General features: G+C 71.5%; 45 protein-coding genes and 3 pseudogenes (1 of these 48 running past the window's edge). 30 read left to right on the top strand and 18 right to left on the bottom strand.

Going from position 1 to position 57,671, the window contains the following annotated elements:
- The 3 genes and pseudogenes from BJF80_RS21440 to BJF80_RS03865 form a co-directional block, all read right to left on the bottom strand.
- Positions 1-93 (bottom strand): annotated as a pseudogene (locus tag BJF80_RS21440) (DUF6049 family protein) (its annotated part extends 1,941 nt beyond the left edge of the window); the annotation flags it as partial.
- 17 nt (positions 94-110) lie between these two features.
- Positions 111-326 (bottom strand): hypothetical protein, encoded by a 216-nt coding sequence (locus BJF80_RS03870; RefSeq protein WP_075811482.1) that lies wholly within the window; start codon positions 324-326, stop codon positions 111-113.
- A 61-nt stretch (positions 327-387) separates the two neighbouring features.
- Entirely contained in the window at positions 388-873 is a 486-nt protein-coding gene (locus BJF80_RS03865) for an NUDIX hydrolase (RefSeq protein ID WP_075811480.1), read from the bottom strand.
- A gap of 81 nt (positions 874-954) precedes the next feature.
- Here BJF80_RS03865 and BJF80_RS03860 point away from each other — a divergent pair.
- Both BJF80_RS03860 and BJF80_RS03855 read left to right on the top strand, forming a co-directional pair.
- Positions 955-2,429, top strand: a pseudogene (locus BJF80_RS03860) (CCA tRNA nucleotidyltransferase).
- Positions 2,430-3,001: 572 nt separating this feature from the next.
- Positions 3,002-5,317 carry an acyltransferase family protein gene (locus BJF80_RS03855; protein WP_075811478.1) on the top strand — a complete coding sequence of 772 codons (2,316 nt, stop codon included), beginning with the start codon at positions 3,002-3,004 and terminating at the stop codon, positions 5,315-5,317.
- Here the strand turns inward: BJF80_RS03855 and BJF80_RS03850 are convergent.
- Together BJF80_RS03850 and BJF80_RS03845 are read right to left on the bottom strand one after the other, a co-directional pair.
- Positions 5,266-6,246, bottom strand: a complete 981-nt coding sequence (locus BJF80_RS03850; protein ID WP_075811476.1) for a glycosyltransferase family protein — start codon at positions 6,244-6,246, stop codon at positions 5,266-5,268. The two genes, BJF80_RS03855 and BJF80_RS03850, sit on opposite strands and share 52 nt — an antisense overlap.
- A gap of 369 nt (positions 6,247-6,615) precedes the next feature.
- Positions 6,616-8,817 carry a transglycosylase domain-containing protein gene (locus BJF80_RS03845; RefSeq protein WP_083673439.1) on the bottom strand — a complete coding sequence of 734 codons (2,202 nt, stop codon included), beginning with the start codon at positions 8,815-8,817 and terminating at the stop codon, positions 6,616-6,618.
- A 122-nt stretch (positions 8,818-8,939) separates the two neighbouring features.
- Here BJF80_RS03845 and BJF80_RS03840 point away from each other — a divergent pair.
- Positions 8,940-10,006: pseudogene (locus BJF80_RS03840) on the top strand (inositol-3-phosphate synthase).
- Positions 10,007-10,273: 267 nt separating this feature from the next.
- On the opposite strand, the gene BJF80_RS03835 reads toward BJF80_RS03840, so the two are convergent.
- Genes BJF80_RS03835 through BJF80_RS03820 form a run of 4 tightly spaced genes read right to left on the bottom strand, consistent with a single transcriptional unit; the run spans position 10,274 to position 15,836 of the window.
- A complete protein-coding gene (locus tag BJF80_RS03835) occupies positions 10,274-13,048 on the bottom strand; it encodes a hypothetical protein (RefSeq protein WP_075811472.1) in 2,775 nt (924 codons plus the stop codon).
- Entirely contained in the window at positions 13,049-14,152 is a 1,104-nt protein-coding gene (gene wecB / locus BJF80_RS03830; RefSeq protein ID WP_075811470.1) for a non-hydrolyzing UDP-N-acetylglucosamine 2-epimerase, read from the bottom strand. It lies immediately after the preceding gene.
- Positions 14,149-14,775, bottom strand: a complete 627-nt coding sequence (locus BJF80_RS03825) for a hypothetical protein (RefSeq protein WP_075811468.1) — start codon at positions 14,773-14,775, stop codon at positions 14,149-14,151. Before BJF80_RS03825 ends, wecB begins: the two co-directional genes overlap by 4 nt.
- The gene (locus BJF80_RS03820; protein ID WP_075812144.1) at positions 14,772-15,836 is read right to left on the bottom strand and encodes a glycosyltransferase; all 1,065 of its coding nucleotides are present in this window, start codon (positions 15,834-15,836) and stop codon (positions 14,772-14,774) included. Before BJF80_RS03820 ends, BJF80_RS03825 begins: the two co-directional genes overlap by 4 nt.
- Positions 15,837-16,005: 169 nt before the next feature.
- Between BJF80_RS03820 and BJF80_RS03815 the strand changes: the two genes are divergently transcribed.
- The 9 genes from BJF80_RS03815 (at position 16,006) to BJF80_RS03780 (ending at position 24,636) form a co-directional block, all read left to right on the top strand.
- On the top strand, positions 16,006-16,842 hold the full coding sequence (locus BJF80_RS03815) for a sulfotransferase family protein (RefSeq protein ID WP_075811466.1): 837 nt from the start codon (positions 16,006-16,008) through the stop codon (positions 16,840-16,842).
- Positions 16,843-16,916: 74 nt separating this feature from the next.
- The gene (gene rfbB / locus BJF80_RS03810; protein ID WP_075811464.1) at positions 16,917-17,933 is read left to right on the top strand and encodes a dTDP-glucose 4,6-dehydratase; all 1,017 of its coding nucleotides are present in this window, start codon (positions 16,917-16,919) and stop codon (positions 17,931-17,933) included.
- Positions 17,934-17,939: 6 nt separating this feature from the next.
- Positions 17,940-19,358, top strand: a complete 1,419-nt coding sequence (locus BJF80_RS03805; protein ID WP_075811462.1) for a sugar nucleotide-binding protein — start codon at positions 17,940-17,942, stop codon at positions 19,356-19,358.
- Positions 19,355-20,218 (top strand): glucose-1-phosphate thymidylyltransferase RfbA, encoded by an 864-nt coding sequence (rfbA, locus tag BJF80_RS03800; RefSeq protein WP_075811460.1) that lies wholly within the window; start codon positions 19,355-19,357, stop codon positions 20,216-20,218. Before BJF80_RS03805 ends, rfbA begins: the two co-directional genes overlap by 4 nt.
- A 214-nt stretch (positions 20,219-20,432) precedes the next feature.
- Complete coding sequence (locus BJF80_RS03795; protein WP_075811458.1) at positions 20,433-21,692, top strand: nucleotide sugar dehydrogenase; 1,260 nt, start codon at positions 20,433-20,435, stop codon at positions 21,690-21,692.
- A complete protein-coding gene (locus BJF80_RS03790) occupies positions 21,689-22,456 on the top strand; it encodes an ABC transporter permease (RefSeq protein WP_083673437.1) in 768 nt (255 codons plus the stop codon). The genes BJF80_RS03795 and BJF80_RS03790 overlap by 4 nt, the downstream gene beginning before the upstream one ends.
- Positions 22,453-22,602, top strand: a complete 150-nt coding sequence (locus BJF80_RS18700; RefSeq protein ID WP_158068465.1) for a hypothetical protein — start codon at positions 22,453-22,455, stop codon at positions 22,600-22,602. Before BJF80_RS03790 ends, BJF80_RS18700 begins: the two co-directional genes overlap by 4 nt.
- Positions 22,589-23,509 (top strand): ABC transporter ATP-binding protein, encoded by a 921-nt coding sequence (locus BJF80_RS03785; protein WP_075811456.1) that lies wholly within the window; start codon positions 22,589-22,591, stop codon positions 23,507-23,509. The genes BJF80_RS18700 and BJF80_RS03785 overlap by 14 nt, the downstream gene beginning before the upstream one ends.
- Complete coding sequence (locus BJF80_RS03780; protein ID WP_075811454.1) at positions 23,506-24,636, top strand: glycosyltransferase; 1,131 nt, start codon at positions 23,506-23,508, stop codon at positions 24,634-24,636. The genes BJF80_RS03785 and BJF80_RS03780 overlap by 4 nt, the downstream gene beginning before the upstream one ends.
- 77 nt (positions 24,637-24,713) lie before the next feature.
- Here BJF80_RS03780 and BJF80_RS03775 read toward each other — a convergent pair whose 3' ends face one another.
- Positions 24,714-26,666: a glycosyltransferase family 2 protein gene (locus BJF80_RS03775; protein ID WP_075811452.1), complete on the bottom strand. Its 1,953-nt coding sequence runs from the start codon at positions 26,664-26,666 to the stop codon at positions 24,714-24,716.
- A gap of 146 nt (positions 26,667-26,812) precedes the next feature.
- On the opposite strand from BJF80_RS03775, the gene BJF80_RS03770 reads away from it, so the two are divergent.
- The 5 genes from BJF80_RS03770 to BJF80_RS03745 all read left to right on the top strand — a co-directional run bounded on the left by BJF80_RS03770 (position 26,813) and on the right by BJF80_RS03745 (position 35,338).
- Positions 26,813-27,196, top strand: a complete 384-nt coding sequence (locus BJF80_RS03770; RefSeq protein ID WP_143553961.1) for a hypothetical protein — start codon at positions 26,813-26,815, stop codon at positions 27,194-27,196.
- Positions 27,193-28,722, top strand: a complete 1,530-nt coding sequence (locus BJF80_RS03765) for a glycosyltransferase family 2 protein (RefSeq protein WP_075811448.1) — start codon at positions 27,193-27,195, stop codon at positions 28,720-28,722. Before BJF80_RS03770 ends, BJF80_RS03765 begins: the two co-directional genes overlap by 4 nt.
- Before the next feature lie 751 nt (positions 28,723-29,473).
- Positions 29,474-29,995, top strand: a complete 522-nt coding sequence (locus BJF80_RS18165) for a hypothetical protein (protein ID WP_143553960.1) — start codon at positions 29,474-29,476, stop codon at positions 29,993-29,995.
- Positions 29,996-30,022: 27 nt separating this feature from the next.
- The gene (locus tag BJF80_RS03750) at positions 30,023-32,122 is read left to right on the top strand and encodes a glycosyltransferase (RefSeq protein WP_075811442.1); all 2,100 of its coding nucleotides are present in this window, start codon (positions 30,023-30,025) and stop codon (positions 32,120-32,122) included.
- Positions 32,123-32,158: 36 nt separating this feature from the next.
- Positions 32,159-35,338 carry a glycosyltransferase gene (locus BJF80_RS03745; protein WP_158068464.1) on the top strand — a complete coding sequence of 1,060 codons (3,180 nt, stop codon included), beginning with the start codon at positions 32,159-32,161 and terminating at the stop codon, positions 35,336-35,338.
- Here BJF80_RS03745 and BJF80_RS03740 read toward each other — a convergent pair.
- Positions 35,281-36,372 (bottom strand): hypothetical protein, encoded by a 1,092-nt coding sequence (locus BJF80_RS03740; protein ID WP_075811438.1) that lies wholly within the window; start codon positions 36,370-36,372, stop codon positions 35,281-35,283. The two genes, BJF80_RS03745 and BJF80_RS03740, sit on opposite strands and share 58 nt — an antisense overlap.
- 133 nt (positions 36,373-36,505) lie before the next feature.
- Between BJF80_RS03740 and BJF80_RS03735 the strand changes: the two genes are divergently transcribed.
- Positions 36,506-37,897, top strand: a complete 1,392-nt coding sequence (locus tag BJF80_RS03735; RefSeq protein WP_158068463.1) for a glycosyltransferase family 2 protein — start codon at positions 36,506-36,508, stop codon at positions 37,895-37,897.
- Positions 37,898-37,944: 47 nt separating this feature from the next.
- Here BJF80_RS03735 and BJF80_RS03730 read toward each other — a convergent pair whose 3' ends face one another.
- The 3 genes from BJF80_RS03730 to BJF80_RS03715 form a co-directional block, all read right to left on the bottom strand.
- On the bottom strand, positions 37,945-38,361 hold the full coding sequence (locus tag BJF80_RS03730; RefSeq protein ID WP_075811434.1) for a phosphotransferase: 417 nt from the start codon (positions 38,359-38,361) through the stop codon (positions 37,945-37,947).
- Between the two features lie 846 nt (positions 38,362-39,207).
- Positions 39,208-41,190 carry an acyltransferase family protein gene (locus BJF80_RS03720; RefSeq protein WP_075811430.1) on the bottom strand — a complete coding sequence of 661 codons (1,983 nt, stop codon included), beginning with the start codon at positions 41,188-41,190 and terminating at the stop codon, positions 39,208-39,210.
- A 70-nt stretch (positions 41,191-41,260) separates the two neighbouring features.
- A complete protein-coding gene (locus tag BJF80_RS03715; RefSeq protein ID WP_075811428.1) occupies positions 41,261-42,427 on the bottom strand; it encodes a nucleotide sugar dehydrogenase in 1,167 nt (388 codons plus the stop codon).
- 319 nt (positions 42,428-42,746) lie between these two features.
- Here BJF80_RS03715 and rpsF point away from each other — a divergent pair, with 319 nt between their 5' ends.
- The 4 genes from rpsF to rplI all read left to right on the top strand — a co-directional run bounded on the left by rpsF (position 42,747) and on the right by rplI (position 44,508).
- Complete coding sequence (gene rpsF, locus BJF80_RS03710; RefSeq protein WP_022923502.1) at positions 42,747-43,034, top strand: 30S ribosomal protein S6; 288 nt, start codon at positions 42,747-42,749, stop codon at positions 43,032-43,034.
- 62 nt (positions 43,035-43,096) lie between these two features.
- Positions 43,097-43,711, top strand: a complete 615-nt coding sequence (locus BJF80_RS03705; RefSeq protein ID WP_075811426.1) for a single-stranded DNA-binding protein — start codon at positions 43,097-43,099, stop codon at positions 43,709-43,711.
- A gap of 86 nt (positions 43,712-43,797) precedes the next feature.
- On the top strand, positions 43,798-44,034 hold the full coding sequence (gene rpsR / locus BJF80_RS03700) for a 30S ribosomal protein S18 (protein WP_066639385.1): 237 nt from the start codon (positions 43,798-43,800) through the stop codon (positions 44,032-44,034).
- Positions 44,035-44,058: 24 nt separating this feature from the next.
- Positions 44,059-44,508, top strand: coding sequence for a 50S ribosomal protein L9 (gene rplI, locus BJF80_RS03695; protein ID WP_075811424.1), 450 nt, complete (start codon positions 44,059-44,061; stop codon positions 44,506-44,508).
- Positions 44,509-44,887: 379 nt separating this feature from the next.
- On the opposite strand, the gene BJF80_RS03690 is transcribed toward rplI, so the two are convergent.
- A complete protein-coding gene (locus BJF80_RS03690) occupies positions 44,888-45,856 on the bottom strand; it encodes a hypothetical protein (protein WP_075811422.1) in 969 nt (322 codons plus the stop codon).
- A gap of 211 nt (positions 45,857-46,067) precedes the next feature.
- Entirely contained in the window at positions 46,068-47,414 is a 1,347-nt protein-coding gene (locus BJF80_RS03685) for an MATE family efflux transporter (RefSeq protein ID WP_075812142.1), read from the bottom strand.
- A 304-nt stretch (positions 47,415-47,718) separates the two neighbouring features.
- Between BJF80_RS03685 and dnaB the strand changes: the two genes are divergently transcribed.
- Positions 47,719-50,067, top strand: a complete 2,349-nt coding sequence (gene dnaB, locus BJF80_RS03680; protein WP_075811420.1) for a replicative DNA helicase — start codon at positions 47,719-47,721, stop codon at positions 50,065-50,067.
- A gap of 744 nt (positions 50,068-50,811) precedes the next feature.
- Here dnaB and BJF80_RS03675 read toward each other — a convergent pair.
- Positions 50,812-51,387: a ribonuclease FAU-1 family protein gene (locus BJF80_RS03675; RefSeq protein ID WP_158068462.1), complete on the bottom strand. Its 576-nt coding sequence runs from the start codon at positions 51,385-51,387 to the stop codon at positions 50,812-50,814.
- Positions 51,388-51,725: 338 nt separating this feature from the next.
- On the opposite strand from BJF80_RS03675, the gene BJF80_RS03670 reads away from it, so the two are divergent.
- From BJF80_RS03670 to BJF80_RS03645, 6 genes are all read left to right on the top strand, one after another.
- On the top strand, positions 51,726-52,691 hold the full coding sequence (locus BJF80_RS03670; protein WP_075811416.1) for a hypothetical protein: 966 nt from the start codon (positions 51,726-51,728) through the stop codon (positions 52,689-52,691).
- A gap of 25 nt (positions 52,692-52,716) precedes the next feature.
- Positions 52,717-52,950, top strand: coding sequence for a hypothetical protein (locus BJF80_RS18695; RefSeq protein ID WP_075811414.1), 234 nt, complete (start codon positions 52,717-52,719; stop codon positions 52,948-52,950).
- Positions 52,943-53,350, top strand: a complete 408-nt coding sequence (locus BJF80_RS03660; protein ID WP_075811412.1) for a PIN domain-containing protein — start codon at positions 52,943-52,945, stop codon at positions 53,348-53,350. The genes BJF80_RS18695 and BJF80_RS03660 overlap by 8 nt, the downstream gene beginning before the upstream one ends.
- A 39-nt stretch (positions 53,351-53,389) precedes the next feature.
- Complete coding sequence (locus BJF80_RS03655; RefSeq protein WP_075811410.1) at positions 53,390-53,734, top strand: PIN domain-containing protein; 345 nt, start codon at positions 53,390-53,392, stop codon at positions 53,732-53,734.
- Positions 53,735-53,927: 193 nt separating this feature from the next.
- On the top strand, positions 53,928-55,421 hold the full coding sequence (locus BJF80_RS03650; protein WP_075811408.1) for a hypothetical protein: 1,494 nt from the start codon (positions 53,928-53,930) through the stop codon (positions 55,419-55,421).
- 14 nt (positions 55,422-55,435) lie between these two features.
- Positions 55,436-55,834 carry a hypothetical protein gene (locus tag BJF80_RS03645; protein ID WP_075811406.1) on the top strand — a complete coding sequence of 133 codons (399 nt, stop codon included), beginning with the start codon at positions 55,436-55,438 and terminating at the stop codon, positions 55,832-55,834.
- Here the strand turns inward: BJF80_RS03645 and BJF80_RS18155 are convergent.
- Complete coding sequence (locus tag BJF80_RS18155) at positions 55,818-56,036, bottom strand: metallophosphoesterase family protein (protein WP_143456550.1); 219 nt, start codon at positions 56,034-56,036, stop codon at positions 55,818-55,820. The two genes, BJF80_RS03645 and BJF80_RS18155, sit on opposite strands and share 17 nt — an antisense overlap.
- An 844-nt stretch (positions 56,037-56,880) precedes the next feature.
- On the opposite strand from BJF80_RS18155, the gene BJF80_RS03635 reads away from it, so the two are divergent.
- Complete coding sequence (locus BJF80_RS03635) at positions 56,881-57,366, top strand: DUF6326 family protein (RefSeq protein WP_075812140.1); 486 nt, start codon at positions 56,881-56,883, stop codon at positions 57,364-57,366.
- The last annotated feature ends 305 nt before the right edge of the window (positions 57,367-57,671 follow it).

Here is a 57,671-nt window from a genome sequence, read left to right as displayed (position 1 = left end):
GTCGTCGCCGAGCGTCGTCGTCCGGTCGAGATTGAGCTCGTCGTCGAGCCATCGGTCGACCTCGCTGCGGGACGTCAGCGTCGTACCGGACACCGTGGCGGTGAGGCTGGTCACCCGGTGCGGGACGGCACCCTGGTTGACCAGCGCCCGGTGAGCGTCAGCGGCTCGCCGGGTGTCAGCACCACCGGGTCGATCTCGTCGAGCACGATCGCGACGTCGTCCCCGGTGTCGGCGGGCAGCAGTGCGGACGGGGGCCGCGTGCCGCTCGCTGCCGCCGGTATGACGGCCAGCGGGCCCGCGAGCAGCCCGGCGCACAGGGCGAGCACGGGCAGGGTCCGGGGAGGGACCGCCCTCGGGGCGCGAGCGGGGACTCTGGTCACGGAGGTCTCAGGCGCTCCGGGTGAGGCGTGACCACGCCTCGCGGGCGATACGCCGCTCGTTGGGGAAGGTCAGGGTGCGGTGCACCTCGTCCAGCGGTGCCCAGACCGCGTCGATGGCCTCGTGGTCCGGGTCGTTCTCGATGGTGAGATGCCCGCCTGTCGCCTCCAGGAGATAGTGGTGCACCATCTTGTGGATGCGGTGCGACGGTGTGGTGAACCAGTACTCGATCGTCCCCAGGGTCACGAGGACGCGACCCTCGATCCCGGTCTCCTCGGCCACCTCCCGCTCCGCCGTCTGCACCAGGGTCTCGCCGGGCTCCACGTGTCCCTTGGGCAGGCACCACTCCACCCGTCCCGAACGGTTGCGACGCGCGATGATGGCGATACGGGCCTGCCCGTCCACGACATCGATGACCACGCCCCCTGCGGATGTCTCGTTGACCGACGGCAACCGTCTCGCGCCCAGGTGCTGGCGCGGCGGCGTGGTGGTCATCCACCCACTGTAACGAGTGGGCAGGGCACGGAACGGGAGCGACGGCACCCGCGCACCGACCGGCCGACTACCCTGGATCCGATGTCCGCCACCCAGATCACGAGCGACGGCGCGCTGCTCCTGCGCGCCCTGCGTGAGCTGACCCCGGCCAGGGAGCTGCTCACCGAGGTCGGCGGGCTCTTCGCGGACGCCGGCCACGACGTCGCCCTGGTCGGCGGCCCGGTGCGGGACGCCTTCCTCGGGCGGTCCTCGACAGATCTCGACTTCACCACGTCCGCCACCCCGGACCAGATCGAGCGGACGCTCGGTGGCTGGGCCGACACGACCTGGGACGTCGGGCGCGCCTTCGGGACCATCGGGGCCCGTCGGGCCGGGGCGACCCTGGAGTTCACCACCTACCGTGCCGACGCCTACGACGGGCAGACGCGCAAGCCGGTCGTCGCGTTCGGGGAGTCGCTGGAGGAGGACCTCGTCCGTCGGGACTTCCGGGTCAACGCGATGGCGCTGCGGCTCCCCGACCTCACCTTCGTCGATCCGCACGGTGGGCTGGCGGACCTGGCGCACCGCCGGCTGCGCACCCCGCACCGTCCCGAGCTCTCCTTCAGCGACGACCCGCTGCGGATGATGCGCGCCGCCCGTTTCACGGCGCAGCTCGGGTTCGTCCTCGACGACGAGGTCCGGGAGGCGATGACCGACATGGCGCAGCGCCTGCGGATCGTGTCGGCCGAGCGGGTGCGTGACGAGCTGGTCAAGCTCATGCTGAGTGCGGACCCGCGTGCCGGGCTCGAGGTCATGGTCTCCACCGGCCTGGCCGACGAGGTGCTCCCCGAGCTCCCGGCGTTGCAGCTGGAGGTCGACGAGCACCACCGGCACAAGGACGTCTACGAGCACAGCCTCACGGTCCTGCAGCAGGCCATCGACCTCGAGGACGCGCCGGGAGCGGAGGACGAGGACGCGGTCCCCGGTCCGGATCTGGTGCTGCGCCTGGCCGCGCTGCTGCACGACATCGGCAAGCCGGCGACCCGGCGGTTCGAGCCGGGCGGAGGCGTCAGCTTCCACCACCACGAGGTCGTCGGGGCCAAGATGACCCGGGCCCGGCTCCGGGCGCTGCGCTTCGACAAGGAGACGGTGAAGGCGGTCACTCGCCTGGTCGAGCTGCACCTGCGGTTCCACGGCTACGGCACGGGCGAGTGGAGCGACTCCGCCGTGCGCCGCTACGTCACCGACGCCGGCCCGTTGCTCGGTCGCCTGCACAAGCTCACGCGCTCGGACTGCACCACCCGCAACCGCCGCAAGGCGGCTCGGCTGGCCGCCAGTTACGACCACCTGGAGCAGCGGATCTCCCGGTTGCGCGAGGAGGAGGAGCTGGCCGCCGTGCGACCCGAGCTGGACGGTCACCAGATCGGGGAGGTCCTCGGGATCTCGCCGGGCCCGGAGCTGGGCCGCGCCTACCAGCATCTGCTGTCGGTGCGGCTCGACCAGGGTCTGCTGGGTGAGGACGCGCGCGCGCCGAGCTGCTGAGGTGGTGGGCGGAGCAGGAGCGCAGCAGTGGGTAGGCACAGCCGCACCCGGCACGGCCAGGACGCACCGACACGGTGGACCCAGCGGCTGTCCGGCATCCCCTGGATCAGCGCGGTGCTGCTGCTCACCCTCCTGGTCGGGGGATGGGACCTGCTGCGTCCCCTGACGTATGCCGCGGAGGCCACCGTCGCCGCGGGCCAGGAGCGGGTCGCCGACGAGGTCGCCGTCGGCATGACCGACCCCGACCTGGAGCGGGACGTCGAGCGGGCCGTCGAGCTGGGCCCCGACCTGCGGGGGAGCGTGCAGCTCACGGTCCGGCACGAGCAGGGCGACCTGCGCGTCCACGTCCGCGCGGAGGCGCCCGACCCGCGGCTGGCGGCCGTGGCGGCGGACACCGCGGCCGCGCTGACCGTGCAGGGGCGACCGGACGAGCTGGAGCTGGTCGCGCCCGCCGAGGTGCCCACGGACCGGTCGACCCCGGGGGGGCGGGCTGGCTGGTGCTGGCCGGGCTGGGTCTGCTGGCGGCGGCGTGGGCCGAGGGGACCCACCGGACGTGGCGGCGTCATCCGGTGGCCGGAGCAGGTGCCGAGCGACCGGTGGGTGCCCCGTGACCTCCGACCAGGCACCGCTCACCCGGACCCGTGCCAGGGCGCTGCACGCCGCGCGGCACGCGCTGCGGGTGCCACCCGTCCCTCGCGGCTTCCGCGCCGACATCGAGGGCATGCGTGCGCTCGCGGTGCTCGGGGTCATGCTCTGGCATGCCGGGGTGACACTGCTGCCCGGTGGTTTCGCCGGGGTGGACGTCTTCTTCGTCGTCAGCGGTTTCCTCATGACCTCCCTCCTGCTGGAGGAGGGGCGGGCCCGCGGGCGGATCGACCTCGCCAGGTTCTACGCGCGCCGCGCCCGCCGACTGCTGCCGGCCGCTCTCGCCGCGCTCGCCGGGACGGCGCTGCTCACGGTGGTCTTCCTGCCGCGTGGCCGGTGGGCTGAGGTGGGTGGTGACCTCGTCGCCTCCGCGACCTACGTCGTCAACTGGCGCATGGCGTGGCGCTCGGTGGACTACCTCGACCTGGAGCGCGCCCCCAGCCCGTTGCAGCACTACTGGTCGTTGTCCGTCGAGGAGCAGTTCTACCTCCTGTGGCCGGTGATCCTGCTCGGCCTGCTCGTGTATGCCGCGGGCCGGGCCCGCGTCTTCCGCGCCGCCTCCTGGGTCGTCACCCTGGCACTGTTCGGCGCCTCGCTCGCGCTGTCCTGGTGGTGGACGCTCGAGGAGCCGGCCGCCTACTTCGTCACCCCGACGAGGGTGCACGAGCTGATGCTGGGCGCGATCGTCGCGCTCGGGGCCCGTGCCTGGCCACGGCTGCCGCGGTGGGTGGCGGCGGTGGTCGGCTGGACCGGGCTGTCGCTCATCGTCCTCTCGCTCGTCGTCATCACCCGGGAGACGCTCTTCCCCGGCCTCTGGGCGCTGCTGCCGACGGGTGGCACCGCGCTGGTCCTGATCGCCGGACCCGCAGCCGGGCGCGTGGGGCCGGTCCTGCTGCTGCGCTGGTCGCCACTGCAGTGGCTGGGTCGGCTGTCCTACAGCCTCTACCTGTGGCACTGGCCCTTCATCGCGGTGGCCGCCGAGCTCGTCCACGTCGGTCGGGGCGGTCCGGACACGCTGCCGGTGGGCTGGGGCCTGCTGGCGCTCGCGCTCGCCGTGGTGCCGGCCTGGTTGTCCTTCGTGCTGGTGGAGGACCCGGTGCGACGGCACGGTCGGGTGCTCGCGGCCCGCCTCACGCCCGGGCAGGCGACGTGGCGAACCCTGCGCCTCGGGCTGAACTGCACCCTGGCGGGGGCCGCGCTGGGCGTGGCCGTGATCGCCGTGGCGCCGCCCTCGCCGACGGAGAGCGCCGCCCGGTGGCGGACCCCGGCCGTGGTCGACGAGATGCGGTCCCCGGTCGGGGCCGACACCCTCGCGGTGGGGGTCGACGACCCGGCGGCGACGACGCCGGCGCCGACGACGCCGGCAGATGCCCCGGTCGAGGCCGCGGCGGCCGGCAGCGGGGTGTCGGGCGCGCTCGGCGAGCCACCTGCCGTGGTCGAGGTGCCCCAGGAGGTGGGTGAGCCTGCGGTGCCGCTGGAGCAGGTGCCCGACGACGTCCCGGCGCTGAAGCCGGAGGACTGCTTCGTGGGGCTGAGCGGGACCCGCGTCGGGGTGTGCGAGGCCGGGGACCCGGACGGGACACGCACCGTGGCCCTCATCGGTGACAGCCACGCGAGCATGTGGATGACGGCGCTGGACCAGATCGGGCGCGACCGCGGCTGGCGAGTCATCGCCATGACCAAGTCGTCCTGCCCCCCGGCGCGCGGGCTGACCATCGAGCGCACCGGGCAGGCCGGGGACTACCGGCAGTGCAGCACGTGGCAGGACAACCTCGACGAGGTGCTCCTGGAGCAGTCACCGGACGTCGTGCTGCTCTCCAGCGCGTCCTACGGCACCACCGGGGCGGAGAAGGTGGCTGCCGGTCTGGGTCGGCGGATCGACATGCTGGACGAGGCCGGGATGCGCGCGGCGCTCATCCGGGACGTCCCCCGCGCGCCCTTCGACGTGCCGGCCTGCCTGCTGGAGAACCAGGAGGACGTGCCGCAGTGCTCCTTCGACCGGCAGGACGGTCTGGACGCCTCCGGCACCGGGCACGAGCTGCTCGCCGAGCAGCGTCCCGGGCTACCGGTCCTGGACCTCACCGCTGCCGTGTGCCCGGGCCGCACCTGCAGCCCGATCGTGGGGGAGGTCGTGGTCTGGCGCGACAGCAACCACCTCTCGGCCACCTACGTCCGCTCGCTTCGCGACGTCGTAGAGGAGCAGGTGGTGCCGGTCGTGCGCACCGATCAGCTCGGGGAGACGGTCCGCGCCGGCGTCGAGGTCGGCACCGGGCGCTGAGCCGCGACCTGCGGCGCCGGACGCGTGCCTACCCGCCACAGGATCCAGGCCCAGGCCGCCGCGCGCAGCACGACGGTCAGGGCGTAGGCGTCCCCCGGGAGGCCACGTCCGGGGTCGCTCGCGAAGGCGATGTGCAGCCAGGTGGTGAGGAAGACCAGGCCCTCCGCGAGCGCCCAGAGGAGGTGCTCGGCCCACCGGATCGCGGCCGTCGCGAGGAAGGGCAGCACCCACAGCCCGCTCTGGACCGACACCGAGGCCGCGGTCAGGGCCACCACGAGGAGCATCAGGGCGGTGACCTGCTCGACGTCGAGCTCGGGCCGCCGGGACGCACGGAAGCCTACGATCAGGGCGACCACCCACCCCGTCACCGCCACGGCTGTCGTCACCCAGGTGGGGACGGTGGACCCGAGCAGCCGGGGGATCATCTGCAGCGCGCCGTACCCGGCGGGCTGGCCCCACCACAGCTGGGCGGCGGAGAGCGACTCGGGCTGCAGGGTGACGAGGGGGAGCAGCACGACCAACGCCCCCAGCACCGTCCCGACGAGTGCCTGGAGGGCGGGCAGGGTCTGCCGGCGGCGCACCCCGACCAGCAGGATGGCCGCCAGCAGCAGCAGCGGGAAGGGACGGACGAGCAGCGCCGCCCCCAGCAGCAGGCCGCAGACCCAGGGGCGGTCCCGTCGCCAGGCCCACAGCCCGAGGACCATGAGGGTGACCCCGAGCAGGTCCGTCGACACGTGCGCCAGGAGCACCAGCACCGGGCTCGCCGCCAGGTGCGCCGCCCGCCACGGCGCTCCGGGGGACAGGCTCACCAGGGCCAGGACGGCCGCGGCCACCAGCGGCACGCAGACGAGTGCCCAGAGGGTGAAGATCCACTGCTGCGCGGCGACGCCCTCGCCGGCGACGGGCGAGACACGGGCGAGGAGCCACATGACGGCTCCGGCGAGCGGGGCGGTGCCGGTCGCGGCTCCCTCGCGACCCAGGGCAGGGCGCGCTCGGCGAGCGGGGAGCTGACGTGCACGACCGGCAGGTCGGAATAGCAGGCGCGCCAGAACTGGTCCGGCGTGTTCCAGCCCTTCATCAGGCAGTGACCGGATCGCCACACGCCGAGCGACAGCGCGATCGTCCCCAGCGCCACCAGGGCGGCGGCCACCCCGGCCAGACCTGCTCCGCCCACGACGGCGAACCGGCCGAGCGGGCCCCCCAGCGCGCCGGTGGCCCGCGCGACCACCGGGTCCGACCAGGACGGACGTCCCAGGGTGGATCGCCGTGGCGGCGGTCCGGGAAGGGCGAGCGGTCGCTCACCCGGTCGGCGAGGGGGACGACCCCTCGGTCGGGTCGGGGCTCGTGGGGGTGGGCGCCGGGCTGGTGGGTGCGGGGGTGGTCGGCGCCGGGCTCGACTCGGTCGGCTCGGTGGTCGTCGGCTCCTCCGAGGTCGTCTCGGTCGGCTCCTCCGAGGTCGTCTCGGTCGGCTCCTCAGACGTCGTTTCGGTGGGCTCGGTCGTCTCCTCGGAGGTCGTCGGCTCCGGGGCCGGCGCCTGCGTGGTGGGGGCGGGGGTGCCGGTCGGTCCGCTGGTCCCCACCCGCGGGGAGAACTCCTGGATCTCCTCGCCCTCCATGGCCTGGCGCATGAACTCGCCCCAGACCTGGGCGGGAAAGGTGCCACCGGTGATCTGGTCGATCCCGGCCACGTCCTGCATCGGCACCGTGCCGTCGCCCTTGTACATCACGACCCCGGCGGCCAGCTGCGGGACGAAGCCGTCGAACCAGGCCGACACGTTGCGCTCGCTGGTGCCGGACTTGCCGGCGGCCGGCCGGCCGAGCTCGCCGGCCGACATGCCCGAGCCCTGCTCGACCACGTAGGTCATGGCGTCGGTGACGTCGACCGCGGCGTCACGGTCCACGGCCTGGGTGGTCTCCGGCTCGGCCTCGTAGGTCGTGTCGCCGGCGACGGTCTCCACCCGGGTGACGAGGTAGGGCGTGGCCCGCTCTCCCTCGGCGGCAATGGTGGCGTAGGCATTTGTCATCTGCAGCAGGGTCGGCGAGGCCGTGCCGAGCACGTTGGTCAGGTCGGTGTCCAGCCCCGGGGTGTCCTCCGGCAGCCCGAGGTCGACCGCCGCCTGCCGGGTCGCCTCGGGGCCGATCTGCTCGTTGAGCTGCACGTAGATCGTGTTGACCGACTCCGCCAGGGCGATGCGCAGGTCGATCACCCCGAAGCTGAGGTCGCGGAAGTTGTTGACCTCGAGGTCGCCGGTGTCGCCGAAGGACATCGGCGTCGGCCCCTCGAAGGTCTGGAGCGTGTCCACCCCCTCCTGCACGGCGGCCAGCAGCGTGACTGGCTTGAACAGCGAGCCGGCCTGGACCTGGGCGTCGGTCGCGGCGTTGAGCTGCGTCTCCTGGTAGTCCTCGCCGCCGTACATCGCGGTGACGGCACCGTCCCCGGGGCGGACCGACGTCAGCGCGACGGTGATGTCGTCGGTGCCCTCACCGGTGGGGCGGTAGAGCTCCACCGCCTCCGCGGCAGCCTCCTGGTGGTCCTGCTCGATGGTGGTCGTCACCCGGAGCCCGCCCCCGTCGATCTCGGCGTCGTCGACGCCCAGCACCTCCTTGAGCTCGTCACGCGCCTCCTGGGCGATGTAACCCTCGACGCCCTGGGCCGCGGTCGAGGGCTGTGGCTCCTGGATCTCGGGCAGGCCCAGCCCGTCGCGCTCCGAGGCCTCCAGCCAACCCTCCTCGACCATGCCGTCCAGGATGTAGGCCACCCGCTCCTGCGCGCGCTCGTCGTTGCCCTCGGCGTAGTCCGGGTCGAACAGCGACGGCGCGTTGGTGACCCCGGTGAGGAAGGCACCCTCCTCCACGTCGAGCTCGGACACGTCCTTGTCGAAGTAGGCGCGGCTCGCGGTCTGGATGCCGTAGGCGCCCCGCCCGAAGTAGATCGTGTTGAGGTAGTTCTCCAGGACCTCGTCCTTGGCCAGCTCGTTGTCGATCTTGATCGCGATGATGATCTCGGTGAACTTGCGCTGCAGCGTCTGGTCCGCGGTGAGGTAGTAGTTCTTGACGTACTGCTGGGTGATCGTCGAGCCGCCCTGCAGGCCGTCGCCGGTCAGCGTGCGCCAGGCCCCCCGCGCGGTACCGGTGACCGAGACCCCCTCGTTCTCGTAGAAGGAGCGGTCCTCGGCCGACAGCATGGCGTAGCGCACGTGCTCGGGCACCTCGGACAGCGGGACCGACTCGCGGTCGTAACCCCCGGTGAACCGCGCCAGCTCGGTCTCGCCGTCCGCGTAGTAGAGGATCGAGCTCTGCGCCTCGGCGAAGTCGTTGGGCTCGGGGACGTCGGTCCGGGCATACGCCCACGCGAAGACCCCCACCGCCAGCAGGATCGCCAGCAGCCCCAGGCCGGTGATCCACAGTAGGACGCGGCGGAGCACGCCACGGCGACCCGCGCGGCGCTTCCGGGTGCCGGACGCGCGGCGGGAACGGGGTGTGGTGCTGGAGTTGCTCACGCCCCCATTGTGCCCCGATGCCTGCGGCCGCCCCGGAATGCCCGTGCGGTCGGCGGCGTTGGTAGGTCACGAGAAGGGGCGGCCCAGGTGGGCCGCCCGCGCCGTGTCAGCAAGGAGTCCTCATGTCGTCGGTGAGAGTGGCGGTCGTGGGCGTGGGCAACTGCGCCAGCTCGCTCGTGCAAGGAGTGGAGTACTACCGGGACGCCGACCCGGACGCCTCCGTGCCCGGCCTGATGCACGTGCGCTTCGGCGACTACCACGTCGGTGACCTGGAGTTCGTCGCCGCCTTCGACGTCGACGCCGCCAAGGTGGGTCAGGACCTGTCCAAGGCGATCCAGGCCGGGCAGAACAACACGGTCACCTTCGCGCAGGTCCCGGACACCGGGGTCATGGTGCAGCGGGGTCCGACGCTGGACGGCCTGGGCAAGTACTACGCGCTCACGGTCGAGGAGTCGCTGGAGGAGCCGGTGGACGTCGTGCAGGCGCTGCGCGACGCACGGGCCGACGTGCTCGTGTCCTACCTCCCGGTCGGCAGTGAGGAGGCGGACAAGTTCTACGCCCAGTGCGCCCTCGACGCCGGGGTGGCCTTCGTCAACGCGCTGCCCGTCTTCATCGCGAGCGACCCGGAGTGGGCGGCGAAGTTCAGCGAGGCGGGGGTCCCATCGTGGGGGACGACATCAAGAGCCAGGTGGGGGCCACGATCACGCACCGGGTCCTCGCCCGGCTGTTCGAGGAGCGCGGGGTGGCGCTGGACCGGACCTACCAGCTCAACGTCGGCGGCAACATGGACTTCAAGAACATGCTGGAGCGGGAGCGGCTGGAGAGCAAGAAGGTCTCCAAGACCCAGGCGGTGACCTCCAACATCTCCACCGCGCTCGCGGACCGGGACGTGCACATCGGCCCGTCCGACTACGTCCAGTGGCTGGACGACCGCAAGTGGGCCTACGTGCGGCTCGAGGGCCGTGCCTTCGGTGACGTCCCCCTCAACCTGGAGTACAAGCTCGAGGTCTGGGACAGCCCGAACTCGGCAGGCATCATCATCGACGCGATTCGGGCGGCCAAGATCGCCCTGGACCGGGGGGAGGGGGGCCCGGTCGTCGGCGCCTCCGCCTACCTCATGAAGAGCCCGCCGGTGCAGCTGCCCGACGACCAGGGCCGGGCCGAGGTCGAGGCCTTCATCCGGGGCTGATGGCGCGGGAGTCGCGCCGCCGACCGGGGCGCGCCTGCACGTCCGCAGGCAGCCCTCGCCCTGGCGGTCCCACTCCGACGGGGACGACCTGGCTGGCGCACCCGCTGGGCGGCGACGATGGCCGAGGTGTCGACGAACGAGGGAGGCAAGAGAGATGAAGAGGTCGCACGCCCGCGCCCTGCCCTGGTCGTCGCCGGCACCGGGCACCGCGGTCGTGTGAGCCATCGGCGCCCACCCCAGTGCGGCCCCTGCGCACCGCATGCGTCCTCACGGGGTATGCCGCCGGCGACGGTCTCCCTGCCCGCCCCCCTCCCGCAGCAGGGCCAGGACGCGGTCGCTCCACGGCAGGGCCACCGGGCGCACGGGACGGACCGCCCCGAGTACGGACCGGGCCGACTCCCCGCGGCCCGGCCTGAGGCCCAGCCAGACGACGGAGTCGGCAGTCAGCGCGGCGTCCAACGCCGTGCCCGGGTCGACAGGACCACCGCGACCAGGTAGGACGAGGCGCTGGTCGACCCCCGCGTCGAAGGCCCGCTGGCCAGCCCGGATCATGGCCCGGGTGCTGTCGGTGGTGGAGGGGTCCCACCACGTCACCGCGTCGACCCGGTCCACCCCCGCCCCGGGCCCGGCAGCAGGACCGGTGAGCAGGGGCACCAGCTCGAGCAGGCTCCCGCCGGCCCCCAGGCCGAGGACGGGCCGCCCCCGGCCGGCCAGCAGCCGGGCGTGCGCGGCGAGCCGCCGCCTGGCGTCGGTGCCCGGCGCGACGGCGCCGACGAGATCGGGCAGCTCGTCGGCGTGCCACCGCAGGACGGGGCCGGGCACGTCGGCGCGCAGCAGGTGGTCACCACCGCCCCGGCAGCCCTCCCCGACCCCCAGGGCCGCAGCCAGGGCGGGGTCACCCACGAGCGTCTCCCCGTCGGAGCCGAGCCGCAGGTGCCAGCTGGGCAGCGGGTCGGTGAGCACCCGAGCACCCTCGGGGCCGGTCAGCACCACCACCCACGACCCGCACAGCCCGGCAGCGCGGGCGGTGGCGGCGGCCAGACCCGGCCCGTCGGCGAGCAGCCGGTGCAGCAGCCGGGCCACGGCGGGCGCCCCGTCCAGCCCGTCCGGGACGTCGAGGGGCTCGCCCAGCACGAGGACCCACGCACCGGCGTCACCGACGACCGCGTGCGGCAGGTCCGGGTGGAGGGCCAGGATGAGCCCCTCGGCCGGGAGCCGCCGGCGAGCCAGCATCCCGGGGAGACGGCCGGCCGCACGGCGCGGCAGGACGACGAACGTCCGGGCGCTCCCCTCGGCCTCGCAGACCGCGGGGTGGTCGGTGGCGCTCGTCCGCCTGGTGTCTGACCCGGGGGCGGCAACGTCCCCGCCCCGCAGATCACCCACCCGACGCCGGACCGCGCGTCGCACGCGCGCCAGCCGCGACCCTGGCTGGGCCGTCCCGTGGCCGACGGCCGCCGGCTCGGGTCGTGGCCGGTCCGGGACGACCCCTTCCCGGGCCTGGGCCGTGGGGGACCTGATCCCCGTCTCGGAGAGGAGCCGGTCGAACAGGACGCGATCCCGGCGCAGCGGGTACGGGAGGGACAGCATGGTCTCCAGTAGGACCCGGTCGTTGAACGGCAGCAGGACCCGGTGACCGAAGTCCCCGTCGACGAACTTCTGCCACCCCCACCGCCCCATCCGCTGCTCCCAGTAGAGGACGTCGTAGTCGTCGAAGCCCATGAGCGTCGGACGGTCCATGGGCACCCGGTCGAGGTAGTCGCCGTAGAGTTCCTGCGCCAGGTCGTCGTCCAGGCCCGGTGCTCCTCCGCTGAGGAGCTGGGTGAGCCGTCGAGGGTCGAGGACGTGCTCCGGGCGGTGCCGGGTGAAGGTCGTCCCGGTCTCTCCGCCGTTGCTCTGCAGCTGCACGATGTCGGCGGGCAGGTCCGCCCACATGGCGAGAGCAGCCCCGCGTGAGGGCAGCAGGGGCGCGTAGGTCCGCCGGTGCAGGACGTCGAAGGTGCTCCCGCCCGGTGGCTGTCGCCACTGGAGCACCCGGTGTGGCACTCCCAGCTGACGGGCGATGTCGCGTGCCCCCACGACATCCTGCACGGCGGCCTCGCCGCGGGCCGCGTCCCGGGGGTTGAGGTAGGTGAAGGCGAACCCGTCAGCGGCGCGCAGCACGGGCGCCGCGGCCGCGGCGGTGACCCGGCTGTCCAGGCCGCCGGTGAGGCTGACCACCGGCCGTCCGAGCCCCGCCAGCAGCGTCGTGTGCGCGACGAATCGCTCGCGGAAGGCGGCATACACCTCGTCCACGTCGGTGCGGGCCACCCGCGGACGGAACGGCCAGAAGCGCCGTCGCTCGAGCTGGGTGCCGCCCGGGCCGACGGTCAGCCGCACCAGCGAGTTGGGGACCAGCGCCTCCACACCGAGGTATGCCGTGCGCAGCCCGGGCAGGTAGGTGACCCGGCCGGCCATGCGATGTCGGAGCGTCACCAGCAGCTCAAGCGCGCGCTCGTCGACCCCCAGGCCGAGGGCGTCGGCCACCAGGGAGGGCGCGCTGGCGATGGCGGTGCTCCGTGCGGTGGACGCCACGTGGACGGGCTGGCTCGCGTGGGTGTCGGGGACGACCAGCAGCTCCGTCGCCCGCGGCTCGAGGGACCGGCGGTCCCCGACATCCCCCTGCGCGCCAACGGTCCGCAACGCACCGACGCCCGCCAGGAGCGTCCATCGACCGCCCAGGTCGGCGGCCTCCCGGACCATGGCGTCCGCCCCGGCCCGCGCCCAGGTCACCCCGAGTCGGGTGGCGATGACGGTGGGGTCGGTCAGGCCGGCGGCGACGTCCACCGGGTGTCCGAGCAGCACCACGACGCGGTCCGCCGCCGGCCCCCGGGCGTGAGCCACGACGGTCCGCGGCTGCAGCAGCAGGGTGCTCGCAGGCAGCAGGTCGGGCAGCACCCGCCACCCCCGGCAGACACCGGGCACGTCCCGCTGCGCGTCGCCGACGAGCACGAGGTAGCCGTGCGGGTGCGCCCCGAGCAGCACGGCCGCGTTGTCGGCCTCCACTCAGGCCGCCCGCAGGGAACCCGCCAGCACCGTCGCGATGCGCGGGCCGGCGTGCCCGTCCCACAGCGGCGGCACCGGGGTGCTCCCCGGCGCCGGCCTCCCGGCCGCCAGCCGGCTCGCCACGGCTCCCGGCAGCTCGGCGTGGGTGGTGAGCGCGTTCGTGCCGTGCGTGATGGTCACCGGACGCTCGGTGCTGGGCCGCAGGGTGAGGCAGGGCACCCCGAGGACGGTGGTCTCCTCCTGGACGCCGCCGGAGTCGGTGACCACGACGGAGGCGCCCTGCACCAACGAGAGGAAACCGAGGTAGCCGAGCGGGTCGGACGGCCTGATCCCCGGGTGGTCGAGGAGCCCGACGTCGAGCAGCCGCGGCCGGCTGCGCGGATGCATGGGGAGGACCACCGGGCAGTGGTCGGCCACCTGGTGCAGGGTCGCCACCGCCCGGCGCGCGTGCTCGCGGTCGTCGACGTTCCCCGGCCGGTGCAGGGTGGCCAGGACGTAGTCCCCGTCGCCGGGCAGCCCGACCTCGCTCCTGGCCCGCCCCTCGTCCAGGCGCCCGCGGTGCCGCAGGAGCGTGTCGATCATGGGGTTGCCCACCAGGTGGACGGTCGCCGGGTCGGCCCCCTCGGCGCGCAGGTGGTCCGCCGCGTCGGCGCAGGTCACCAGCAGCAGGTCGCTGATGCGGTCGGTGACCACCCGGTTGACCTCCTCCGGCATCGTGCGGTCGAAGGACCGCAGCCCGGCCTCGACGTGGGCGACCGGGATGTGCAGCTTCGCCGCGACGAGGGCCGCGGCGACCGTGGAGTTCACGTCCCCGTAGACCACCACCAGCGCGGGGCGCCGCTCGAGCATGACCTCCTCGAGCCCCACCATGGCCGCCGCGGTCTGCCCGGCGTGGGTCCCCGACCCGATGCCCAGGTCCACGTCCGGGCGGGGCAGCCCGAGCTCGCTGAAGAAGACCTGGCTCATGCGGTCGTCGTAGTGCTGGCCGGTGTGCACGAGCAGCTGGTCGACCTCGTGCGCGCCCAGGGCCTCGATGACGGGCGCGGCCTTGGGGAAGTTGGGTCGGGCGCCGGTGACGTGCAGGACCAGCGGGCGGTGCGTCATCCGTGCTCCTGCCCCTCGCCCGTGACGCGCACCTCCAGGTCGGCCGGGAGCCGCTCGCCGAGCACGCGCAGCAGCCGCACGTCCGCGGGGTCCAGCCCGTCGGCGTCGGCCCGGGCGAGGTGCCAGAGCTGGTAGTGGTCGACGATGCCGGCCAGCCGGCGGGCCACGTGGTCCGCCCACCCGTCCGGGTCCCCGTGGCCGCCTCGGGCGAAGGTCGCCTGCGGCACGACCAGCTCCAGCACGACGTCGTGGCGCCGGGCGGTCGCGAAGAGCGGGACGTCGAGGACGAAGAGCGGGCGGAAGGAGCCCAGCTCGCGCTGCAGCGCGCACACCTGGTCGACGAGCCGCTCCGCAGCCGCCTCCTCCAGCCCGGTGGCGACGACCCCGACCACGGGCAGCCGCGCGACGTCGGCCCCGGTGACACCCCGCCCGGCCCGCATCGGCACGTCGACGTGACCCGCCCCGTGACGAGGGGCGAAGACGCGCCACGCCAGGTCCGACAGGGTCGCGCTGCGCCGCACCCGGGGCAGGACCTCCTCCAGGGCGAGCCGGTAGCCCGGCAGCCGCCGGGTCCACCGGGCCACGGTCTGCTGGCGGCGCCGCTGCGCCGGGGTAGGGGTCACGCCGCGCCCGCCACGGCGAGGATGTGGTCCGCGGCGGCCTGCGACCCGTTGCCGGGGTCGGCACCCGTGGCCGCCGCGGCGAGCTGCCCGCCCCGCGCCAGCAGCTCGTCGACCAGGGGCCCGGCCGCCCCCGCCGTGAGCGTGGGGGCGCTGAGCGCCCAGCCCCGCCGGGCGGCCTCGCCGGCCCGCGCCTCCTGGTCGTCCAGCGAGGTGTGCCGGTTGGGGACGAGCAGGGTCGGCACGCCCAGGCGCAGCGACTCGTGGAAGGAGTTGTAGCCGGCCGCGGCCACGACCAGGTCGAAGGCCCGGTAGTGCTCGGACAGCGGGAAGTGGCGCACGAGGTGCACGTCACCGGCATACGCCCGCTCGGCGATCGCCGGGGCGGTCACGCACACCCCGATGCCCCGCTCGGTCAGGGCGGCGGCGGCCGCCCCCACCTCGTCGTCGGTGTCGTTGATGTTGCCGGCCCCCAGCGAGACGAGGGCGAGGGGACCGTCGGCGGGCAGCCCGAGGGCCGCGCGGGCCTGGGCCCGGTCGTGCGCCTGCCCGGGGTCCAGCAGGGTCACCGGCGGCACCCGCAGGACGGCGTCCTCCGGCACCGTCGCGGTGGCGCCGCGGTCGGCCGCAGCCGACAGGTCGCCCGGCTCCACCACCGCGTCGAACCACGCCGCCTTGGCCAGCTGGTCGGCGTTGCGGCCCGCCCGCCACATGCCCCGCCGGGACCAGACGGCCCGCGTGCGGGGGTGGCTGGCGAGGGCCTCGTCGAGCCCGGAGTAGGGGTGGGTCCCGTCGAAGACGAGCACGTCCGGGTCGACGCGGTGGAGGATCTCGGCGACCTGCTCGGCGAACAGCCGCCGCCACGCCGCGGGCCGCAACCCGGAGGCGCCCTGCGACGCGAGGTACTCCCAGGGCAGCCCCTCGGCCTCGACCACGGGCACCGCCTGCGACAGCGACACCACGTGCCGCCGGACCTGCGGCGGCATCCGCCGCGCGTAGGCGAGCAGGCGGGTCAGGTGCCCCATCCCCGCTCCGTTGCTGGACAGCAGGAGCACCGAGGACATACCGGCGATCATGACACAGGGCGTCCCGCCGGGACGGGCCCGTGACGGCCCGCGGCGCGCTAACCTGGTGCGCCACAGGTCGAGATCCGGTGAGGAGCCGCTGCACTCTGTCATGTCTTCGCATTCCCACCCAGACACAGCACCCAACCCCGACACAGCCCCGTACTTCGTGGGTGGCACGGGCCGCAGCGGAACCACCATCGCGGCCCAGCTGCTCGGTGCGCACCCTCAGGTCATGCTCATCCCGGTGGAGTTGCGCTTCCACGTCGACGGGGGCGGGCTGACAGATCTGGCAGCAGGTCGCATCGACCTCGACGGGTTTGAGCAGAAGCTGTGGTCCACCTGGTTCCACCGGCCGCCCAACCGGAGCGGACCGCGTGGCGTCCACGTCGTGGCAGAGGAGGCTCACGCCGTGGCGGAGCTGAGGTCGCTCCGCGATGCCCTGGGCGAGGGTGAAGACCGTTGGCACGCCTGCGGCACCTTCATGGACAGGCTGCTGCGACCCGCCTGCGAACGGGCCGGCGCCCGGACGTGGGTGGAGATGACTCCCCCCAATGCTCGGCAGGCCGACGCGCTGTGTCGCATGTTCCCGCAGGCCCGCCTCGTGCACATGGTGCGGGACGGACGAGACGTGGCCGCATCCGTGGCCCGGCGCACGTGGGGACCGAACGACATCTCCTCCGCGCTCGCGTGGTGGAAGAAGGGGGTCGTCACCATCCACCGGGCACTGGAGCGGGCCGACCCAGATCGAGTTCGCACCATCCGACTGGAGGAGCTGGTCGTCGGTCGACGAGACGAGGAGTATGCCTCCCTCCTGACCTTCACCGGCTTGGACGACGACGAGTCGATGAGGCAGTTCTTCGACTCGGCGTTGCGCGCCGAGGACATGCACGAGGGGCGGTGGCGCCACGGGCTGGACCCGCAGACGGTGCAGAAGGTCCAGGAGGAATACGTCGCGTACCTGCGTGAGCTCGACCGGCTCGGGATCGCGATCTCAGGGCCCTGACCGCGCCGGTGCGCGGTCACCCGCGAGGCATGGTCTCCGGGCTGACCGGCCGGCGCACTGGGTAGGGTTCGGTCATGCGTCGTCTTCTCGTGACCGGTGGTGCCGGCTTCATCGGTGCGAACTTCGTCCATCACGTGCTCGAGCACACCGAGGACGAGGTGGTGGTGCTGGACTCGTTCACCTATGCCGCGTCACGGCGGGCCCTAGAAGGGCTTCCGGCGGGACGGGTCCGGGTGGAGGAGGGTGATGTCCGCGACGAGGGGCTCGTGGACGGACTGGTCGGCGAGCTGGCCGGCGGGGACGAGCCGGGCGCGGTCGTGCACTTCGCGGCGGAGTCGCACAACGACAACAGCCTGCGCGACCCCTCCCCGTTCGTGACGACCAACATCATGGGGACGTTCACGGTGCTGGAGGCGGTACGCCGCCACGGGGTGCGGCTGCACCACATCTCGACCGACGAGGTCTACGGCGACCTGGAGCTGGAGGACCCGGGCCGGTTCACCGAGGACACTGCATACCGGCCGTCGAGCCCCTACTCGGCCTCCAAGGCAGGGGCGGACCACCTGGTGCGGGCGTGGGTGCGCTCGTTCGGGGTCGAGGCGACGTTGAGCAACTGCTCGAACAACTACGGCCCCTGGCAGCACGTGGAGAAGTTCATCCCGCGCCAGATCACGAACCTGCTGGACGGAGGCCGGGTGAAGCTGTACGGGTCGGGGAACAACGTGCGTGACTGGATCCATGTCGACGATCACTCCAGCGCGGTGCTGAGGATCCTCGACCGGGGAGCGGCTGGGGAGACCTACCTGGTCGGGGCTGACGGGGAGAGGAGCAACCTGGAGGTGGTCCGAGCGATCCTCCGGCTGATGGGGCGCGATCCCGACGACTTCGACCACGTGGCCGACCGGGCTGGGCACGACCTGCGTTACGCGATCGACTCGACCAGGTCGCGCACCGAGCTGGGATGGGTGCCCCGCTTCACCTCATTCGAGGAGGGGCTGGCGCGCACGGTCGAGTGGTATGCGGCGCACGCGGACTGGTGGCGGCCGAAGAAGGCTGCGATCGAGGCCGCGTACGCAGCGAAAGGACAGTGACGAGGCATGGCGGCCGAGCTGGAGGTGAGGTCCACCCCCGTCCCGGGGTTGCTGGTGGTGTCGCTGCCGGTGCACGGTGACTCCAGGGGGTGGTTCAAGGAGAACTGGCAACGGACCAAGATGGTCGCGGCTGGGCTGCCGGACTTCGGGCCGGTGCAGCACTCGGTGGCCTACAACGGCCCGGTCGGGGTGACGCGGGGGATCCACGCCGAGCCGTGGGACAAGCTGGTCTCGGTGGCGCACGGGCGGGTCTTCGGGGCGTGGGTGGACCTCCGCGAGGGGCCCACGTTCGGGGCGGTGCACACCGAGGTGCTGGACGAGGGCACGGCGGTGTTCGTCCCGCGCGGGGTCGGCAACTCCTACCAGACACTCACCGAGGACGTGGTCTACTCCTACCTCGTCAACGACCACTGGTCACCGCTGGCTTCCTACACGATGCTCGACCTTGCCGACCGGGACGTCGACATCGACTGGCCCATCCCCCTGGAGGAGGCGGTGGTGTCCGAGAAGGACCGTCGCCACCCCGCGCTGCGGCAGGTGACCCCGGTGCCGTCACGGGCCACGCTGGTCCTGGGTGCCGGGGGCCAGCTCGGGCAGGAACTGGTGGCGGTGCTGCCCGGAGCGCGGGGGTTGACCCGCGCCGAGCTGGACCTGGCCGACCCGGCTGCGGTGGAGGCGTTCGACTTCTCCGGGGTCGGGGTGGTGGTCAACGCCGCGGCGTACACCGCCGTGGACGCCGCCGAGACCCCGGATGGGCGCAGGGCGGCGTGGGCGACCAACGCGACGGGGGTCGCGGCGCTGGCGCGGGCCGCGGTGGCGCACGGCTTCACGCTGGTGCACTACTCCAGCGACTACGTCTTCGACGGCACCGAGCAGGAGTACACCGAAGAGGACCTGCTGGCGCCGCTGGGCGTCTACGGCCAGTCCAAGGCCGCCGGCGACCTTGCGGTCTCGGTCGTGCCGCGGCACTACCTGTTGCGCACCTCCTGGGTCGTGGGCGAGGGCAAGAACTTCGTCGCCACCATGGCCGGCCTGGCCGCCCGTGGCGTGGCCCCGAACGTGGTCGCCGACCAGGTCGGGCGGCTGACCTTCACCACCGACCTGGCGGGCGCGACCGCGCACCTGCTGTCGACCGGCGCGCCGTTCGGGACCTACAACGTCACCGGCGGGGGTGAGCCGGACAGCTGGGCCGACGTGGCCAGGGCCGTCTACGCCGCCTGCGGGGCGGACACGACCTCGGTCACCGACACCACCACCGAGGACTACACCGCAGGGGTGTCCGGGCCGGTCGCGCCCCGCCCGGCCCGCTCGGTGCTGTCCATGGACAAGATCACCGCCGCCGGGTTCGTCCCGGCGGGCCGCGACCAGGGCCTGAGGGCGTACCTCGACGCACGCCGCGGGCCGGAGGAGGGGACAGGGGCATGAAGGGCATCATCCTGGCCGGAGGTACCGGCTCGCGGCTGCACCCGATCACCCTCGGGGTGAGCAAGCAGCTGCTACCGGTCTACGACAAGCCGATGATCTACTACCCGCTGTGCACGCTCATGCTTGCCGGGGTCCGGGAGGTGCTGGTCATCACCACTCCGCACGAGGCTGGTCAGTTCACCCGGCTGCTGGGCGACGGGTCGCAGTTCGGCATCGAGATCAGCTACACCACCCAGCCCTCCCCGGACGGGCTGGCCCAGGCGTTCCTGCTGGGCGCCGACCACATCGCCGGGGACCGGACCGCCTTGGTGCTGGGTGACAACATCTTCTACGGCCCCGGCATGGGGGCCCAGCTGCGCCGCTTCGAGGACCTCGCCGGTGCCGCCGTGTTCGGCTACCGGGTGGCCGACCCCACTGCCTACGGCGTCGTGGAGTTCGACGAGAACGGGCGGGCGGTGTCGCTGGAGGAGAAGCCCACGCACCCCAAGAGCTCCTACGCCGTTCCCGGCCTGTACTTCTACGACGACCGGGTCGTGGACTACGCCCGCGACCTGCGGCCCTCCGCACGGGGCGAGCTCGAGATCACGGACCTGAACCGCCGCTACCTCGACGAGGGAGCGCTGCAGGTCGAGGTCCTGCCCCGCGGCACGGCCTGGCTCGACACCGGCACCTTCGACTCCCTCAACGACGCGTCGAACTTCGTCCGCACCCTCGAGGCCCGCCAGGGCTACAAGATCGGTGCACCTGAGGAGGTCGCCTGGCGGATGGGGTTCCTCAGCGACGACCAGTTCTCGGCCACCGCGCGATCGCTGCGCAAATCCGGCTACGGTGACTATCTCCTCAGCCTCTTCGACGACTGAGGTCGGCACGGACACCTAGGACGGCAGCACGGCGTGCCGGGGGAGTCCTAGGTGTCCGTCGCGGGGGGCGACCAGGTGCCTCGGCCGGCCACCCAGGCGGGACCTGGACGCCAGGAGCACCGAGGGCCGGTGGTCGCGGTAGGGGGCGTTATGCTCGGGACGCGCCTCAGGGGCGCCCCGAACACGTTCATCGTCGCGAAGGAGACTGGCCACCGTGGCTGTCGACGTTGTCATCATCGGCCTGGGGTACGTGGGCCTTCCCCTGGCGCAGGAGGCGACCCGGGCGGGTATGCGGGTCCTGGGCTTCGACCTCAACGAGGGGGTGGTGGGTGCGCTGAACGAGGGTCGGTCGCACGTGGACGACCTGGGCGACGAGGACATCGCGCAGATGCGTGAGGGTGGCTTCGAGGCGACGACGGAGGAGTCGCGGATCGCCGAGGCCCGGGTGGCGGTGATCTGCGTGCCGACGCCGTTGTCGGCGGACGGCGGGCCGGACCTGCGTGCGGTGGAGTCCGCGGTCGCGGCGGTGGCGCGCAACCTGCGGCCCGGGATGCTGGTGATCCTGGAGTCGACGACCTACCCGGGCACGACGGACGAGGTGGTGCGGCCGGCGCTGGAGGCGGGTGGCCTGGTCGCGGGTCAGGACTTCCACCTGGCGTTCAGCCCGGAGCGGATCGACCCGGGCAACCAGCAGTTCGGTGCGAAGAACACCCCGAAGGTCGTGGGCGGGCACACCACGGCGTGCAGCGACGCGGCGGCCGGGTTCTACGGCACGTTCGTGGACACGGTGGTGCGGACCAAGGGGACCCGGGAGGCGGAGACGGCCAAGCTGCTGGAGAACACCTACCGGCACATCAACATCGCACTGGTCAACGAGATGACCCGGTTCTGCCACGAGCTGGGGATCGACCTGTGGGACGTGATCGACGCCGCGAGCTCCAAGCCGTTCGGGTTCCAGGCGTTCTACCCGGGCCCGGGGGTGGGTGGGCACTGCATCCCGATCGACCCGAACTACCTGTCGCACAACGTGCGGGCCCGGTTGGGCTACCCGTTCCGGTTCGTGGAGCTGGCGCAGGAGATCAACGCCGGTATGCCGGCCTACGTCGTGTCCCGCGCCCAGGACGTGCTGAACACGCAGGGCAAGGCGCTGAACGGCTCTACGGTCCTGCTGCTGGGGGTTACGTACAAGCCGAACATCGCCGACCAGCGGGAGAGCCCGGCGGTGCCTCTGGCGCGGCTGCTGGCGGCCAAGGGGGCGCGGGTGCTGTTCCACGACCCGCACGTGCAGGACTGGCAGGCGGTGCCGGAGGCGCAGCGGGTCGAGGACGCGGGTGAGGCGGCCGGGCAGGCCGACCTGACGATCCTCGTGCAGAACCACCGGGGCTACGACGTGGACGGCCTGGCCGACGCCTCCCGGGCGTTCTTCGACACGCGTGGGGCCGCGACCGGAGGGGAGAAGGTCGTCCGGCTGTGAGATCCGACCTCGGGCCCGAGCCGCACCACCAGCCCCCGGTCCTGCCCTACGCCGAGGCCGAGGAGCTGGCACGCCGCCACGGGATGACGCAGGTGGCGGTGCGGCCCTCCCTGGGCAGCTACATCAAGGACATCTGGCGCTACCGCCACCTCATGTGGTCGCTCGCCAAGGGCGAAGTCGTCAGCCAGCACCGCGACAACTACCTCGGCATCCTGTGGTCGGTCATCAACCCGATCCTGCTCGGGGTGGCCTACTACCTCATCTTCGGCCAGCTTCTCGGCCTGAGCCGGGATGTCGACAACTTCGTCGCCTTCCTCACCGTCGGCCTGTTCACCTTCTCCTTCATCTCGGCGACGCTCACCTCCGGGGCGCGCTCGCTGCTGGGCAATGTCGGGATGATGCGCTCGCTCGCCTTCCCCCGGGTGCTGCTGCCCGTCGTCAAGGTCATCTCCGAGTTCGTCAACAACATCCCGGCCTTCCTCGTCCTCGTGGTCATCGCCCTCATCACCGAGGAGCCGGTCACGTGGGAGTGGCTGCTCTTCCCGGTGGCGCTGCTCATCGTGGTCGTCATGGGTCTGGGCATCGCCATGCTCATCTCCCGCGCCGTGCACGACGTCCGCGACCTCGCCAACATCGTGCCGCTCATCACCCGGCTGCTGCGCTACGTCTCCGGGGTGTTCTTCTCCATCTCGGTGCGCTTCGAGAGCCTCGAGCGGGCGCCGGGGTGGGTGGGCCTGGTCCTGGAGTACCAACCGTCGCGGTGAGCCTCACCCTGGTCCGGGAGACCCTGCTGCAGGGCTTCGAGCTGCGCTGGCAGACGTGGGCGGCGGCGGCCGGCTGGGCGGTCGTCCTCTTCGTCGCCGGCTTCGTCGTCTTCTGGCGCGGGGAGGGGACGTATGGCCGTGCCTGAGGCGACCGGTGGCGCGGCACCGGTCACGGAGGGCGAGCGGATCCCCTCGGTCATCGTGTCCCACGTCGACATCCGCTACCGCATCTACGGCAGCCCCAAGCGACCCGAGGAGACCGAGGAGGAGGGGGCCGTGCGTCGCCTGCTCAGCCGCGGCTCCCAGGCGGGCCTGGGGGTGCAGGAGGTGCACGCCGTCAAGGACGTGTCCTTCGTGGCCTACCGCGGGGAGTCGATCGGCATCATCGGCCGCAACGGCTCCGGCAAGTCGACGCTGCTGCGCTCGGTCGCCGGCCTGGTGCCACCGAGCAACGGCACCATCTGGCTCGGGGGCCGCGCCGCCCTGCTGGGCGTCAACGCGGTGCTGCAGAAGAAGCTGAGCGGCCGCGACAACATCTGGATCGGGGCGCAGGCGCTCGGGCTCACCCCGGCACAGGTCCGTCGGCGGATGGACGACATCATCGAGTTCGCCGACATCGGCGACTTCATCGACCTGCCGATGAGCAGCTACTCGAGCGGTATGGCAGCACGGCTGCGGTTCGCGATCTCGACCGCCGTGGTCCCGGACATCCTCATCGTCGACGAGGCGCTGGCCACGGGTGACGAGCACTTCCGGGCGCGGGCCACCGAACGGATCGAGGAGATCCGCGAGCAGGCGGGGACCGTCTTCCTCGTGGCGCACAGCCGCAAGCGCATCAACCAGATGTGCACGCGGGTGATCTGGATGGACGACGGCCGGTTGCTCGGGGACGGGCGGCCCTCGGTGGTCAACGGCCTCTACAACCGCAAGTACGGACGACACCGCCAGGCGTGGAAAGAGCGCTACGAGCAGATCGAGCGGGTCATGACCGAGCAGGGTCCCGAGGCGGCCCGTGAGCTGCTGCGCAAGTGGGAACCGGAAGGCAACTGGTGAGCCCGTACCGGATCCTCGTCGTGACGGTCGTCCACCACCCGGACGACGCGCGTATCCGGCACCGTCAGGTGAGCAGCCTGCTGGCGGCCGGGTGGGAGGTGACCTTCGCCGCGCCGTTCACCGGGCACGGGGTGCAGCGGCCGACGGACGTTCCCGGTCTGACGACGGTCGACGTCACCCGGGCTGCCGGCCGCCGCCGGATGGCCGCCCAGCGGGACGCCCGCCGGGTGCTCCGCGAGCTGGGGCCACGCCACGACGTGGTGCTGCTGCACGACCCCGAGCTGGTCCCGGTGACCCTCGGCCTCTCGCTCCCGGTGACGGTGTGGGACGTGCACGAGGACACGATGGCCGTCGTCGCGCTGCGCTCCTGGGTGCCGGACCGGCTGCGTCGTCCGCTGGCCGCCGCCGCCTCCGCCCTCGAGCGCAGCGCCGAGCGGCGGATGGTCCTCATCCTGGCCGACGAGGACTACGCCCACCGCTTCGCGCGGGAGCACCTGGTCGTCCCCAACACCACCCCGGTACCGAAGGACCCGCCTCCCGCAGGGACCCCTGACGACCAGGGACGGCTGCGTGCGGTCTACCTCGGGAGCCTGGCCCGGGAGCGCGGCGTCGCCGAGCTGGTCGCCGTAGGCGAACAGCTACGTCGGCGAACCGGGGGCCGGGTGTTCCTGGAGGTCATCGGACCCGGGCACGGCACGGCGGGTGAGGCGCTGGCGAAGGCCCATGACGCGGGACAGCTGACCTGGACCGGGTTCCTGCCGGCCGGCGAGGCGCTGGCCAGGCTGGACGGCGCGCTGGCCGGGCTCTCTCTGCTTCACGACGTGGCCAACTTCCAGCCCAGCATGCCGACGAAGGTGGTGGAGTACCTCGCCCACGCGGTGCCGGTGATCACGACCCCGCTCCCGCGCGCCGTCGACCTCGTGGAGCGCAGCGGGGCAGGGGTCGTCGTCCCGTTCCACGACGTCGACCTCACCGTCGAGCGCCTTCTCGCCTGGGCGGACGACCCCGCCGCCGCAGCGGCCCTGGGGCGCCGCGGGCACGAGCTCGCCCTGCTGGAGCTGGACTGGACACAGCACGCGCCGGCCTTCGTCGCCGAGCTGGCCCGCCTCGCGGGCCACGCCCGATGACCCGGGCCGACGGGTGGCCGCGCGGCGGCGCCGGCCGGAGGCGGCGCGTCGGGGGGCACCGCCCGTGACGGTCCTCGTCACGGGCGAGCCTCACCCACCGGCAGTCCGGGCAGGGCGTCCCGGACGTGGGCGCACTCCAGCGGGGTGAGCCAGGGGGCGAGGAGCCAGCGGGGGCGGGACCCCCAGTGCTGGTGGATCGCGTCCGAGATCTCCAGGAGGTCTTCGGGAAGGGCGCACCGGCCCGGTTCCACGAGCTCAGGGGTGAGCCAGACGTCGACGTGCTCGACCTCCACCAGCACCGGCTGATCACGGTGCAGGGTGACCACCGCCGGGTCGAGGACGACGAGCCGGTGCACCGTGGACGGGTCCAGGCGCGAGATCGGGTGCACGACCCCGTCGAGGAGGAGGTCGTCCCAGTCGTGCGCCAGATGGGGGCGGATCGCGCTGCTCGTGACCCGTGCCTCCTGGTGCCACAGGCCGACCGGCTCGTCCTGGGGGGCTGATGTCAGCCGGTCCAGCAGCCAGCGGCTGCCCGGCGTCGGCAGTTGGTGCGAGAAGGCGCCCAGGTATGCCGTCGCGAAGCTCGTGGGTGTTCGCGCAGCCGCGTCCAGGTCACGGACCCATGACGGGGGGACCGGGAAGGGAGGTGTGGCGAGCTCCTCGTCGCTGACGCGAACCGTCCGCCCCTCCTGCGCCTCCTGCCGGAGTCTGCGGTGCCAGGCGGTGAACGCGGCCCGGAACCGGTAGCGGTCGGGTGCCATCCAGGAGAACGTGAAGTCACTTCGGGACAGCGACCCGGAGCGCAACCTCGTGATCGCCAGCGGGGCCGGCACGTCCGCCACGGCACCCTCGAGAAGAGCGACCCGTTCGGCGAACTCGGAGTCGGCCCCCTTGCGCACCGGGAGGAAGCCGCCGGTCCGTCCGAGCACCTCGCGCCTGATCAGCAGCGAGGAGGCGTTGTCCCTGATCGCCCGGTAGCCCAGCCACTGGTGGGTGAGGTCGTCCTTGGCGCGCACCGCCCGGCTCCGGCTCATGGGAGCCTCCGGAGCCGCCTCGAGCGCTGCCACCTGCAGCTCGATCCTGCTCGGGTGCGACCAGTCGTCCGCGTCCTGGAAGGTGATGTAGGTGCCGGTGGAGGCCGCGATCGCGGCGGACCGGCACAGGTACGACCCCCCGTTGCGGGGCATCGTCAGGACCCGTACCCGGGAGTCGTACGCCGCTGCCTCGGCGAAGAGGTGGGCATGGTCCGGCCCCGAGCAGTCGTCGACCAGGATGATCTCCAGGTCGGGATAGGTCTGGTTGCTGATCGAGCGCACGGAGGTGATCAGGCCCTCGTCCGGCCGCCAGCACGGCATGACCACCGTCACCAGGCCCTTCCCGCCGGCTGACCCGGGGGCGGCCGACGGGGCGGCCAACCGGTCGAAGGGAGCCTGTCCGGGGCCTCGGCCGACGTCCAGCAGCTCCACCGGCGCGAGGGACGACTCGACGAACCGGGCGCTGAGCAGGGTGGACCAGGTGTCCTCGTCCCCGTCCGGGCACACACGAGGGTGCGCCAGGTCCGTGCGCAGGTAGTGCTCGGCGTCCGGGTGCAGGCCGTCCGCGTGGGGGAGCAGCCTCGTCAGCTCCTGGTACCTTCCGGCGAGGAAGAGCGTCTGCAGGCTGGTCAGCTTCAGCTGGTGCCCGTAGGTCGCCATCGCCCCGGTGCCCCAGAGGTTGGCGAAGATGGCGGCCGCGCCCACGATCTCCCTGGGGTCACGCTGCCGACCCGCCCAGGTGAACGCAACCCCCGCCAGGGCCTGCTGCCGGGCCAGGTCCGGGGCCGACAACCCGGGGACGCCGTCCCCGTCCACCACCCTGGCCAGCAGGGTGTCGCTGGAGTGGACGCCGTCGGTGGCCATGGTGACCAGCGCGTCCAGGGCAGCCTCGGACCGCGTGCGCAGTGCCTGGTGGAACAGGGGTACGGGTGCTCCTCCCGAGTGCCGCAGCTGCCAGCTGAGCCAGCGGTCCGTCGTGGTCGAGGCGCTGGACATCGTTCCTCCCTGGCCTCTAGGCGGGTACAGCCCATCCTGCCGACACGGGGCCGTGGGGTACAGTACATCGGTCGTGCGCGCGCTGGAACATCGTCCCCCGAGACTGTCGCAGGAGGTTTCGCCGAGTGTCCACCCGACTCGCACCCTTGGTCGCAGCCGGCGTCGGGCTCCTCCTCGCGCTGCTGGTGGTCCTGGGCGTGGCGCTCGACAGCCCGTCGCTCACGGCGGCCGCAGCCGGACTGCTCGGTGCTGCGATCCTCACCGTCCAGGTGGACACCTGGCGACGCATCAGGACTCAGCGCACCATGCTCCGTGACGAGATCCGGCGGGCCGTCGGTCATGGGTTCGCGGGTGACCCGGGGCCGGCGCGTCCAGCGGTGCGGCACGAGGACGTCGTGGGGGCGGTGCAGGTCATGCAGGCGCAGTACACGGGCAGGCTGGACCGGATGCAGCGCATGCTGGAGGACGCTCTCCCACGGTCCGCTCCCGGTCGGTCCGACGACGGGGGACGGACATCGTCAGGGCCGTGACCACGGCGCAGGTGGCCGCCGACCATGCCCGGATCGCGGCGCGGCGACCCGGGGCCCTGGCCGCCACGGTGCTTCGCACCAGGTCGGTGCACGCCCGGGAGGTGCTCGCTGAGGTGGCGTGGCCGGGGCACACGCCGGCGGACCTCGCGGGCTGGGCCGGGCTCGGGCCCGAGGCAGGTCTGCCGCCGGGGGCCGATCCGCGCGGCGTCGCGGACCATGCCAGGGTCCTGGCCGTCCAGCTCGGACCGACGCCGGGCGACACGAGCGACGTCGACGTGGCCAGGAACCTGCTCGAGCAGCTGGCTCGGTCAGCGCACCGGTCGGAGCTGCAGGGGGGACACCGGGAGATGCTCGCCCAGCTGCGAGTCCTGGGTGGTGACGCCGAGGGAGCGCTGCGCCTCGTCGACGGGGGCGACGTCCGGCCCGGGGTCGCGGCCTCGGTCCGGGCCGACGCGGCGAACCCCCACCTGGTCCCCGGGTCAGACCCCCACGCGTGGGCCGCGGCCTTCTCCGCCGCGTTGGGCAGCGGGAGGCTCGCCCCCGTCGCGGCACCCCAGCCCGGCCATCTCCCGGACCTGGACCACCTGCGGGTCCAGGACCCGCAGAGCCCCGTGCGGGCGGCGGGACGTGGCCGGGTGACGGTCCTGATGAGCTGCTTCCGTCCCGGTGTCGAGCTGCTTACAGCCGTGCGTTCCGTGCTGTCGCAGACCTGGCAGGATCTCGAGCTCTTCGTCGTCGACGACGCCTCCGGCCCGGACGACGGTGAGCGCGAGGCGCTGCTGGACCAGGTCGCCGCGGCGGACCCCCGGGTCAGGGTCGTGCGCAAGGCCGTCAACGGCGGCACCTACCGCGCCCGGAACACCGCCCTCCGGCTGGCCAGCGGCGACTTCGGGATCGTCGTCGACTCCGACGACTGGTGGCACCCGCAGACGCTGGAGACCTGCCTCGCCCCCCTGCTGTCCCAGCCCGGGCTGCTGGCGACCCGTGCCGAGGGGGTTCGGGTGACCCCGGACCTGGTGCTCACGCGACCGGGGTACCAGCCGCGCTTCCCCTCGGCGGCCACCGTCCTCTTCCGGTTGCGTCCGGTGCTGAACCGGATCGGCTTCTTCGACCCCACCCGCAAGGAGCCGACACCGAGTTCACCAGACGGCTGGAGGCCGCCTTCGGCCAGGCCGTGCACGACATCCCGGAGACCACCACCCTGCTGCGCGGGGGACAGGTGTCCTTGTCCTCGGAGGAGTTCGCGAACGGCTACCGGCACCCGGCGAGGCACCAGTACAAGTCGCTCTACACGCGGTGGCACGCAGAGATCCGGGAGGGCACCGGCGGGCCCTTTCTGGACCCGGAGGAGCCACGACGATTTCCCGAGCCGTTGCGCTGGGCTCGGGCCAGCCACCCTCTGCTGGAGCCCGAACGGCACCTGGACCTGGTGCTGGCGGGCGACTGGCGTCGGCACGGTGGCCCTCAGGCATCGATGGTCGAGGAGATCCGGGCCGCGCGCAGCGCTGGTCTCCGGGTGGGGGTGATGCACCTGGAGGCGCTGCGCTTCATGAGCACGCGTGACGTGCCGGTATCGGACCAGGTCACCGAGCTGGTCAGGTCGGGGGAGGTCGTCTGGGTCCAGCCGGACGACGAGATGGACATCGACGTCCTCATGGTGCGCTACCCGCCCATCCTCCAGTACCCGCCCCGGCTGGCCCGCGCCGTGCAGGCCAGGCATGTGCTGGTGATGGCCAACCAGGGACCTTCGGAACCGGACGGCTCGGACCAGCGCTACGTCGTCCGGGACGTCACGGAGCGGACCCGTGCCCTCTTCGGGGCGCCGGTCACCTGGGTGCCCCAGAGCCCCACGATCCGCAGGCTGCTTATCGAGCAGGACCCGACGGTGCCGCTGACGAGCTGGGACAACCCGGGTCGCATCGATGTGGACCACTGGACCATACGTCCGTCGGGGCCGCCCGGACGGGGGCGGCCGGTGGTGGTCGGCAGGCACTCCAGGGATGACCGGATCAAGTTCCCTCCGACGTTCGCGGAGCTGCGCGAGGGCTACCTCTTCCCGGGGGGGTACCAGGTCCGGATGCTCGGAGGTCAGGAGACGGTGGCCAGACTCGCAGCAGAGGGTGGTCACGCCGAGGTGCCGGCGGACTGGGCGGTGCTGCCGACCACCGAGGGTGACGTGCGCCCCTTCCTGCACGAGCTCGACTTCTACCTCTATCTGGACAACCCTGATGCCCATGAGCCTTCGGGCGGACGCTGCTCGAGGCAGCCGCCAGCGGAGTGCTCACCATCGCCCACCCCAAGCATCGCGACACCTTCGGCGAGGTCCTGGACTATGCCGGCCCCGGGGAGGCGCAGGCTCTGGTCCAGCGCTACGTGGACGATCCCGAGGCATACCGCACGAGGGTGGAGAGGACGATCTCTCTCGTGCGAGAGCGCTTCGGACACGACAGCTTCGTCGAGCGACTGCGTCCTCTGCTGCCGTGCTGGGCCGGCGCCGACGCGGCGCAGCACGAGGACCCGGTGGACGAGGCGGACGGGCCGGTGGCCGAGCGGCTGCCGCTGCGCGGTGCCGCCGACGGCGAGCGGGCAGACGAGCTCTGGGTGATCCACCGCAACGTGCAGCCTGCCGTGCTCCGCAGGTGGCTCGCTGCTCACGTCCCCGACCCCGTGGGGCCCACCTGGGACCTCGGGCCGCTGCTGGCCGCCGCCCCGGTCGGGGTCGACGAGGTGCGCCTGCGCCGCGACGGAACCATTGTGAGCCGGCGTCCCGATCGCGCGACCGGGTCGGTCGGACGCTGACCCGGCGGCCCCTGCCACACTGTCCTCATGGCGCCGACCAGTCCATCCGCGGTCGAGCCCTGTCGCCCCCTGCTGGTCCTGCTCGCCCTCGGTGGGACGCACCTGCCACCGGTCCGTTGGTCGTCACCCACCCACGTGCGGGTCCACGGGGTCGTGAAGGAAGGGTCGCCTCCGGGAGACGTCGACTACCCCGTGCACGAGGTGCCCGCCGCGCGCAGGATGCACCGACGGGTGCGGCATGACGTGCAGCTCCAGGACCTGCTGCGCCGTGCGGACCTGGTGTGCAGCCTCGACGACACCGGTGACGCGGTCCTCGCCGCCCGTGCGAGGTCCCTGCACGACGTGGCGACGATGTCCTCCGACGCGTGGACGACCTTCGATACCGCGATGGGCGTCCTGGGATCGGTCCTGCAGCACGCCACCCGCCAGGAGCAGCCGGCCGGCCGTCGCGCCGTCGTGGAGGTGGAGCACCTGGCGCAGCTCTACGGCGAGGTGCTGCGGGCCGCTGCCGTCGCGAGCGCCGTGCCGCCGGAGCTGAGGCTGGCCGGCGCGGTGGCGAGGGCGACTCGCACGATCCGCACTCACCAGGGGTTCCTGGCGGCCGAGCGACTGACCCAGGTGCTGGATCAGGCCCGCGTCTCGCAGGACGACCGGCGCCGGTCGGGGCTCGCCGCTCGCCGGTTGAGCGCGGACCTCAGCCGGGCGGACCGTCACGTGTCCGGTTCCGCTCTCGTCGACGTCGGGCAGGTCGCCGAGGCCACACTGCGTGAGGCGGACAGGAGGCTGGAGGACGGTGACCAGAGCCAGGCCCTCGACCTGCTCGGCGACGCCATGGCCCTGCTCTTCAACCGGGCTCTGCACGCCGAGGTGGGCTCCTCACCCCTCGTCGACGAGCCGCACTCGTTCCTGGAGGCGCTCTGGGCCAGTACGACCTTCCGTCGTCTGGTCACGCGGAACGGGCGGCGGGCGACGCCGCAGGAGCGTGCCCGGTTCGCCGCACGTCGCCCCCCTGGCGCCGCCCCGAGGGTGCTGGTGGTCCCCGGCGCCTACGGCACGTTCCACGGACCTGTGGTCGCGGCGCTGGAGCAGATGGCCCCGGTGACCGTCGCGGACCTGGGGCGCTCCCACCCGCTCCTGAAGGACCGGCTCCTCGACCCGGAGGTGCTCCCGTCGCTGGCGACGATGACGGCCGCCCAGGAGGGCGCCGACATGCTCGGACGGCGCAGCACCTGGGACTACCGGGGACCCGAGCCGGAGCAGGTGACCTACCGAGCCGTGCGTGACGCCGTGGGCGCCCACGACGTCGTCTTCTGCGACTGGGCCGATCGTTCCGCGGTCTGGGTCACCCACGCGTGTCCTCCACGGGTGCGGGTCGTCCTGCGACTGCACGGTCTGGACGTGCTCGACCCGTGGCTGCACCTGGTCAGGTGGGACCGGGTGACCGAGGTCGTGGTCAGCGCAGCGCTGCGATCTCTGGTCGAGGACCTCCTGGCGGGCCTCGGTGCGGGCGACGTGGTGGTGCACACCCTGCCGGTGCTGGACCCCTTGCAGGGGATGACCAAGGAGAAGCGGTCTGATGCCCGGCGGACCCTGGGCATGGTGGGGTGGGGCCGCATGGTCAAGGACCCCGGCTGGGCCCTCGACCTCCTGGAGCGGCTGTCGGGGTTCAGGCTGGTGCTGATCGGTGACCCCTTCCCCGAGCAGGTACCACCGCCTGCGCGCGAGTACGCGAGGTCCGTGACCGAGCGCATCGCTGCCATGGGCGACCGGGTCGTCCTGCGGGGGCGTACCGACGACGTCGCCGAGGAGCTGCGGGACGTCGGATTCATCCTCTCGAGCAGCCTGCGTGAGGGGTTCCACCTCGGACTGCTGGAGGGAGCTGCCTCCGGGGCCGTCCCCATCGTCCGGGACTGGCCGCTGCTCGCGCGGCGCGGTGGCGCCCGCAGCGTGTACCCCGACAGCTGGGTGGTCGAGGACCTGGCCGGTGCGGTCACCCGCGTGGTCCACCATCAGGACGAGGAGACGTGGTGCCGGGAGCGTGTCGAGGCGCAGCGGTTGGCCCTCACGCGCTTCGACCCGGACCGCGTGGCCGACGAGATCAGGGACATCGTGCTGGGTGAGTGCTGACCTGGCGGGCGGCACCGGTCTGCGATGATGGCCGTCATGCTCAAGGTGCTGATCCGCAAGCTGCCGCCGATCGCCCGACGGGATGCGCGACTGCGGCGGCTCAAGGAGCAGAACGACCGGTTGCGCGCCCAGTCCTCGCCGTGGGGTCCGCCGAGTCGGGATCGCGCCATCGAGGTGATACGTGAGAGTGGCCTGTTCGACGCCCGGTGGTACCTGTCTCAGATCGATGATGTCACCACCGACCTAGACCCCGTCGAGCACTACGTGGACCAGGGACAGCGAGTGCCCGGCGTGTCCCCGCATCCGGCCTTCGTCCCGGACTGGTACCTGGAACAGCACTCCGGGACCCTGCCCAAGGGGTCGCCGGTCCGGCGGGCGCCGTTCCTGCACTACCTCACCTGGGGGGCCGCCCGTGGGCTGTCCCCGCACCCGCTCTTCGACGCGGCCAGCTACCGGCGGGCCCACCCCGGGTCAGGCACCTTCCCGGGTGGTCCGGTCGCACACTTCATCACCAAGGGGCAGCCCCTGAGCGAGGCCGCCGGCGCCACCGGAGCGCCCTGGGACGCTCCCGACGCGTTCCTCGCCCAGGCCACGGCCACCGCGGAGCTGATCCGGGACACGCGCGGCTTCAGCCACGTCGAACGCGACGTGCCGGAGTTCGACCTGGAGGAGGAGGCGCGGGTCAAGGACGAGCTGCGTCGTCGTCCGCTGCCCTCCCCCCCGCCCCTCGTGAGCGTGGTCGTGCCGAGCAAGGACCGGGAGGTCATGCTGGCCCGGGCGATCGACTCCGTCCGTGGGCAGAGCTACCCGCACCTCGAGCTGATCGTCGTCGACGACGGGAGCCAGGACGGGACCCCCGAGCTCCTGGAACGGTGTGCGCGTGAGGACGACCGACTCGTCGTGGTGCGTCACGACCAGGCACGGGGAGTGGCGGCCGCTCGCAACGCCGCCCTGGACCGGGCGACCGGGCAGTTCATCGCCTACCTGGACTCGGACAACACGTGGTCTCCCGACTTCCTGGAGCTGATGGTCCGGCACCTCACCCACACCGGGGACCGTGCTGCCTACGCTGTCACCGAGCTGGTCGAGGAGGGCGGTGAGGGACGGCACCTGTACCGGGGGCTGCCCTTCGACCGGGCTCACCTCCGCGAGCGCAACTACATCGACTGCATCGTGCTGGTGCACGAGCGCGCCCTGCTCGAGCGCACCGGTGGCTTCGACGAGAGCCTCCGGCGCAACGTCGACTGGGACCTCTTCCTCCGGTTGGCCGACGAGACCGACTTCGGCTTCGTCCCGGTGCGGGCGACGCAGTACGACGTGTGGACCGAGCAGGGGGAGCGGATCACCACGCTGGAGCCGATGGCCTACCGCTACGTGGTTCGGCAACGGGCCCTCGTGGACCTCGCGGGCGTCCGGGCTCGCGCTGACGAGCGCGTCCCGGGCCTGCTCAGCGTCGTCCTGGTCGTCAGCGAGTCGACAGCGGCAGCCACGGTGCTGACCGGGGTGGAGCGGATGCGCGAGACCGCGACCGGGCCCCTGGAGGTGGTGGTCGTGGACTCACGCACCGACACGGCGGTCTTCACGGCGGTCGATGCCGGGCTGAGCCGGGTGGAGGGGGTCACCGTCCATCGGTTGACCCAGCCCCTGCCGATGGAGGTCGTGCGCAACGTCGGCGTGCAGTGGACCACGGGTGAGCAGCTCGCCTTCATGCCCTCGGACATGTGGACGCAGCCTGGGTGGGACGCCCCGTTGCGGGACGGTCTGGCCCAGCACGCGGTCGTGCAGCCGCTGGTCCTGACACCTGGGGGGGCCGTCTGGTCGGCCGGCCTGGAGTACACCGGGTCAGGTCACTGGTACCTCCCGTGGTCGGGTTTCCCCGGTGACGCCCCGGAGGTCCGCTCCGACCGGGAGGTGAGCGCCGTCACCGCTGCCGCCTTCGCCGTGCGCGCCGTCGACTACCTCGATGCCGGTGGTCTGGAACCACTGCTGCGGGACGACCTCTACGGTGGCGACCTCTCGCTCCGCATCGGCTCTGCCACGGGACGGTCCGTCGCGTGCCTGCCCGGCAGCGTGATGGCCTGGCGGAACGACCCACCCGAAGGTCGGTCCGCCTCGGCACTGATGCGGGTCCGGGACAACCAGCGGCTGGACCGGCAGCGGTGGCAGCAGATCGGCCGACCGCACCGGCCGGCTGCGCGGGTCCTCCAGGGGTACCAGCTGGTGGGGTTCGCGCGCGAGCGGAACACCCAGCCAGCCCCGCGGCCGCTGGTCGTGCACGACCGCCCGTCCCGCCCGCTGCGCTGGGCGATCAAGATCGGTGCCCCCACCGTCGAGCGCCGGACCAACTGGGGCGACTGGCACTTCGCCCAGTCCCTCCGGGACTCGCTGGAGCTGCTCGGTCACGAGGTCACCATCGACTGCAAGGACGAGTGGTACCGTCCCACCGCCCACCTCGACGACGTCGTGCTGCAGGTCCGCGGTGTCTCGATCTACGAGGTGAACCCGGGACACACCAACATCGCCTGGGTGATCAGCCACCCCGACCGGGTCACCGCCTCCGAGCTGGTCGACTACGACCTCGTCTTCGGTGCCTCGTCCCGCTGGTGCGCATCCATGTCGAGGCGGATGGGGCGGCCGATCGAGCCGATGCTGCAGTGCACCGACCACCGCAGGTTCCGTCCGGTGCAGCCGGACCCGCGGCGGGCGCACGACGTGCTGGTGGTCGCCAACGCCCGCGGCGTGAGGCACAGTGTCGCGGCCGCCCTGCACGCCGGGATCGTCCCCTCCGTCTACGGCTTGCGGTGGGGCGGGCTGCTTCCCGAGGGCGCGTGGCAGGGGCCCTACATCCCCAACTCCGAGCTGCCTGGCGTGTATGCGGCGGCCGGGGTGGTGCTCAACGACCACTGGGACGACATGCGGGAGCTGGGACTGCTGTCCAACCGGCTCTTTGACCTGGCTGCCTGCGATGCCCGTGTGGTCAGCGACTACATGCCCGAGGTCGAGGAGGTCTTCGGTGACGTGGTGCTGACCTACGGACCGCACAGAGAGATCGGTGACGCGGTGCGCCAGCAGCTGCAGGAGTCTCCCGAACGGGCCCAGGCGCGGCGCGACTTCGGGGAGCGGGTTCGGTCCGAGCACACTTTCGACGCCCGGGCCCTTCAGCTGTCCGAGGCAGCCCTCGGGTTGCGCGCCCGGGAGGGGCTGCCGATCCGCTGAAAGTAGGACGGAGGGGTCGGTGCGAACTCGTCCGCGTCCGGTGTCACGGGACCGCTGGTCACCCAGTCGAGTGCGGCCGGGGTCGCGCGGTGGATCCGCAGCGCGACGGCGCGCGACCCGGCGGTCGGCGCCGCCGGCGTCGCGTTGCAGCCGTGTACCGCATACCCCTCGGTGTTCGTGGGGGCGGACGCTCCGTCCTCGGCGTACCACAGGGACCCACCCTCCAGCCCTTCGGTGGCGGTGCACTCGACGGTGAGCTGGTCATCCTCCAACCAGGTGCCGTGTCGCCATGGTCGGAACCGCATAGGGCTGTGTGCCACCGCCGCGCCGCTGTGCCGGAGGGCGTCGACCAGGTCGGCGAGGTGGTGCGGTCCATAGCGGAGGTCGGTGCTGAGCCGGGTGCAGTAGAGCGTCCCCCGTCCCCGGGCCTCGATCGCCAGCTCGTCTGCCCGACCCGGGTCTGACACGTGGCAGCTCACCACGGACGGCCAGCTCTGCCGCGCCAGGTCCTCGAGGAGCGTCGCAGGCAGGTCGTCCTCGTCCGGCAGCAGCACCAGCACCGCTGGCGACACGTCGGTCGAGCCCCGGGTGGTGAGCGCGCGCGCCCGCCGACGCAGCGCCAGCGACAGCAGCTCTCGCTCACCCAGGTCGGTGACCCCCTCGGGGTGGACGCGATCCAGCAGCCCGACCAGGATCGGGTCGAGGTCATCACGGACGGCGTCCGGAAGCCCTTCACCGGCCACGGGCACACCGGCCAGCGTCAGCCAGAAGACGGTCCGCACGGTCAGCTCCTCGGGGCTGAGGCCGGCTCCGTGCCCGGTGCGCGCCGCATCCTGCGTGGTGCCGGCGGCCCCTGGATCCGGCTCGGTGCCGGGCGGCCGCACCCGCACCATGCCCGACGGTCGCAACCGGGCGAGGTCGTCCGCGCCCCAGACCGTCCCAGCCTCCACCTGTGCCACCAAGCGGGTGTCCCGCAGGTGGGGCCGGAAGCCCCGGGGCGAGAAGATGGCCTGGTTGACGGGGATGGGTTCCACCCTCGCGAGTTTGCCACCGTCTTTGCACGGGAGGGGCACGTGGTGCCGGGCAACGGACACGGCACTGACCGTTAGCATGAGCAGCGGCCCCCTCGGGTCATCGGAGACGGCTAGGGCGACGTGTGGAGACTCGATGGATGAGGTTGCGGCTGCCGGACAGCGATGGACCTCGCTCCCGGTCCCTCCCCTCGGCGGGTGGACACCCCGTGAGAAGGTCGCCGTGGTGCTGCCTGCTCGGGACAACCAGCTCGAGCTCGAACGCACCCTCGCGGCCCTGGCACACCAGACGTACCCGTCGGAGCTGCTGGAGGTCGTCGTCGTCGACGATGCGTCCGGGACGCCGTTGCAGGTGCCTCCCGGTGCCCCCCCGGGGACCCGGGTGGTCCGCCGGGACGAGGCGCAGTCGCACGGTTCAGGTGCCGCCCGACACGAGGGTGCGCTCGCCACGCAGGCGCCGATCCTGCTGTTCCTGGACTCCGACATGCTGGCCGACCCTGCTCATGTGGAGGCGCACGCGCGCTGGCACCACGTCTGCGACCACGCCCTGGTGCTGGGCCGGAAGTGGTTCGTGAAGGTCGACGATCTCGGCCCTGCCGAGATCGAACGCGCGGGCCGCGACGGGACGGGTGTGGGTGACCTGCTCACCGGCCGGGCGTGGCGCACCCACCAGTGGCAGGAGGAGCACATCGAGCAGCAGGACGGGCTCACCCGGGACGCCGACGACGTCTTCATCGCCGTGGTCGGCGCGACGGTGTCCATCCGGCGCGAGCTTTACCGGCGCACCGGTGGTTTCGCCACCTTCGGGCTGCGCGGCATCGTCGACACCGAGTTCGGCTACCGCGCTTACACCCGCGGGGCTCTCGTGGTCCCCGACTCGGAGGCACGGTGCTGGCACCAGGGGGCGCGCAACTTCGCGACACGGGGAGCGGAGATCAAGCGGACCCGGATGGGTCTGGCCGCCAACTACCTGCCGGTCCCGCTTTTCCGGCCGCACAACCGGGGGCGCCGGTGGACCGTGCCCACCGCGCGGGTGGTGGTGGACGTCTCAGGACAGGGTCCCGGGCAGCTCGGGGAGGACGCCGGTGAGCTGCTGCTCCTGACCGTGGACTCGGTGCTCGGCTCGGAGATGAGCGACCTGGCCATCACGGTCGTGACGGGGCAGACGCAGCTCCCCTCCTGGTGGTCGGACTACGTCGCCTCCGAGCACCGCGTGGAGTCGTCCGTGCAGGCGCTGACGAGCGGGTTCCCCAGCCCGTTGACCGTGGTCGTCCCGGTCGGGGTGGTGCTCGCCGCCGACAGCCTGACCCGCGCGGTCGCGCTCCTGGGCGAGGAGGTGCGGGTGGTGCGGACGCTGCCAAACGCCTACGGCACCCCCAGCGTCGAGGTATGGCGTACCCGGACGTGGAGAGGGCGCTGCGCCTGGGCCTGGACGCCGTGGCGCCGGAGGTGCTGGGCGAGCGATGGTGTCCCCCCGAGGCCCTGGGCGTGCGTCCCGGGACCGCGCGCATCACTCCCCAGGGGATGATCGCCGGGGTCTGAAGGCTCGTCGCCGCCCGCGACGCGGGAAGGCGCTCAGGCCAGCAGGACGTCCAACGCCTGGACCATGCGGTGCATCCTGCGGCGATGAGCCGGTAGCGCCCGACGATGCGCCGCCCGTGCGGTCCGATGCCTCCAGCCCTGGAGGAACTGGAGGATGACCAGCGCCAGCTGCTCCGGTGCTGGCGCCGACTGGTGGGGGCGACACCGAGGCAGCTCTGGGTGCAGGTCGCTCCATTGCTGCGGTGACAGTGTGCTGGAGGCCAGGACCTCGAAGACGTCGTGGCTGATCGGGCGGCGACCGGCGTCCTTCCAGTCGACCAAAGCGATCCCGCCCCGTCCGGTGAGTACCGCGTTGCCCAGACCCGGGTCGCCGTGGCTGAGGCCGACCGTGACACGTGGGTTGCTGTCGAGCAGGGCGAGGGTGCGCGCGCACGCGGGTCCGGTCGACATCAGGGGGCCACAGCAGGTGTTCACGTTCCCTGACCAGGGCGGTGGAGGCGCGTCGAGCCCGGTCCAGGGACGGAGGCGGCAGCTCGACGCCTGTGACCGGCTCCACGTGCCACAGCGCATGGACAGCATCCAGCAGATCGTGCACCGCGGCGGTCTCGTGCGGCATCACGGGTCGGCCGGGCAGCCACTCCTCCACCACCACGTCGACCTGCTGCGCGGACCTCGCCGAGCCACCTCCCCACCAGCGTCGACCCGGTCGCAGTCCCGTGCTCTCAGTGCTCCGCACGCGGGGGACCGCGACGGGAAGCCGCGCGTGGGCCAGGTGCTGCAGTGCGGCACCCGCCAGCAGGCCGGTGCGGTTCCTGCGGGCTGGTCGTTCGTGCACGGCGACCGACAGGGGGAGGGGGGAGCGCAGGTAGAAGGCGCGATATCGCAGATGCTGGTGGGTCATCCGTCCGACCAGGACGAGGTCGGCGACCGACCGGGTGCGAGACAGGTGCGGGCACGGAGCCGCACCCAGGATGGGTGCCCCGGTGCCCGGGTGGGTGAACAGCTCGGCCCAGGGGTGCAGCTCGAAGCCGGGAGGGTGGAGCACCCGCCACCCGAAGCGCGCCTCGCGACCGCGCAGGGACGACGGCAGGAGAGGAAGGTGCGCTCCAGGGCCGCGGACCAACCTGCGGCCACGAGCGAGGGCGGGTGGGTGGCCCAGCGTCTGCTCGTGTCATGCCACGTCTCCTCGCCTCTGTCGGGCGGACCCGGCGCGACGTGCACCGGATCGACAACCTAGGCAGTGCATGAGAGATCTGTGAGACATGATGGGGCCTTCCACCGCGTCGCGGAGGCGGGTCACGCGAAGGGCTCGAGCAGGTCCGCGAGCACCGGGGCCAGCGATCGCGAGTAGGTCGTCGTGATGTGGTTCCTGTCGCTGTACACGACGGCGTCACCGATCACGGCGGGGCACACCGATGCGTCGCAGAAGTAGGAGGTCAGGTCCGCGAAGGTCACGTTGGCCGGTGCCGACGGCACCTGTGACGTTGGGTCCTCCCGGGCCAGGGTCGTGTCTCGCTCCACGTCGCACGCTGTCCCCAGGGGGCCCTCCTCGGCCAGGCACTCCACCCTGTCGAAGGGACTGCGCGGCGTGTCCCGGATGGCGAGCACGGGGATGTCGTGGGCGGAGAGCTCCGCCCAGGTGTCGAGATAGCTGGGGGGCAGCACCTCGGACTGCTCGCGCCCGCTGATGGTCGAGGTCATCACCACCAGGTCCGGCTCGAGGTCGATGATGTGCGGGAGGGCCGCGTCGTTCCACCGCCCGCAGGACACGCTTTCAGGGCTGTCGTCCCCGGGCTCCGGGGCGAAACCCGTCCGACAGCCGTTCTTGATGACGGTGAGGACGCGCCACCCGGTCTGCTGGGCGGCCCGGTCCAAGCCGGGCAGCCAGTGCGCGCTGTGGCTCCCACCGGTCAGGACGATGCTCCGGTCCGCCTCGAGGTCACCGTACTCGCAGGTGATCACCTCGTCGTCGGTCTGCGTCGTGGCGCACCCCTCGTCGTACAGGGACGGCACGTCGTCCACCGCGGCCAGCACCCCGGGCACGGGCTGCCCGTCGTTGCCCTTTCGCAGGTCCACGACGTCGCCCCGCCCGTTCTCGTCCAGCAGCTCGGCACCGACCAGGCCCTCGCTCTGGACTCGTTCGACCTCGACCTGGCTCGCCGCGATACCGGAGACGGCGACGATGGCGACCGCGGTGGCCCCGAGCAGCACCGTCGCACCGGTCCGTGCCGTGGAGGCCCACGAGCGCAACGGCCGTTCGACCACGGCGGTGGTGGCGAAGGCCAGCAGCACCGAGAGACCGATCACCGTGGCGCCGTCCACCAAGCCCGCGCTCGTCCGGTCGCTCACGTGCAGCCACAGGACGAGCAGCGGCCAGTGCCAGAGGTAGATGGCGTAGGACACGGACCCGAGACGGACGAGGCCGGGCGTCGACAGCAGACGACCGGCGGTGGCGCGGGTCGCACCCTGTCCGGCCAGCAGGATCAGGGCTGCGCCTGTCACGGGCCACAGAGCGACCCAGCCGGGGAAGGTGTCCTGGACCGGTAGGACCGTGCCACAGCTGACGATGAGGGCCAGGCCGAGCCAGCCCGCGGCGGTCGAGGTCTTATCGCCCGGGCGGACACCCCGGCGCATGGCCAGCGCCACCAGTCCACCGCCGGCGAACTCCCAGACCCGGGTCAGCGTGTGGAAGTACGCGACGGGCTGGTTCTCAGCCGTCAGCACGAGCGAGAAGGCGAACGAGGCGGCGCACGCGGCGGCGATGACGACCGTGAGGGAACGCTCGGGCGACAGACGTCCTCGCCACCGGAACGCGACCACCGCCAGGAGGGCCCACAGGACGTAGAACTGCCCCTGGACGGACATGGCCCAGAAGTGCTGCACCGGGCTGGCCGCCGCGTCCCGTTGCAGGTAGTCCACCGACTGGCCGATGAGCTCCCAGTTCTCGAGGTACACCGCGGAGGCGGCGATTTCCCTGAACGTTGTCCGCCAGGAGGTCGCAGGCAGCAGGGCCACGGTGGCCACCGCGACCACGGTGAGGACGAGCAGGGCCTGGGGGAGCAACCGGCTCATCAGTCGGCCCGCGTACACACCCGGCCGCAACCGACCATAACGCTCCTGGTGGCCCAGGACGGTCGTCGTCATCATGAAGCCGGCGACGACGAAGAAGACGTCCACGCCCCCGGACACGCCACCGAGCCACACGTGGTGGATGGCGACCAGCAGGGCGGCGACCGCGCGCAGTCCGTCGATGTCCAGCCGGCGCTGCGTGGGAGGCATGAGACGACCTTTCACCGCCGGACAGAAACCCGGCGCACGCTACCAAAGACGTCTGCGGCGACCCGCCAGGTCAGTCCCGGCCGTAGAGGTCCCGGGTGTAGAGCTTGTCGCCGAAGTCGTCCCTGTGCTCGTCCAGCCGGTTGGCGATGATGACGTCGGCCGCCTCGGTGAACGCCGGCAGGTCGCGCAGCACGCGGCAGCCCTGGAAGGTCTCGCCCTCGAAGGAGGGCTCGTAGATGACGATCTCGACCCCGCGCGCCTGGAGCCGCGACATGACGCCCTGGACGCTGGAGGCGCGGAAGTTGTCGGACCCGGCCTTCATGATGAGGCGGTAGATCCCGACGCGTCGCGGGTGCCGGTCGAGGATGTCGGCGGCGATGAAGTCCATCCGGGTCGTGTTGGCGTCCACGACCGCGGTGATGAGGGTCTGCGGCACGGTGCCGTAGTTGGCGAGCAGCTGCCGGGTGTCCTTGGGCAGGCAGTAGCCGCCGTAGCCGAAGCTCGGGTTGTTGTAGTGCGCCCCGATGCGCGGGTCCAGACCCACGCCCTCGATGATCTGGCGGGTGTCGAGCTGGCGGGTCACGGCATACGTGTCGAGCTCGTTGAAGTAGGCGACGCGCATCGCCAGGTAGGTGTTGGCGAAGAGCTTGATCGCCTCGGCCTCGGTGGAGCCGGTGAGCAGCACCGGCACGTCGTCGTGCAGGGAACCCTCCAGGAGCAGGTCGGCGAACTCCTGACCGCGCTCGGTGGTGTCGCCGACGATGATCCGGGACGGGTGCAGGTTGTCGTGCAGCGCGCGGCCCTCGCGCAGGAACTCCGGGCTGAACAGGATGGTGGCGCCGGGGTGCTGCTCGCGGAGGCCCTCGGTGTAGCCGACGGGGATCGTGGACTTGATGACGATCGCGGCGTCGGGGTTGATCCGGCGGACGTCCGCGACGACCGCCTCGACGCTGCGGGTGTCGAAGAAGTTGGTCACCGTGTCGTAGTCGGTGGGGGTCGCCACCACCACCCACTGCGCACCCGCGTAGGCCTCCTCGGGGTCGGTGGTCGCCCGCAGGTCCAGCTCGCGCGTCGCGAGGTAGTCGCTGATCTCGGGGTCGTGGATCGGGCTGCGGCGCGCGTTGATCTCGGCCACCTTGGCGGTGTCGATGTCCAGCGCGCACACCTCGTGGTGCTGGGCCAGGACGACGGCCAACGAGAGCCCCACGTAGCCGGTGCCGGCGATCGCGATCTTCATGCTTCTCCCTCTGCTCGGTCCGGCACAGTATGTCGTGGCGCGGGTGAGAAGCCGATGAGGCGGCGCCGGGTGCGCCGTCGCGCAGGAGCCGACCGGGATGAGGCAGGAGACGAGGTGCGGATTAGGTGGCGCGCGACGGCGCCCGGTATCGTGGTCGGGTTCACCGCGGTCCGCGTCGCTCGGCGAGCCCTGCGGCTGTGGACAACTCCTGCACGGCTCACCGCTCGGTGGCATGCTGGCAGGGCAGCGGTGCGACGTATGACCCTCCTGTCACGGAGAGACCGTGACCGCTACAGACCGAAGGAGGTGGGTCTTCCGCATGCGTCAGTACGAACTCATGATCATCCTCGACCCCGAGACCGACGAGCGCACGCTCCAGCCCACGCTGGAGAAGATGCTCGCCGTCGTCGGCAAGGACGGTGGCTCGGTCGACGAGATCGACGTCATGGGCCGCCGCCGGCTGGCCTACGAGATCAAGAAGCAGGCCGAGGGCATCTACGCGGTGGTCAACCTCACCGCCGAGCCCGCCACCGCCCAGGAGCTGGACCGCCAGCTGGGCCTCAACGAGTCCGTCCTGCGGACCAAGCTGCTGCGCCGCGACGCCTGAGTCGCGACCCGGCACACCCCGAACCCCTGACCTGACCGACAGCAACGCGAGGAGCACCTGACATGGCCGGAGAGACTCCGATCACCGTCGTCGGCAACCTGACCGCCGACCCCGAGCTGCGCTTCACCCCCAGCGGTGCGGCCGTCGCCAACTTCACGGTGGCGTCCACCCCGCGGCAGTTCGACCGCCAGACCAACGAGTTCAAGGACGGCGAGACGCTGTTCATGCGGTGCTCGGTCTGGCGCGAGGCGGCCGAGCACGCGTCGGAGTCGCTGCACCGCGGCGACCGCGTCATCGCGACCGGCCGGCTGGTCTCCCGCTCCTGGCAGACGCCGGAGGGCGAGAACCGCACGGTCATGGAGATGCAGGTCGACGAGGTCGGTCCGTCCATGCGGTATGCCACCGCCCAGGTCACCAAGGCCCAGCGCGGCCAGGGTGGCTCCGGCGGCGGCTGGCAGGGCGGTCAGGGCCAGGGCGGCCAGGGTGGTCAGCAGGGCGGCTACTCCGGCGGCGGCAACGCCGGCGGGCAGCAGTCCGGGGGCCAGCAGGCCCCGGCCAACGACCCCTGGGCGACCGGCGGCGCCAGCAGCACCGGCGGCAACTCCGGCAACTCCGGTGGCTCCGGCGGGGGCTCGGGCTGGGGCGGCGCGCCGTCCTACGACGAGCCGCCGTTCTGATCGGCCACCCTTCACAGCACCACCACGAACACACCCACCATCCCGAGCGATGAGCTCGGGCTCTCACGAAAGGGGAGAGCACCACGATGGCCAAGCCCGTCATGCGCAAGCCGAAGAAGAAGGCGAACCCGCTCAAGTCCGCCAAGATCGAGGCGATCGACTACAAGGACACCGCGCTGCTGCGCAAGTTCATCTCCGACCGCGGCAAGATCCGTGCCCGTCGGGTGACCGGCGTCTCCGTGCAGGAGCAGCGCCGGATCGCCGGTGCCGTGAAGAACGCCCGCGAGATGGCGCTGCTGCCCTACAGCAGCTCCGCCCGCTGAGCCCGGTCGCATCAGGAGCGCATCATGAAGATCATCCTCACCCAGCCTGTCACCGGTCTCGGTGACGCCGGTGACGTCGTCGACGTCAAGGACGGCTACGCCCGCAACTACCTGCTGCCCCGCAAGGTGGCGACCGCCTGGACCAAGGGCGGCCAGAAGCAGGTCGACTCGATTAAGGCGGCCCGCGACAAGCGGGCCGTGAAGAGCGCCGAGGACGCCGCCGCCGCCAAGGCCCGGCTCGAGGGCGCCGAGATCACCGTCGAGGCCCGCGCCGGGTCCGGTGGCCGCCTCTTCGGTGCCGTCACCCCGGGCGAGATCGCCGAGGCGATCGTCGCCGGTGGCGGCCCCCAGGTCGACAAGCGCCGCATCGAGGTCCGCACCCCGATCCGCAGCGTCGGCGACCACGCCGTGCACGTCCGCCTGCACGAGGACCTCGCCGCCGACGTCACCGTCAGCGTCGTCGCCTCCGCCTGAGCGGCCGACTGCACGCGCAGCACACGCCGCACGGCCCCGTCTCCCCCGGGAGGCGGGGCCGTTCCGCGTCCGCCCGTCGAGGCGCCGCTCGCTGATCGCCGCCCCGTGACCGTGGAAGTCTCGCCATGGCGCAGTTTCCCCGGTTGGGTAGCGGTCGGCGGGCGGGTGCGACCGTGGAAATGCTGCCCCGGCGCGCTTTTGCCGGTCGGCGTTGCCCTCAACAGCGGTTGCGACCGTGGACATGCTGCCGCGGCGCGCCTTTGCCGGTCGGCGGGCGGGTGCGACCGTGGAATCGCTGCCGGGGCGCAGCTTCCCCGGTCACCGGGCCCTCTGACGTGGTGCCGACCGTGGAAGTCTCGCCGGGGCGCACCTTTCCCGGTCAGCCGGCCTGTCCGAGCCGTCGTCGGGCCGCCTCGAGGGCGGCTCCGAGCTGCCGGAAGAACGGTTCCGGAGTCGTCCGGAGCCCCAGCACCGGGATCTGCAGGCTGACCATGGTGCGGTCCCTCAGCTGAAGGTCGTTGTGCCGCAGGGCGTCGTCGAGACCGGCTGTGCCCTGGAAGTGCTGGGCTCCGTGGATCTCGACATGCACCCCGAGATCCTCCCAGAACACGTCCAGGTAGACCCGTCCGTTCCGGCCCGTCCGCACCGCCTGCCGAGCCGGCTCCGGAAGGCCACGGCGACGGCACTCGGCGGCGAAGTCCAGCTCGTTGAGCGAGTGAGCCCCGTCGCAGACGTCCCTGATGACCTCGTCGAGCACTGAGGTCTCCCAGGTCCGCCTCATCTGCTGCCAGCGGACGAGCAGAGCGTCCGGCGCCACGAGTCGCTGCTGCACGGTCATCGCCACGAGGGTGGCCGCCTGCCGGTCGGTCCTGGCCCATCGCGCCGCGCGGACCACCGCGACGTCGGGTGGTGTGCGCCGAAGACCCGAGGTGGTGCGCGGCCCCAGGTCGCGCAGGCGGTGGTGGCAGACCCCTTCCAGTCGACGGACCGTGGCGTTGTTGGGCACGGCGACGTGGATGACCGGATCCTCCCAGTGCTGCAGCCCGGTGGCCAGCAACGCCGTCGCGCCGTCCAGGACGCTGTGGGTGCCGGACTCCCAGACGGCCCACCACCACAGGGCATGGCCGCTCGGCACGTCCGAGGTGATGCAGAGGGTATGCGCTCCCGCCCGACTCCACGCGCCGTGGTCGATCTCCGTGGCGATCTGCCCTGGTGTCAGCCCGGCTTCCAGGAGCATCCGCCTCGTGACCACCCCGTCGTGCGGCTCGGCCAGGTCTCGCGCGAGCCGGTGCCGCCGGGCACGTTCGAGCCGCTGGGTTGTCCTGCGCTCGGCGCGCGTCGTGGGCATACCCCAGTCTGCGACGCACTGACGACGCCTCGCTGAACCTATCCACAGGCCACTCCTGGACCGTCGAAGCGTCGCCACGGCAGCAGTGTCACGGTCGGCTGGGGGCTGACAGCGGCTGCTGACCGTGGATGCGCCGCCGGGGCGACACTTCCACGGTCGGCCGAGGCCTCGAGGAACGGCGCCAAACCCGCCCGGCACTGCCCCCTGCCGCTCACCGCTCGGCGCCGACCACCATCCACCGCTCCCCGCTGGCCCGCCGCCACATGAGCAGGGCCCGGACGCTCATGAAGCCGGTGAAGGCGACCCACAGCCAGACCAGACCGGTGGTGCCGTCGACGCCGGTCAGCCGCACGGCGAGCACCATCGGGAGGTAGGCCACGGTCGCCGCGGTCTGCGCCCACGCCAACCACCGGGTGTCGCCGGCGCCGATGAGCACACCGTCCAGGATGAAGGCGATCCCGGCGACTGGCTGGCCGACCGCCACGACGAGCAGGGCCGCGGCCAGGGCGGCCCGCACGTCGGCGTCCTGGCTGAAGCCGAGCGGGATGACGCGGTGCAGCGCGACGATGAGCACGGCCAGGATCACGCCGAACCACACCGACCACCGCACCATCAGTGCTGTCGCCTCCCGCGTCCCCGTGACGTCGCTCGCGCCGAGCGTCTTGCCGGTCAGCGCCTGCGCGGCGATGGCGAGCGCGTCGAGGGCGAAGGCGAGCGTGGACCATACCGTCAGCGCCACCTGGTGCGCCGCCAGCTGCTCGTCGCCCAGCCCGGCGGCCGACCAGGTGGTGAGCAGGAGCGCCGCGCGCAGCGCGATGGTCCGCACGAGCAGGGGTATGCCCCCCCGCGCCGCCCGCAGCACCCCCGCGCCGTGGAAGGTCAGGGACGACCCCAGCCGCCGGGCCCCGCGGACGACGACGAGGACGAGACCGAGCGCCATACCGGTCTGCGCGATGACCGTCCCGATCGCGGCGCCGGCGATGCCCCACCCGACTCCGTGCACGAGCATCAGCGAGAGCGCCGCGTTGCCGGTGAAGCCGACGACGGAGGCCACGAGCGGGGTCCGCGTGTCCTGCAGCCCGCGCAGCACCCCGGTCGCGGCGAGCACGACGAGCATGGAGGGTATGCCGAGGGCCGACCAGCGCAGGTAGGTCACCGCCTCGGCCACGACCGCGTCGCCGGCGCCGAAGAGCTGGACCAGCGGCTGCGCGAGCAGAGCGGTGAAGACGGCGCCGACCGCGCCGAGCAGCAGCGCGAGCCAGACCCCGTCGATGCCGGCGCTGACCGCGCCCCGTTCGTCTCCGGCGCCAAGCCGGCGGGCGACGACCGCGGTGGTGCCGTAGGCGAGGAAGATGAAGATGTTGACCGCGGTGAGCAGCACGGCGCTAGCGACCCCGAGACCGGCCAGCGCGGCGGTGCCGAGGTTGCCGACGATCGCGGAGTCGGCGAGCAGGAAGAGCGGCTCGGCGACCAGGGCCAGGAAGGCGGGCACGGCCAGGTGCAGGATCTCCCGCGCGCGCCCCGGGTCGCCGGTGCGTCGCGTGTCTGGCTCGGTCACGACGCCGAGTCTGCCACCCACCACCGACTTTCTTGCGTCCACAGCAGCGGTCAGGCAACGTCGCAGGTCAGAGCCTGATGTGACGAAAGTTCCGTGAGTTTCCACAGTGTTGTCCACACGCCGTGCTGGGACGTGGGGTGGGTTGTCCCCACGGCCTCCACACCGTGTCCCCAGGTCGTCCACACGGGGATGCTGCGGGTTGGTGACCTCGGCCGTACGGTAGGCCGATTGCGGGTCTGTCGGCGGTGGGTGCTGGACTTCTCGCACAGGTTGAGCACGTGCTGACGACGGGCGAGGAGGCGGTATGACGCTGAGCGAGATGGACGTCTACGGACCGCCGGACCAGGGTGCGCCGAGCGGCCCGGAGGACCGTCTTCCTCCTCAGGATGTCGCCGCCGAGCGCAGCGCGCTGGGCTCGATGATGCTGTCCAAGGACGCCATCGCCGAGTGCTCGGAGATGGTCAAGGCCCAGGACTTCTACCGCCCGGCGCACGAGGGCATCTTCGAGGCCTGCGTGGACCTCTACTCCCGCGGCGAGCCGGTCGACGCGATCACGGTCGGTGACGAGCTGACCAAGCGGGGCGACCTGCAGCGCATCGGGGGCACGGCATACCTGCACCAGCTCATCGCCGAGGTGCCGACGGCCGCCAACGCGGCGTTCTACGCGGAGATCGTCGCCGAGCGTGCAGTGCTGCGGCGCCTGGTCGACGCCGGCACGCGGATCGTCCAGATCGGCTACCAGGGGGGCGACGTCGAGGACATCGTCAACGCCGCGCAGGCCGAGGTGTATGCCGTCGCCGACAAGCGCGGGGGCGAGGACTACCAGGCGCTCGGCATGCTCATCGAGCCCACGATGGACGAGATCGAGCACGCGGCCGGGTCCTCGGGGGAGATGACCGGTGTGCCGACTGGGTTCACCGAGCTCGACGAGCTCACCAATGGCCTGCACCCCGGGCAGATGGTCATCATCGCGGCCAGGCCTGCTGTCGGGAAGTCGACCATCGCCCTGGATTTCGCCCGGGCCGCGGCGATCAAGCATCAGATGGCGACGGTCGTCTTCTCCCTGGAGATGAGCCGGACCGAGATCACCATGCGCCTGCTGTCGGCGGAGTCGGAGATCCCGCTGCAGAACATGCGCAAGGGCAACATGCGCGATCGCGACTGGACCCGGCTGGCCGAGACCCAGGGCCGCATCACCGACGCCCCGCTCTTCATCGATGACAGCCCCAACATGTCGCTCATGGAGATCCGCGCCAAGTGTCGCCGGCTCAAGCAGCGCAACAACCTCAAGCTCGTGATCATCGACTACCTGCAGCTCATGAGCTCGGGCAAGCGGGTCGAGTCGCGCCAGCAAGAGGTCGCGGAGTTCTCCCGCGCGCTCAAGCTGCTGGCCAAGGAGCTCGAGGTGCCGGTCATCGCGCTGTCGCAGCTCAACCGAGGTCCGGAGCAGCGGACGGACAAGAAGCCGCAGATGAGCGACCTTCGTGAGTCGGGCTGCCTCACCGCTGACACGCGCGTGCTGCGCGCCGACACGGGGGCGGAGGTCACGCTCGGTGAGCTTCACGAGCAGGGCGCGACCGACGTGCCGGTGTGGTCCCTCGACGAGTCCCTGCGGTATGTCCGGCGTCATCTCACCCACGTCTTCGCCACCGGGACGCGGCCGGTCTTCCGACTCACCCTCACCTCGGGCAAGACCCTGACAGCGACGGAGAACCACCCCTTCCTGGCCTACGACGGCTGGAAGGCCCTCGGCGACCTGCACGCCGGCGACCGCATCGCCGTGCCGCGCCACGTCCCTGCGCCGGAGCGGCACGAGCCGTGGGCCGACGACGCCGATGTGGTCTCCCTGGCCGACGATCTCGTCGAGGGTCGGGCGTCTCGGCTCCCGGACGAGGCGTGGTTCATGTCCAAGCGTCAGATCGCCGTGCTCGTCGCTGCGATGTGGGCCCGCGAGGGGCAGGTGGGTGTGAGCCCGCACGAGGAGCGACCCACGATCTCCCTTCCCGGGAACCCGTCGGTGCTCGATCAGATCGCCCGACAGTTGCTGCGCTTCGGAATCAGCACGGAGCAGCGGAGGTCAGTGGCCGGCGCCGTCCTGGGCGTTGTGGAGTGGGACGACCAGCGCCGCTTCCTCCAGGAGGTCGCGCCTCATGGCGACCTGGGGCCAGACGTGGCGGGGGCTCTCGCGCTGGTGCGAAACGGTGCAGGCCACGCCGCCGCGCCTCGGCTGTCGGAGCCTTCTCCGCTGTGGGCCGAGGTGGGCAAGGTCATGAGGCGTGCTGAGGATGCTGGCTCGTTGAGCTCGGTGGTCGATGTGCTGGACAAGGAGGAGCTTGATCTCGCCGCTGTCAACGACGTGCTTTTCGGGCAGATCCAGTCGGTGGAGCTGGTGGGCGTCGAGGAGGTCTACGACGCCACCGTGCTCGGTGGCCACAACTTCGTCGCCAACGGCATCGCGGTTCACAACTCGATCGAGCAGGACGCCGACGTCGTGATTCTGCTGCACCGCGAGTCGCTCTACGAGCGGGAGTCGCCTCGCGAGGGCGAGGCGGACGTCATTGTTGCCAAACACAGGAACGGCCCGACTGACACTGTGGTTGTCGCATTCCAGGGCCACTACAGCCGATTCACGAATATGGCCAGCAACTTCTGAGCCTCTGTCGAGATGCAGCGAACATGGCACAAACTGAGTTCGTATGTGTCATCAGCACTGTGCCGAGTCGGCGATGACGGCAGCAGTGTCCGTGCTGCCTGGTAGATGTAGCGAATGACCATCAGCACGGATCAGACAATCTTCCCGCCGTTTACGGTGACACGGGCGGCGATCGACCAACTCACCGCCCTGGGCGGAGCGGTCCGCATCGACCTCGAAGACGGTGGGTGTTGTGGCACCACCTACGTCTTCGACCAGGTGGACCCCGCGGCGCCGGATGCAGCAGGTGGCACAACGTACGGATGTCCCGGTGCCTGGCTCATCGTCAGCGACACCGCGGCCGACGTCTTGCCCGGAGCCACCCTGGACTACTCGCCGCGCCTCAGGCCCCCACGGTTCCGAATCCTTGGCAACACCAACACCGAGCACGTCTGTCCCTGTCGCCGCTCCTTCGGTGAGCCCTGGCCCGGCCCCCGCCAACCCACGTGCCGTTCCTATCAACCCATGCCCTGGGACACCACCTACGCCCCACCGGGCGATTGGAAGCGCCGCACCGGCTATCGAACCCCCAGAAGCCAGGCGCAAGAAGAGTAGGGCCGTCGACCCTCCTGTACTTTGCACAACCCAGACGGCAGAGTCGGAACGTGCAAGGTCGGTCGAGGCCGGGTGTGCAACCTTCTCTGCGCCTCGACACCTCTTGTCGACGTGAGACCACCACCAGGTAGCAGGTAGCGAGTTGCCGCGTCATCCTCCTGCTGCTACTGCGGGCAACCCCAGATCTCCCGGCTTCGGCCCCTCCTGTGGTGAGCGGTCAAGGCCGTGGAGCCACGGCAAGGCAGCGTGCCCGAAGGGCTCCACTTGGCGCTCCACGAGCGGCAGCAGCGACCGAGCGGTCTCTTCCGCGGCCCGCACGGCCTCGTCGACGATGAGGCCAGACCCAGCCAGAAGGTCCCACTCGTCCTGGTCCACGAGCCCCGCCCGACCATCGGGCCTCCGGAACAGGTCCAGTTCCAGATCGATGAAGGACCACGTCTCGTCCTCGAACGTGAGTGGCGTGCAGACGTCGATGGTCAGATCTGTCTCGGCTGTGAACCAGAACGCAGGCAGACTCCACGAGCGCTCGATGACCAGCCAGACAGCAGCGTTCTGCTGCAGCTCAACGCCGCCATCCGGCTGGTGCACAGGAGTTCCCTGGCGGGACCCGAGCCAGGTTCCGTGTCGATCGGTCCCCAGGATCTCGACCGGCCAGCTGAATGCCTCCCTGCAGCGCCTCCTGGCAATGTCCCACTTCTGCTTTGAGAGCCGCACCACGGTTCCCATCATGTCAGCGTCGCCCGTTGTGACGGCGGCTTATCCACCAGGTACTGGCCAAGCACCGAAGGCCCTGATGGCGTCGACGAGTGGAGTCCACCCGGGGTGGTGTGCGACGGGCCCGGTCAGCGTGGACATGCATGGCTCTCGCTGCGGCGACATGTCGTTGTGCTGCGCTACCTTCCTAGCCCGGCTGTGAGCGCGGAGGGGGCTACTGCCGAGTCTCTGAGGGGAGGGCCTGGCGTGGCATAGCAGCAGGACCGCCGTGCCCTCACGGCGACAGCCCGACAGCAGGGCTCTGTGGATAACTTCGGAGGGAAGACCGCGGGTCGCGGCATCCTGGCCGGATGAAGAAGACGATCGAAGCCATGATCGGAGACATCGACCACCGGCTCATGGGTGTGCTGCTCACGTTGCTCCAAGACGGGCCACAGGATCTGGAGTGGCTGTCGGCTCGCGCGCGGCGACAACTCCAGGACGTGCGCGTCGATGAGTATGCCGTGAGCAGGGCGGTCGAGACCTGCACCTTGCTCATCGGAAGACCGGACGGCTCGGTGGTCCGCCTCGTCGACGCCCTGGACGGCCAGGTGCTGACGCACCGGGTGACGGGGGCGCATCCTGGTCGAACTGAGCTGTGGAGTGTGCTCGCGCTCATGCCGCTCGTCGCGTGCGCTGGTCAGGCGCCCTTGCGGCTCGCCTCGGGTGGTGAGGTGACGACAGCCGCTTTCGGGCACAGTGCGCTCGTCGGCCCGCCGGGATGGCTGCCGGACGCCGCTCCCGGCCAGTTGCTCGGCCTGCGCCTCGAGGGCGGCCTGTTGTCGGTCGAGGTTCATGACGCGACGGTGATCAGCGAGGAGCGTGACCGCAGAGTTCGTCAGGTGTTGACGACCCATTACCGCACGGAGGAGTGGTTCGCCGAGGACGAGCTGGAGGCCCGCCCCGGAGCGCTGAACCGTGCCATCGGTGACGGCCTGCTCGAGGATCCAGGCCTGCTGACCTCGCCTGTCACGCCGCTCAACGAGCTCCTCTACGACGCCCTGCACGAGGTCGACCGCGTGAGCCAGTTCCGGGACCGGCAGGCGTGGGAGGCAGGAGACTGCGTCACCTTTGGCATATCTGGTATGCCGGAAGCCCTCTGCAGCGAGTTGTCCCGCCGCGCTCACACCTACGGTATGACGCTGGACCAGTACGTCATCCTGGCCCTCGGGCATCTCGCCTGGCGGACCCCGTTCGCCGAGGATGTCGGGCCGTGGGAGTCATGGGTCCCTGACCCACCCGAGCCTCTCGACCACCCCCGCATGCGATCCGTGTAGCACGGGATCCGCGCTACACTTAGCCATGGCCAACCTCACTATCACCGTTGACGCCGCGACCCTGAAGCGCGCGCGAGTGCGCGCGCTGCAGCGGGACGAGTCGGTGAACGCCTTCCTCGCGCAGGCCCTGGCTCGGTATGCCGACGGAGACGACGCGGCCGGGCACATGGACCGAGTGCTTGCCGCTGCGGCGGCGACGAGCCAGGGATCAGGCCCGGGGGGCCGCACCTGGACGCGCGACGAGCTGCACCGTGGCTGACTTCCTCGACACGAACGTCGTGGTCTATGCCTTCGACGACGACGAGCCGGTGAAGCAGGCGCGGGCGCGGCAGCTCATGCGAGAGCGACCGGACGCGGTGATCAGCACCCAGGTGCTGCTCGAGTGGTACGCCGTCGTGACGCGGAAGTTTGCTCCCGCCATGCCGCTTCATGCCGCCGCCGGGGCGCTGGCTTCGCTGGCCGCCCTTCACGTCGTCGACGCTGACGCCGAGCTCGTCGTCCGCGCCGCTGAGCTCTCTGCGCAGCACCAGATGTCCATCTGGGACGCCATGATCGTCGAAGCGGCGAGTCTGGCGTCGTGCGAGACACTCCTGAGCGAGGACCTGACTGACGGGGCGTCGCTCCGAGGCGTCTCCATCCGCAACCCCTTCGCGGGCTGACCCGGCTCGCGGCAGGGCGATGCCGCCTCGTTCGACGCGGTGGTGGCAGCGATCGACGCCAGCGCCGACCCCCTCGTCGTGTCACCGTTCGTCGTGGCCGAGCTCGACTACCTCGTCCTTTCCCGCCACGGGTCAGACGCCGAGCATGCTGTGCTCGCTGAACTCGGTGGTGGTGCGTGGGAGTTCGCCGGCATCGAACGCCGACGCCTGGCGGAGGCTACCCGGATCGTCGAGGCCTACAGGGACGTCCCCATCGACGTCACCGATGCTGCCAACATCGTGCTCGCACAGGCATACCAGACCCGCGAGATCGCGACGCTCGACCGTCGGCACTTCACGATCCTGCGTCTTGACGATGGTTCCGCTCCGCGCCTTCTGCCCTGAACCATCCTGCGCCTGCCGGGAACTCATGCCTCCCGACGCTCTCCGATCCTGGTCTGTCTGGAGGTCGGCCTGAGCGACTCCCGCCAGCGGGGGGCAACCGTATGCTCTCGGTGAGCGAGTCCTTGATATGTTCGCGAGATCGTCAGGCGTCCTCGGGGGATGACCGAGGCTGGGCGCGACACGAGATGGGGGTATGAACATGAAATACCGCTGGGTGGCTGGCATTTCTGCGATCACCTTGCTGGCTGCTTGCTCCGGAACTGCTGATGATCCGATCGATCTCGATGTCGAGAATGCCACCGCGCTGATCGAGGAGGCCGACACCGCGTTCGCCCAGGGGGTCCTCGCGGGCCTGGACCCTGTGACAACAGGTGACGAGGCGACGTCGAGGTGCTACTTCTCTGGTCCTGCGCAGTTGTCCAGTGCCATCTCCTGCGGTCCGCTCCGCACTCTGGGCACTGACGAACCGACGTGGTATACGGCTCCTCTCATACGCAAGCAGAGTCGGGAGGGCATACGACTGTCCCTCGCGGCCACCGAATGGACTGTCGCTCCAGCGGGTGAGGATCTCCACCGGCCGGACGGTCTCGAGCCAGCGCCGATCGCCGCTCTCCCCGAACCCCAGGCACCGACCCTGCCCGAGAGCAACGTCGCCCGCTGGTTCCCGGAGGGCACCCTCGATGCCGACGTGACCTGGGAGCCCCTGGAGGGCGTCTCCATCCATGCCCCCGCAGCGACGTTCGAGATCACGGGCACAGCCGAGTTGGACGAGGTCCCGGCGTCCCTGGCGTACGACGGCGCTGCCGACGAAGACGCTGCGGTGTCCTCCTCACCGTTCTACGTCCCCGCCGAGGGACAGCGTGTGACTGCCTGGCAGCTGGAAATCTCGCCGTCCGTGGTTCCGGGCTTCGAGCCGGTGGGATGGGGTGGACCTGAGACCCGGGACGCGACAGCGCGGCTCTCTGTGAGCTCTGGTGCACAGCGCCTGCCGATCGAGCCTCACGAGGACACCCAAGATCCCCTCGGTGCCAGTTGTACTGCTGGGTTGCCCTGCAGCCACATCACCCCAGGTCGCTACGTGGTGGTGACCTCCGTCGCGGAGGAGGGTCCGCAGGAGCTGATCGTCTCTACGGACGGGGAGGACCAGGTCCTCGATCTGCAGAGCGGGGAGGTGACGTCGTCGGCGTCACTCCTCGCGGAGCAGCGGTCCGACTTGGAGCTGCAGACGTCCACGACGTGGCCGCGAGAGGTCTACACGATCCTCACCGAGGCCGAGGCTGACGAACAGGGCTACCGGTGGACGTACAGCGACGTCGAGCTCACCTATGCGGGAAGCGTGAATTCTGTGCTGCTGGTTCCGTACGACGAGCACCTAGGGTGGGCCCAGGAGGGGCGGGCGTGGTTGTCCGTGCAGATCACGGATGATCCACGTCGGCTGCAGCAGGGCAGTGAACTCCAGTACGACCGGGGACGGACCTTCCAGCTCATGGTCGGTGACGAGAGCCTCACACCGGTCGGCGATGAGGCGATGACGGACTACCTGGTGTTCGACGTCCCTTCTGACTTCACCGCGGGGGAGTTCCGCTATCGACCGACAGGAAGCTTCGTGCTCGACGACTCTCCGCTCGAATTTCAGGCTGAGAACAGTTTCACGCTGGAGATCCTGTTCGAGGGGGAGCGCCGATGAGGGCTCGGGGAGTCGTGCCGGTCGGTGTTCTGGCCTTGAGCGGCATTCTCGTGCTCGCGGGCTGTAGCCCAGAGTCGGGTCGGGCGCACCCGATCGATGCCGCGGAAGCCCTCCTCGCGGCTCTCGCCGACCGGGATCCGCAGGATGCCTGCGCGATGTTCGCCGACGAGAGCGGCCCGATTCCTGATGGTGAACGTGCTGACTGCGAGGCGTGGCTGAACAGATCGTTCGCCCAGATGACGGACTCTGAGGCAGACGCGATCGGAGATGCCACGGTGGAGACGGTGACCCTGACGCAGGATCCGAGTCGCGCACGGGTGCGGTCCGATGACTTCGAGACACCGGGCGAGGCCTTGCCGACGCTCGAACTGATCAAGGTCGAGGACCGCTGGTACGTCACGGACATGCCGTAGACGCAGCTCCACGCACTGTCGCCGGAGCATCTCCCTCTCCAGCGGATTGATCCTCTCGCCCGGTCCGCCCCCGCGGTCTCCTGCTCACGTGCTCACCGAGGTCGAGCACCCGGGTGAAACCGCGCCGCTCGATGTCGTCGAGCACCGCCCGGTATGCCGTGAGGTTGCCGTGGACGTCGGAGACGAGGGCGAGCCGGTCCACCGGTCAGAGCACCACCGCGAGCGAGGCCTCCAGGAGGTCCAGCCCCTCGACCAGCTGGTCCTCGTGGTGAGGCGTTCGGGCAGCTGGTGCTTGCTCGGGACCGGATCATCGTGCCGACGTTCAACTGGGCTTCTCGGATCCGAGCGGCGTCAGTTTGCACATTGCCCGCTGGGGGGCTGGATCGTGCAGTGTTCGGCGGTGGAGTCGTGCAATCTCCTTTGCATCTCGACATCGGTTCTCGGAGAGATATCCACAGGGTGTGGATGACGGTTCTCCGGGCACATCTGATCGTCAGATGGCCTCGGTGGCATGAGGCCGATCACCGCCACCGAGGCGTCGCGGCGCTTCTCCGACTGCCCGACGCCATCGAGGCCGGTGAGTCCGTCACGGTGGCCAGGGGCAACCGGGCGGTCGCAGACACCAGACCGGCGTGCCGGCGGACCGGTCGCGACCTGCGAGCGGCAATCGTCGAAATCCCGGCCCCGGGCGAGCAGTTCGTCACCGAGGCCATGGGGACGGTGGCGCGGAAGGTGCCGCATCCGTGGGGCGACGCCGGGTCCTGGACTGGAACGTCCTGATCGACGACGAGCGAGGTCACGTGGACGTGGCGTCGCTGGACGACGATCAGATGGCCATCGCCGTCCTCACCGTGGCCGTTCGGCGGCCTCCCTGGGGTGGCTGCCCACGAGCCCTGACCCGTGACGAGCAGGGCCGCGCGGAGGAGTGGTCCGCTCCGGCAGCCGTTCTTCCGGGCGAGGCACGTCGAGCCGCATGGCCGATGTCCTCTGAGCTGTCGACCGGCCATGGTGGTGGGACCAGTCCTCGACCCACCAAGGAGTCGCCCATGAGTACTCAGTCCGCACCACACCCCACGCCGCTGCAGAACCCGGCGGTCCCGGTCACGGCCCAGCTCGCCGCAGCGTGGACCAGCTTCATGTTCCTCTACATCTACGTCGACTACCTGACCCCCTACAAGCCTGGGGTCGTCGACGACATCCTCGACGGTGTCGTCTGGGAGTTCGAGATCACCCAGACCTTCGCCGCGAGCGCGCTCGCCAGCGTGGCCGTCCCGATCCTCATGATCGTGCTCTCGGCCACTCTGCCCGCCCGGACCAACCGGGTGCTCAACCTCGTGGTCGCCATGCTCTACATCCCCTACTCGGCGTTCAACCTGGTCGGCGAGCAGTGGCTCGTCTACTACGGCCTGGGACTGGGACTCGAGCTCGTCCTGCTCGGGTTCATCATCCGTGCCGCCTGGGCCTGGCCCCGCACCACCTCAGCGCCCACGACGGACGGCGCGAGCACCCGCCGTGCCCAGGTCACCACGTGACGGCGGTCCGTGGACCCCGACCCGACCGACCGGCCCCACGGCCGGCGGCCGAGTTGAGTCCCCCATAGTGGTGTAGCGCGGTAGCCGAGGTCGTCGTCTCCGGCGTGTGCGTCAGGCGAGGACGCGGCCACCGCGTGATCCTTCGAGTGAACCTCTCACAGCACCCTCGAACGGAGTCACACGATGACCGCTCCTCACATTGTCGACCCTGCCGGCCTGCTCGGTGAAGCCCTGGCGGAAGCATCCCCGGATCTGATGCGCACGCTGTTGCAGTCGATCATCAACAGTCTGCTGTCCGCGGACGC

Origin of the sequence: Serinicoccus sp. CUA-874 (assembly GCF_001942225.1) — a bacterium.
In the GTDB taxonomy this organism is placed as follows: Bacteria; Actinomycetota; Actinomycetes; order Actinomycetales; family Dermatophilaceae; genus Ornithinicoccus; species Ornithinicoccus marinus.
The sequence above is the reverse complement of the archived record's forward strand: the minus strand, read 5'-3'. Positions and strand labels throughout refer to the sequence as shown.

Excerpts from the sequence above, each read along its gene's own strand:
- BJF80_RS03635 (WP_075812140.1), top strand. The coding sequence starts at position 56,881 with ATGAGTACTCAGTCCGCACCACACCCCACGCCGCTGCAGAACCCGGCG.
- dnaB (WP_075811420.1), top strand. The coding sequence starts at position 47,719 with ATGACGCTGAGCGAGATGGACGTCTACGGACCGCCGGACCAGGGTGCG.
- rpsR (WP_066639385.1), top strand. The coding sequence starts at position 43,798 with ATGGCCAAGCCCGTCATGCGCAAGCCGAAGAAGAAGGCGAACCCGCTC.
- BJF80_RS03720 (WP_075811430.1), bottom strand. The coding sequence starts at position 41,190 with ATGCCTCCCACGCAGCGCCGGCTGGACATCGACGGACTGCGCGCGGTC.
- BJF80_RS03705 (WP_075811426.1), top strand. The coding sequence starts at position 43,097 with ATGGCCGGAGAGACTCCGATCACCGTCGTCGGCAACCTGACCGCCGAC.
- rplI (WP_075811424.1), top strand. The coding sequence starts at position 44,059 with ATGAAGATCATCCTCACCCAGCCTGTCACCGGTCTCGGTGACGCCGGT.
- BJF80_RS03745 (WP_158068464.1), top strand. The coding sequence starts at position 32,159 with ATGCTCAAGGTGCTGATCCGCAAGCTGCCGCCGATCGCCCGACGGGAT.
- BJF80_RS03820 (WP_075812144.1), bottom strand. The coding sequence starts at position 15,836 with ATGTCCTCGGTGCTCCTGCTGTCCAGCAACGGAGCGGGGATGGGGCAC.
- BJF80_RS03735 (WP_158068463.1), top strand. The coding sequence starts at position 36,506 with ATGGATGAGGTTGCGGCTGCCGGACAGCGATGGACCTCGCTCCCGGTC.
- rpsF (WP_022923502.1), top strand. The coding sequence starts at position 42,747 with ATGCGTCAGTACGAACTCATGATCATCCTCGACCCCGAGACCGACGAG.
- wecB (WP_075811470.1), bottom strand. The coding sequence starts at position 14,152 with ATGACGCACCGCCCGCTGGTCCTGCACGTCACCGGCGCCCGACCCAAC.
- BJF80_RS03675 (WP_158068462.1), bottom strand. The coding sequence starts at position 51,387 with ATGGGAACCGTGGTGCGGCTCTCAAAGCAGAAGTGGGACATTGCCAGG.
- rfbA (WP_075811460.1), top strand. The coding sequence starts at position 19,355 with ATGAAGGGCATCATCCTGGCCGGAGGTACCGGCTCGCGGCTGCACCCG.
- BJF80_RS03850 (WP_075811476.1), bottom strand. The coding sequence starts at position 6,246 with ATGTGGCTCCTCGCCCGTGTCTCGCCCGTCGCCGGCGAGGGCGTCGCC.
- BJF80_RS03650 (WP_075811408.1), top strand. The coding sequence starts at position 53,928 with ATGAACATGAAATACCGCTGGGTGGCTGGCATTTCTGCGATCACCTTG.
- BJF80_RS03690 (WP_075811422.1), bottom strand. The coding sequence starts at position 45,856 with ATGCCCACGACGCGCGCCGAGCGCAGGACAACCCAGCGGCTCGAACGT.
- BJF80_RS18695 (WP_075811414.1), top strand. The coding sequence starts at position 52,717 with ATGGCCAACCTCACTATCACCGTTGACGCCGCGACCCTGAAGCGCGCG.
- BJF80_RS03750 (WP_075811442.1), top strand. The coding sequence starts at position 30,023 with ATGGCGCCGACCAGTCCATCCGCGGTCGAGCCCTGTCGCCCCCTGCTG.
- BJF80_RS03715 (WP_075811428.1), bottom strand. The coding sequence starts at position 42,427 with ATGAAGATCGCGATCGCCGGCACCGGCTACGTGGGGCTCTCGTTGGCC.
- BJF80_RS03730 (WP_075811434.1), bottom strand. The coding sequence starts at position 38,361 with ATGTCGACCGGACCCGCGTGCGCGCGCACCCTCGCCCTGCTCGACAGC.
- rfbB (WP_075811464.1), top strand. The coding sequence starts at position 16,917 with ATGCGTCGTCTTCTCGTGACCGGTGGTGCCGGCTTCATCGGTGCGAAC.
- BJF80_RS03775 (WP_075811452.1), bottom strand. The coding sequence starts at position 26,666 with ATGTCCAGCGCCTCGACCACGACGGACCGCTGGCTCAGCTGGCAGCTG.
- BJF80_RS03865 (WP_075811480.1), bottom strand. The coding sequence starts at position 873 with ATGACCACCACGCCGCCGCGCCAGCACCTGGGCGCGAGACGGTTGCCG.
- BJF80_RS03670 (WP_075811416.1), top strand. The coding sequence starts at position 51,726 with ATGAAGAAGACGATCGAAGCCATGATCGGAGACATCGACCACCGGCTC.
- BJF80_RS03805 (WP_075811462.1), top strand. The coding sequence starts at position 17,940 with ATGGCGGCCGAGCTGGAGGTGAGGTCCACCCCCGTCCCGGGGTTGCTG.
- BJF80_RS03785 (WP_075811456.1), top strand. The coding sequence starts at position 22,589 with ATGGCCGTGCCTGAGGCGACCGGTGGCGCGGCACCGGTCACGGAGGGC.